The following is a 42255-nucleotide window of genomic DNA, read 5'->3' as shown; positions in this document are numbered from 1 at the left end:
GATTATATAATCGAAAAGATGACTGCTCTTGGTTTTGAGATTATCAAACCAGACGGTGCCTTCTATATCTTTGCCAAGATTCCAGCAGGCTATAATCAAGATTCCTTTGCTTTTCTAAAGGATTTTGCTCAGAAAAAGGCTGTTGCTTTTATCCCGGGTGCTGCCTTTGGGCGTTACGGAGAAGGCTATGTTCGCCTCTCTTATGCGGCCAGCATGGAAACAATCAGAGAGGCTATGAAACGACTTGAGGAGTACATGAGAGAAGCATGATCCAGTCTATCACGAGTCAAGGTCTCGTACTCTACAATCGTAACTTTCGGGAGGATGATAAGTTAGTCAAGATCTTCACCGAGCAGGCTGGGAAGCGCATGTTTTTCGTCAAACACGCAGGTCAGTCTAAATTAGCTCCTGTTATCCAGCCCTTGGTGTTGGCACGGTTTCTCTTGCGAATCAATGATGATGGACTCAGTTACATTGAGGACTATCATGAGGTGATGACCTTTCCCAAAATCAATAGCGACCTCTTTGTCATGGCTTATGCGACTTATGTTGCGGCTCTTGCAGATGCTAGTTTGCAGGATAATCAGCAGGATGCTCCCTTGTTTGCCTTCTTGAGAAAGACTCTAGAGTTGATGGAAGAGGGTTTGGATTATCAGGTTTTGACCAATATTTTTGAAATTCAAATCTTGACCCGATTTGGAATTGGGCTCAATTTTAATGAGTGTGTCTTTTGCCATCGGGTTGGTCAGGCCTTTGACTTTTCTTTCAAATATGGAGCTTGCCTCTGTCCAGACCATTACCATGAGGACGAGAAACGTTGCCATCTGAATCCCAACATCCCTTATCTGCTCAATCAATTTCAGGCTATTGATTTTGAGACCTTGGAGACCATTTCGCTCAAGTCTGAAATCAAGCAAGACTTGCGCAAGTTTATGGATCAACTCTATGAAGAGTACGTCGGGATTCATCTAAAATCAAAAAAATTCATTGATTCCCTAGCCGACTGGGGACAATTACTAAAAGAGGAAGACAAATGAAAAAAATCGCAGTAGATGCTATGGGTGGCGATTATGCACCCCAAGCCATCGTTGAGGGTGTCAATCAAGCCCTAGCTGACTTTTCAGATATTGAGATTCAACTCTACGGAGATGAAAGCAAAATCAAGCAATATCTAACAGCCGCAGAGCGTGTCAGCATCATCCATACAGATGAGAAAATTGATTCAGACGATGAGCCGACAAAAGCTATCCGTAAGAAGAAAAATGCCAGCATGATATTGGCGGCTAAGGCAGTCAAAGAGGGAGAGGCAGATGCTGTTCTTTCCGCAGGAAATACAGGTGCCTTGTTGGCAGCAGGATTCTTCATCGTGGGTCGTATCAAGAATATCGACCGACCTGGACTTATGTCAACATTGCCAACTATAGATGGAAAAGGCTTTGATATGCTTGACCTCGGCGCTAATGCGGAAAACACTGCTCAGCACCTCCATCAATACTCTATTCTCGGCTCCTTCTATGCCAAGAATGTTCGTGGGATTGCAAAACCACGTGTTGGTTTGCTCAACAACGGAACAGAAAGCAGCAAGGGAGACCCGCTTCGTAAGGAAACTTACGAATTGCTAGTAGCTGATGAAAGTTTGAACTTTATCGGAAACGTGGAAGCGCGTGATCTGATGAATGGCGTTGTGGATGTTGTCGTGACAGATGGTTTCACGGGAAACGCTGTGCTCAAATCTATCGAAGGGACAGCTATGGGAATCATGGGCTTGCTCAAGACAGCTATTACAGGTGGCGGTCTTCGAGCTAAACTAGGTGCTCTTCTCCTTAAAGATAGTCTCAGAGGTTTGAAAAAACAGCTCAACTATTCAGATGTTGGAGGAGCAGTCTTGTTTGGTGTCAAAGCACCTGTTGTTAAGACCCATGGCTCAAGTGATGCCAAGGCTGTGTACAGTACGATTCGCCAGATTCGTACCATGCTAGAAACAGACGTAGTTGCCCAAACTGCACGTGAATTTTCAGGAGAATAAAAAAAGATGACAGAAAAAGAAATTTTTGACCGTATTGTAACCATTATCCAAGAGCGACAGGGAGCAGACTTTGTCGTAACAGAGGCCTTGAGTTTGAAGGACGATCTTGATGCAGACTCAGTGGATTTGATGGAGTTCGTCTTGACGCTAGAAGATGAATTTGGAATCGAAATCAGCGATGAGGAAATTGACCATCTTCAAAGTGTAACAGATGTAATCGAAACCATTAAAGGTAAAATATAGCCAAAAGCAACATGCAAGTCATGTTGTTTTTTTATTTGCAGAAAAAAGAAAAACGTTAAAATTTTTAGTAGAAATTGCGAATAAAGAGACGAGAAAGAAAAAGGAGGAACGTTTATGTATGTTACCGGTTTTTATCCCTGGTTCATTAAGTGGTTTTTAAAATAAAAATGAATAAGTTGCTCATTTTCGAATTGTTTTTCGAATAGATAGGTAAGAAGAAAAGAAAGGAGACTACGCGATGTATTTACCAATCTTATTGCCATGGTTTATCAAATGGTATTTAAAATAAATGAAATTTACCTGTTCATTTTAAATCACTTCTCGAATAGATAAGTGAGAAGAACAGGAAGGAAAAAGATTTCAGTAATTTACCCAATCTGGTTTTTAAAATGGTTTAAAGCTTAGAGACCATAAACTAAAAAATAAAGGAGAAAAAAAGATGACAAATTTTGACAAAATGGAACAGAACTTTGTAGCTCTTACAGAAGAAGAGTTGATGGATGTGGATGGGGGATTGATTATTACAGCAGCTGGAATTATTTTAGCAGGAAAAGTAGCAGGTGCTGTGGTTACAATTGGAGGAGCTCTTTATGGAGCAGGATATGCTATTGGAAAAGCATTGCGACCTTAATATGACTAGAAAGGAGGCTTAGCAATGAAACAATTTCAAGAATTATCTTTTCAAGAACTTGAAGAGGTTCAAGGCGGTGTTATTACATTAACGATAGGTACGGTAGTGCTTGTAGGCTGGAAAGCAGTAGCAGCTTATGGAGCAGCGGCTACTGTAGCAGGAGGTACACTTGGATTGGGAGTCTATAATGGCTATAGAGGGCGTTAGATTATGAACAATCGGAACCTTAATCTCAATACACTCTTACCTAAGCTAGCCACTATAATTCCTTTGTTGGCAATCGGCCTGCATCTCGCGCTTCATCTGATTCGTACAGGTTCATTAGTATCCTTTGATTGGCAATGGACTGTAGTTGGTTTGCTTGCTTCGGGTTATTTTGGTATTTTTTGCAAAGATTTGGCAAAAGATAATCAAAACTATAAAAGATCAATCTGAATGAAAAGGATTTTGTGCATGTAAATGGCGGAGTTTCTCCGCATTTCTTATCAGGTAAATAGGAGTCTGCTATGAAAAAAATCTTATTAGGATTTGCTGAGGGGTATTTTGTCGTATCGATCATTCTTTATATCGCAACGTATATGATTATGAAAAATCCGATCAATACCCTGTTTTATCCAGAAACCTATCCAATTCTGCTTGGTCTGTTTTATGTAGGATACAAGTACAAAACAAAAGAAAGTACGAATGGGAATTGATGGACCATCAGATTGGAGTTTGAGATGAAAGTTGTTCAATTACTAGGAAAAACTTGGCCAGAGACCACTGTATTATTTAGCTCGATGGCTTATCTAATTATTAGAATCGTGGCTGATGTAAATAAAATAAATCTACCTACGATTTCCTTGTTTTTAGTGGTTTTTATTTTACTGTGTCGGGGCCAAGGAGAAAGAAAAGGAGAATAGAATGAATAGGATTGTAAAATATTTTCTACTATATTATTTTCCTATTTTTAATGAATATTTTCAACTTTACGATTCTAGCAACTCTTGGGTTTCAGCTAACAATGAGTGAAAGTAGTTATATGGTACCCCCTGTGTTTGCGTTTATCGTTTTATACGCCATTCACAAAAGAAGTGGGAAAGGCAAGAAATCTGTGTAATTGAATATTCTAGGCAGGACTCTTGTTCTGCCTATTTTCTTTGGTAAAAGTGCTGTTCAGGTGAGGATATTGTTTTTTCAGAAATAATTCCCTTATTTCTTCCTTGTTTGGTTAAAATAATCTTACAAAGTTTTTAAGAGATTATTAGAAAAAAGGAGATGGATATGAAATTTGGGAAAAGGCACTATCGTCCCCAGGTGGACCAGATGGATTGTGGCGTGGCTTCCTTGGCCATGGTCTTTGGCTACTATGGTAGTTATTACTCCTTGGCTCATCTACGAGAATTAGCCAAGACGACCATGGATGGGACGACTGCTTTGGGTCTTGTAAAGGTGGCAGAGGAAATTGGTTTTGAAACGCGGGCTATCAAGGCGGATATGACGCTCTTTGATCTGCCGGATTTGACCTTTCCGTTTGTAGCCCATGTGCTCAAGGAAGGGAAATTGCTCCACTATTATGTGGTGACAGGTCAGGATAAGAAGACAATCCATATCGCTGATCCAGATCCCAGTGTTAAGCTGACCAAGATTTCCCGTGAGCGCTTTGCGCAAGAATGGACAGGAGTCAGTCTCTTTATGGCTCCGTCTCCAGACTATAAACCCCATAAGGAGAAAAAACAGGGGCTCTTATCCTTCTTGCCAATCTTGCTCAAACAGCGTGGCTTGATTGCTAATATCGTTTTGGCAACACTCCTGGTAACCCTGATCAATATCGTGGGCTCCTATTATCTCCAGTCTATCATTGACAGTTACGTACCAGACCAGATGCGTTCGACCTTGGGCATTATCTCAATAGGACTAGTCATCGTCTATATTCTCCAGCAGATTTTGTCTTATGCCCAGGAGTATCTCCTACTGATCCTTGGGCAACGCTTGTCGATTGATGTGATTTTGTCCTACATCAAGCATGTTTTTCACCTGCCAATGTCCTTTTTTGCGACACGCAGAACAGGGGAAATCGTGTCTCGTTTTACAGATGCCAATAGTATCATCGATGCGCTAGCTTCGACCATCTTGTCTATCTTTTTAGATGTGTCGACGATCTTGATTATCTCGCTTGTCTTGTTTTCACAAAATATGACACTCTTTTTCATTAGTCTGCTTGCACTTCCCATCTATACAGTGATTATCTTTGCCTTTATGAAGCCTTTTGAAAGGATGAATCGGGACACTATGGAAGCCAATGCGGTTCTATCTTCTTCCATCATCGAGGACATCAACGGTATTGAGACCATTAAGTCTTTGACCAGTGAAAGTTCACGCTATCAAAAGATTGACAAGGAATTTGTGACTTATCTGAAAAAATCCTTTACCTACAGTCGGGCAGAAAGTCAGCAAAAGGCTCTAAAAAAAGTTGCCCAGCTTTTGCTTAATGTTGGTGTTCTCTGGATGGGAGCTGTTCTGGTCATGGATGGCAAGATGAGTTTGGGCCAGTTGATTACCTATAATACTTTGCTTATTTACTTTACCAATCCTTTGGAAAATATCATCAACCTGCAAACCAAACTTCAGACAGCGCAGGTTGCCAATAATCGCTTAAATGAGGTTTATCTGGTAGCTTCGGAGTTTGAGGAGAAGAAAACGGTAGAAGATCTGAGTATGATGAAGGGAGATATGACTTTTAAGCAGGTTCACTATAAGTATGGCTATGGTCGTGACGTCTTGTCAGATATCAATTTGACCATTCCGCAAGGGTCTAAGATGGCTTTCGTGGGGATTTCAGGTTCGGGTAAGACCACTTTGGCAAAGATGATGGTTAATTTCTATGCCCCTAGTCAGGGAGAGATTAGTCTGGGTGGTGTCAATCTCAATCAGATTGATAAAAAAGCCTTGCGCCAGTATATCAACTATCTACCTCAACAGCCCTATGTCTTTAACGGAACGATTTTGGAGAATCTGCTCCTTGGAGCCAAGGAAGGGACGACGCAGGAAGATATCTTACGAGCAGTTGAATTGGCTGAGATTCGGGAGGATATCGAGCGCATGCCACTGAATTATCAGACAGAATTGACTTCGGATGGGGCAGGTATTTCTGGGGGGCAACGGCAGAGAATTGCTTTGGCGCGTGCTCTTTTAACGGATGCGCCTGTTCTGATATTGGACGAGGCGACTAGTAGTCTGGATATCTTGACAGAAAAGCGGATTGTCGATAATCTCATGGCTTTAGACAAGACCTTGATTTTCATTGCCCACCGCTTGACCATTGCTGAGCGAACAGAGAAGGTTGTTGTCTTGGATCAAGGCAAGATTGTCGAAGAAGGCAACCATGCAGACTTGCTTGCACAGAATGGCTTTTACGCTCATTTGGTCAATAGCTAGAAAGAGGAGAGGATGAAACCAGAATTTTTAGAAAGTGCGGAGTTTTATAATCGTCGTTACCATAATTTTTCCAGTCGGGTGATTGTACCCATGTCGCTTCTGCTCGTGTTTCTGTTTGGATTTGCAGTTTTTGCAGAGAAGGAGATTAGTTTGTCTACTAGGGCCACTGTCGAACCTAGTCGGATCATTGCCAACATCCAGTCAACTAGCAATCAACGGATTGTGGCAAATTATCTGGAAGAGAACAAGTTGGTCAAGCAGGGGGAACTACTCGTTGAGTACCAGCAAGGGGCGGAAGCTGTTCAAGCTGAAGCATACGCCAATCAGTTGGAGATGTTAAAGGATCAAAAAAGCAGTTGGGTTATTTGCAATCCAGTTTGAAAGAGGGGAGTGATCAATTTCCAGAGGCGGATAAGTTTGGATATCAGGAGATGTTTAGAGACTATCTCAGCCAAGCTAGTAGTCTTAGGAGCAATGTTTCGCAGCAAAATGCCAGCATCTCTTCGCAGAATGCGGCAGCAAGTCAGAGCCAGGCCGAGATTGGCAATCTTATCAGCCAAACAGAGGATAAAATTCGAGATTACAAAACAGCTAAGTCGGCGATTGAAACAGGAGCTCAACTAGATAGTCAAAATGCAGCCTACTCATTTTATCAGACCTATAAAAACCAAGCTGAAGAAGATCCGCAAGCTAAATCGCAAGTTATTGCACAGATGGATGCACAAATTACCCAGCTAGAGTCTAGTTTAGCTACTTATCGTGTGCAGTATGCGGGTTCTGGAGCTCAACAAGCCTACGCAACGGGACTGGATAGTCAACTGGAATCCCTCAAGTCTCAGCACCTAGTCAAAGTCGGTCAGGAATTAACACTTTTGGATCAGAAAATTTTGGAGGCAGAGTCGGGTAAGAAAGTCCAAGGAGGTCTGCTGGACAAGGGGAAAATTACAGCAAGTGAGGATGGGGTGCTTCACCTTAATCCTGAGACCAGTGAATCTACAATGGTTGCAGAGGGGACATTGCTAGCCCAGCTCTATCCATCCTTGGAAAAAGAAGGGAAAACCAAACTCACGGCTTATCTTACTTCAAAAGATGTTGCAAGGCTCAAGGTCGGTGATTCTGTCCGTTTCACTACAAGCAAGGATGGTAATAAAGAGCTCGTACTTGTTTCTGCCATTACGAATATTGACGCGACAGCTACCAAGACTGAAAAGGGCAGTTTCTTTAAAATAGAGGCGGAGACCAGTCTGACTCCTGAGCAGGCAGAAAGTCTTCGCTACGGTTCAGAAGGACGTTTGACGCTAATCACAGGGAAGAAAAGCTATTTGCGCTATTATTGGGATCAATTTTTGAACAGAGAATAATGTTCGTCTTTTTTCGAGATAACTGATTGAAAAACTGTAAGACAAAGGTGTTTTGCAGTTTTTTCTTTACGCAACAAGTACTATTTTGTTAATAGTTCGTAAAAATCTTGAATTTTTGTTTGTTTTGTGGTAGAATGTGCTCAAGTAATACGAAAGGCGAACTTTAAAATGTCAAAAAAACTGATCTATTCGGGAAAAGCCAAGGATATCTATACAACTGAGGATGAAAATCTCATTATTTCAACTTACAAGGACCAGGCGACTGCTTTCAATGGTGTCAAGAAGGAGCAGATTGCGGGTAAAGGAGTCTTGAATAATCAGATTTCATCTTTTATTTTTGAGAAGTTAAATGCTGCTGGTGTAGCGACTCACTTTGTGGAGAAGCTTTCAGATACAGAGCAACTCAATAAAAAAGTGGAGATTATTCCTTTGGAAGTTGTGCTCCGCAACTACACGGCTGGTTCTTTTTCAAAACGTTTTGGGGTGGAAGAAGGTATCGCATTTGAGACTCCAATTGTCGAATTTTACTATAAAAATGATGATTTGGATGATCCCTTTATCAATGACGAGCATGTGAAATTCCTTAAAATTGCGGATGACCAGCAGATTGCCTACTTGAAGGAAGAAACGCGTCGTATCAATGAGCTCTTGAAAGCTTGGTTTGCTGAGATTGGTCTTAAATTGATTGACTTTAAGCTAGAGTTCGGTTTTGACAAGGATGGTAAGATTATCTTAGCAGACGAGTTTTCACCAGATAACTGTCGTTTGTGGGATGTAGATGGCAACCACATGGACAAGGATGTTTTCCGCAGGGGATTGGGAGAACTAACTGATGTTTACGAGATTGTCTGGGAGAAATTGCAGGATTTGAAATAATCTGTTTGCAAGAGCTGAAATAAAGGAATAAGAATTGATGGATAAACGTATTTTTGTTGAAAAAAAGGCTGCTTTTCAGGTCAAGTCAGAGAGTTTGGTGAGAGAGCTCCAGCACAACTTGGGATTGTCAACTTTGAAAAGTATTCGCATTGTGCAGGTTTATGATGTCTTTGATTTGGCAGAGGACTTGTTTGCACCTGCAGAGAAGCACATCTTCTCTGAGCAGGTGACGGATCATGTCTTGGACGAAGCGGCCGTGCAAGCGGATCTTGCCAACTATGCTTTCTTTGCCATTGAAAGCCTGCCTGGTCAATTTGACCAGCGTGCAGCTTCTTCACAGGAAGCCTTGCTTTTACTGGGAAGTTCAAGTGATGTAACAGTCAACACAGCCCAGCTTTACTTGGTCAATAAGGATATTGATGCGACTGAGTTGGAAGCGGTCAAGAACTACTTGCTCAACCCAGTTGATTCTCGTTTCAAGGACATCACGACAGGGATTGCCAAGCAGGAATTTTCAGAGTCGGACAAGACCATTCCTAAATTGACTTTCTTTGAAAGTTATACGGCAGAAGACTTTGCTCGCTACAAGGCAGAGCAAGGGATGGCCATGGAAGTGGATGATCTGCTCTTTATCCAAGACTACTTCAAGTCAATCGGACGAGTGCCGACGGAAACAGAGCTCAAGGTTTTGGACACTTACTGGTCTGACCACTGCCGTCACACGACTTTTGAGACAGAGTTGAAACAGATTGATTTCTCAGCTTCTAAATTCCAAAAGCAATTGCAGGCGACTTATGACAAGTATATTGCCATGCGTGATGAACTAGGTCGGTCTGAAAAGCCACAAACCTTGATGGATATGGCGACTATTTTTGGTCGTTATGAGCGTGCTAATGGGCGTTTGGACGACATGGAAGTGTCAGACGAAATCAATGCCTGCTCGGTTGAAATCGAAGTGGACGTTGATGGTGTCAAGGAACCTTGGCTCCTTATGTTCAAAAACGAAACCCACAACCACCCAACGGAAATTGAACCATTTGGTGGCGCGGCTACTTGTATCGGTGGGGCTATTCGTGACCCATTGTCAGGCCGTTCCTACGTTTACCAAGCTATGCGTATCTCAGGTGCTGGTGATATTACAGCTCCGATTTCAGAAACGCGCGCTGGTAAATTGCCACAACAAGTCATTTCGAAGACAGCGGCTCATGGTTATTCTTCGTATGGTAACCAAATTGGTCTGGCGACGACTTACGTTCGTGAGTACTTCCACCCAGGCTTTGTAGCTAAACGCATGGAGCTAGGTGCCGTTGTTGGTGCTGCTCCTAAGGAAAATGTAGTCCGTGAAAAACCGGAAGCCGGCGATGTGATTATCTTGCTCGGTGGTAAGACTGGACGTGATGGTGTCGGTGGTGCAACGGGATCTTCTAAGGTTCAAACAGTTGAGTCTGTAGAGACTGCCGGTGCTGAGGTTCAAAAAGGGAATGCCATCGAAGAACGCAAGATTCAGCGCCTTTTCCGTAATGGCGATGTCACTCGTCTCATTAAGAAATCCAACGACTTTGGAGCAGGTGGTGTCTGTGTGGCCATCGGTGAATTGGCAGATGGTCTTGAAATCGACCTTAACAAGGTTCCTCTGAAATACCAAGGCTTGAATGGTACAGAAATTGCTATCTCTGAATCTCAAGAACGGATGGCGGTTGTGGTGCGTCCTGAAGACGTAGATGCCTTCGTTGCCGAATGTAATAAAGAAAATATTGACGCTGTTGTTGTGGCAACAGTGACTGAAAAACCAAATCTTGTCATGCATTGGAATGGTGAAACCATTGTTGACTTGGAACGTCGTTTCCTTGATACAAACGGTGTGCGCGTGGTCGTTGATGCCAAGGTTGTGGACAAGGATGCCAAACTCCCAGAAGAACGTCAAACATCTGCTGAAACACTTGAAGCAGATACCCTTGCGGTTCTATCTGACCTCAACCATGCGAGTCAAAAAGGCTTGCAAACCATCTTTGACTGTTCGGTTGGTCGTTCAACTGTCAATCACCCACTTGGTGGTCGCTACCAACTCACACCAACTGAGGCGTCTGTGCAGAAATTGCCAGTTCAGCACGGAGTGACGAACACTGCGTCAGTCATGGCGCAAGGATTTAACCCTTATGTGGCAGAATGGTCTTCATATCATGGCGCTGCTTATGCGGTTATCGAAGCAACCGCTCGTTTGGTGGCTGCTGGTGCCAACTGGTCTAAGGCCCGCTTCTCTTATCAAGAGTATTTTGAGCGGATGGACAAACAGGCTGAGCGTTTTGGTCAGCCAGTAGCAGCTCTCCTAGGCTCTATCGAAGCACAAATCCAGCTTGGCTTGCCATCGATTGGTGGTAAGGACTCTATGTCTGGTACTTTTGAAGAATTGACAGTACCACCAACCTTGGTTGCCTTTGGGGTGACAACGGCAGATAGCCGTAAGGTGCTCTCTCCAGAGTTCAAGAATGTTGGTGAAAACATCTACCACATCCCAGGTCAAGCCCTCTCTGCAGAGATTGATTTTGACTTGATTAAGTCTAACTTTGCTCAATTTGAAGCTATCCAAGCTGAACACAAAGTAACATCTGCATCAGCTGTTAAATATGGTGGTGTCGTTGAAAGCTTGGCTCTTGCTACCTTTGGGAACCATATCGGTGCAGAGGTGACCTTGCCTGAACTTGAAACAGCTTTGACAGCTCAATTAGGCGGATTTGTCTTCACATCTCCTCAAGAAATCGCTGGAGTAGAGAAGATTGGACAAACGAAAGCAGACTTTACACTCCTTGTCAACGGTGTGAAGCTAGATGGACAGAAACTTGACAGTGCCTTTCAAGGAAAATTGGAAGAAGTTTACCCTACTGAATTTGCTCAAGCTAAAGAACTGGCAGAAGTGCCAGCTGTCGCTTCTGGCGCAGTCATCAAAGCCAAAGAAACTATTGAAAAACCTGTCGTTTACATCCCAGTATTCCCAGGAACTAACTCAGAATATGACTCAGCTAAAGCCTTCGAAAAAGAAGGTGCAGAGGTTAACTTGGTGCCATTTGTGACCTTGAATGAAGAAGCTATTGTCAAGTCAGTCGAAACCATGGTTGACAATATTGGCAAGGCTAACATCCTTTTCTTCGCGGGTGGATTCTCAGCTGCGGACGAGCCAGATGGTTCAGCCAAGTTTATCGTCAACATCTTGCTTAATGAAAAAGTGCGTGTAGCTATTGATAACTTTATCGCTCGAGGTGGTTTGATTATTGGTATCTGTAATGGATTCCAAGCTCTTGTCAAATCAGGTCTTCTTCCATACGGTAACTTCGAGGATGCCAGCAGTACTAGCCCAACCCTTTTCTACAATGATGCCAACCAGCACGTGGCTAAGATGGTGGAGACCCGTATTGCCAATACCAACTCGCCATGGTTGGCTGGTGTGCAAGTGGGCGATATCCACGCTATTCCTGTTTCGCACGGTGAAGGGAAGTTTGTCGTGACGGCTGAGGAATTTGCGGAGCTCCGTGACAATGGACAAATTTTCAGCCAATACGTTGACTTTGACGGAAAACCAAGTATGGATTCTAAGTACAATCCAAATGGTTCAGTCAACGCCATCGAAGGAATTACTAGCAAGAACGGCCAAATCATCGGTAAAATGGGACACTCAGAACGTTATGAAGATGGTCTCTTCCAAAACATCCCAGGAAATAAAGACCAGCACCTGTTCGCGTCGGCTGTGCGTTATTTCACAGGGAAATAAAAGGTATAAAAAATGACATACGAAGTAAAATCTCTTAATGAAGAATGTGGTGTTTTCGGTATCTGGGGGCATCCAGATGCTGCTAAATTGACCTATTTTGGTCTCCACAGTCTTCAGCACCGTGGTCAGGAGGGGGCAGGAATCCTCTCCAATGACCAGGGGAACTTGAAGCGTCATCGTGATATGGGGCTTTTATCAGAAGTGTTCAGAAATCCAGCTAATTTGGATAAACTGACCGGAGCGAGCGCGATTGGGCATGTTCGTTATGCGACTGCTGGCGAAGCTTCTGTAGATAATATCCAGCCCTTTCTCTTCCGCTTTCATGATATGCAGTTTGGTTTGGCTCATAATGGGAATCTGACCAATGCAGAATCGCTCAAGCAAGAATTGGAACAAAGAGGAGCTATTTTCAGTTCAACTTCGGACTCGGAAATCTTGGCCCACCTCATTCGTCGGAGTCACAATCCGAACTTGATGGGCAAAATCAAGGAGGCGCTCAGCCTTGTCAAAGGTGGATTTGCTTATATCCTGCTGTTTGAGGATAAGTTGATTGCTGCGCTTGATCCTAATGGCTTCCGTCCGCTTTCTATCGGAAAAATGGCAAACGGAGCGGTGGTGGTTTCGTCTGAAACCTGTGCCTTTGAAGTCATCGGTGCTGAGTGGATTCGTGATGTAAAACCAGGGGAAATTGTGATTGTGGATGACAATGGTATCCAGTACGATAGTTATACGAATGATACCCAATTGGCGATTTGCTCTATGGAGTATATCTACTTTGCCCGCCCTGACTCTAATATCCATGGGATCAATGTCCATACAGCTCGCAAACGTATGGGGGCCCAATTAGCGCGTGAATTTAAGCACGAAGCGGATATCGTAGTCGGTGTGCCCAATTCTTCACTCAGCGCAGCCATGGGCTTTGCGGAAGAATCCGGTCTGCCAAATGAAATGGGCCTCATCAAGAACCAATATACCCAACGGACCTTTATCCAACCGACTCAAGAATTGCGAGAGCAAGGTGTGCGGATGAAACTGTCTGCTGTTTCAGGCGTTGTCAAAGGCAAACGTGTGGTGATGATTGATGATTCCATTGTTCGTGGGACAACTTCTCGCCGTATCGTTCAGCTTTTGAAAGAAGCAGGTGCGTCTGAGGTTCACGTTGCCATTGGTAGTCCAGCGCTGGCTTATCCATGTTTTTACGGGATTGATATCCAGACGCGTCAGGAGTTGATTGCGGCCAATCATACGGTTGAAGAAACCTGCCAAATCATTGGTGCGGATAGCCTGACCTATCTTTCGATTGATGGCTTGATTGATTCGATTGGGATTGAAACAGATGCGCCAAATGGCGGTCTCTGTGTCGCTTATTTTGATGGAGACTACCCAACTCCTCTCTACGACTATGAAGAAGAATATCGTAGGAGCTTGGGGGATAAGACCAGTTTTTACAAATAGACGGATAAAGACTCTCCATGAAAGGAAAGGAAGAGAAGATGACAAATAAAAATGCTTATGCCCAGTCAGGTGTAGATGTTGAAGCAGGTTATGAAGTTGTTGAGCGGATCAAAAAGCACGTGGCTCGTACGGAGCGTGCAGGTGTCATGGGAGCTCTTGGTGGCTTTGGTGGCATGTTTGACCTTTCAAAGACAGGGGTAAAAGAGCCTGTCTTGATCTCAGGGACTGACGGTGTCGGAACCAAGCTCATGCTGGCTATCAAGTACGACAAGCATGACACGATTGGGCAGGACTGTGTAGCCATGTGTGTCAATGATATCATCGCTGCAGGTGCGGAGCCCCTCTATTTCCTCGACTATGTGGCGACAGGGAAGAATGAACCAGCTAAACTAGAACAAGTCGTCGCTGGTGTGGCAGAAGGTTGTGTGCAGGCTGGTGCTGCCCTCATCGGTGGTGAAACGGCTGAAATGCCTGGTATGTATGGCGCAGATGACTATGACTTGGCTGGTTTTGCGGTTGGCGTGGCAGAAAAATCTCAAATCATTGACGGTTCAAAGGTGGCAGAAGGTGATGTTCTTCTCGGACTTGCTTCAAGTGGGATTCACTCAAATGGTTACTCACTCGTCCGTCGTGTCTTTGCTGACTACACAGGCGAAGAAGTCTTGCCTGAGTTGGAAGGCAAAAAGCTGAAAGATGTCCTTTTGGAACCAACTCGTATCTACGTTAAAGCTGTTCTACCACTCATCAAGGAAGGCTTGGTCAACGGCATTGCCCACATCACAGGTGGTGGATTTATCGAGAATGTCCCTCGTATGTTTGCAGATGATCTAGCGGCAGAAATCGAAGAAGACAAAGTTCCAGTCCTTCCGATTTTCAAAGCTCTTGAGAAATACGGTCATATCAAGCACGAAGAAATGTTTGAAATCTTCAATATGGGTGTGGGACTCATGCTGGCAGTCAAGCCTGAAAATATCGAGCGAACCAAGGAATTGTTGGATGAACCAGTCTATGAAATTGGTCGCATCGTCACGAAAGAAAACGAAAGTGTCATCATCAAATGAAAAAAATAGCGGTTTTTGCCTCTGGTAATGGCTCAAACTTTCAGGTGATTGCTGAAGAGTTTCCAGTGGAGTTTGTCTTTTCAGACCATCGTGATACCTATGTGCTCGAGCGTGCAGGAAAGCTCGGCGTCCTGTCCTATGTTTTTGAACTCAAGGAATTTGAGAACAAGGCGGACTACGAAGCAGCTCTTGTCGAAATTTTGGAAGAACACCAAATTGACTTGGTTTGTCTCGCAGGCTACATGAAAATTGTTGGGCCAACCTTATTGGCGGCTTATGAAGGTAGAATCATCAATATCCATCCAGCCTACCTGCCGGAATTTCCAGGAGCTCATGGGATTGAGGACGCTTGGAATGCTGGCGTAGACCTGTCTGGCGTGACCATTCACTGGGTGGACTCGGGTGTGGATACAGGCAAGGTCATCAAACAAGTACGCGTACCACGACTAGCTGATGATACCATCGAAAGCTTTGAAGCTCGGATTCATGAGGCAGAGTACAAATTGTATCCAGAGGTACTGGATAGCTTGGGAGTGGAGAGAAGATAAAAGATAGATAGAAGAGGAATAAAAATGACAAATAAAGATAGTTTTAATGGTGGTACTAATATTGGTGTAGGAAATACTGCTGGCGGAGATATATATGCTGCAGGTAGAGATGTTTATATTCAAAAAAAAGATGATAAACCAGTTGCTGAGTATGAAGCAAAGGTAATTTGGAAGACTCCTTTAACTAAGTCTGTTCTAAGTTTCAGTGGAATACTCAGTTCAGTAGCTAGTGCTTTCACAATTTTCAAGGGCATTGAACCATTAATAAATTGGTTTAGAAATTCAAATACGGGACAATTTAAGGGAATTAATGAAAATTTTTTGTTTATCTTTTTAGGAATTTTCTTGTTAACGATTATTATTTTTTATTTACGATCTATTACAAGTAAAGAGACTAGACAACCTTTGATGTTTAATTATGCACTTAGTGGAATTGGAAATAGGTTGAGTATAGAGAAAGTTGAAGTTGCTGCCTGTCCGATCTGTAATGGAAAGATGAAATATTACAATAAACCTACAGCATGGGATAGAGTAATAGACCCAAATGGGAAAGAGAAGCGTATTGTGACCGAGAGGGTTCCAGCGTTGGAGTGTAAAAGAAATAGTAAACACTGGTTTGAAGTTGATCCAGCAGAAGATAAAATATAACATAAGGAGAATATATGACTAAACGCGCCTTAATCAGCGTCTCAGACAAAGCGGGCATTGTTGAATTTGCCCAAGAACTCAAAAAACTTGGTTGGGAGATTATCTCGACAGGTGGAACCAAGGTTGCCCTTGACAATGCCGGGGTGGAGACCATTGCCATCGATGATGTGACTGGTTTCCCAGAGATGATGGACGGTCGTGTCAAGACCCTTCATCCAAATATCCATGGTGGGCTCTTGGCTCGTCGTGACTTGGATAGCCACTTGGAAGCGGCTAAGGACAATCAAATCGAGCTCATCGACCTTGTAGTGGTAAACCTTTACCCATTCAAGGAAACCATTCTCAAACCAGATGTGACCTACGCTGATGCAGTCGAAAACATCGATATCGGTGGTCCGTCTATGCTTCGCTCAGCAGCGAAGAACCACGCCAGCGTGACAGTTGTGGTAGATCCTGCGGACTATGCAGTGGTTTTGGACGAATTGGCAGCAAATGGTGAAACGACTTACGAAACTCGTCAAGGTTTGGCAGCCAAGGTTTTCCGTCACACTGCAGCTTATGATGCCTTGATTGCAGAGTATTTTACAGCTCAGGTCGGCGAAAGCAAGCCTGAAAAACTGACCTTGACTTATGACCTCAAACAAGCCATGCGTTACGGTGAAAATCCTCAACAGGATGCAGATTTTTACCAAAAAGCTTTGCCGACAGATTATTCTATTGCATCAGCGAAACAGCTCAACGGGAAGGAATTGTCCTTTAACAATATCCGTGATGCGGATGCAGCTATCCGTATTATCCGTGATTTTAAAGACCGTCCAACCGTTGTGGCGTTGAAACACATGAACCCATGTGGGATTGGTCAAGCTGATGACATCGAGACTGCTTGGGACTACGCTTATGAGTCTGACCCAGTGTCTATTTTTGGTGGAATTGTCGTTCTCAACCGTGAGGTAGATGCTGCGACAGCTGAGAAGATGCACGACGTTTTCCTTGAAATCATCATTGCACCAAGCTATACGGATGAAGCGCTAGCCATTTTGACCAACAAAAAGAAAAACTTGCGCATTCTTGCCTTGCCATTTGATGCCCAAGACGCTAGTGAAGTGGAAGCAGAATACACAGGTGTTGTCGGTGGACTCCTGGTGCAAAACCAAGACGTGGTCAAAGAAAGCCCAGCTGACTGGCAAGTGATGACCAAACGCCAGCCAACTGAGACAGAAGCGACTGCCCTTGAGTTTGCTTGGAAAGCTATCAAGTATGTCAAATCAAATGGAATCATCGTGACTAATGATCACATGACACTTGGTGTTGGCCCAGGTCAAACCAACCGTGTGGCTTCAGTTCGTATTGCTATTGACCAAGCTAAAGACCGTCTTGACGGCGCTGTGCTTGCTTCCGATGCCTTCTTCCCATTTGCGGATAACGTGGAAGAAATCGCCAAAGCTGGTATCAAGGCCATCATTCAACCAGGTGGGTCAGTACGAGACCAAGAGTCTATCGAAGCTGCGGATAAATACGGCTTGACTATGGTCTTCACAGGCGTGAGACATTTTAGACATTAAGAAAATAAAAGGGAAGAAAACAGTTTCTTTCCTTTTTTTGAAATTAAGTAATAGATTAATAAAAAATTATGAGAAACGAAACTTGTTGGTAAGTTAGAAAAACATCATAATTTTAGAATAAAGGTGATAAATAAAGTTATGATAAATCGTGTTAGAAGTAGATATTTTTGATATAATGAATGTTAGAAGGACGAAATTAAGGAGGGGATTAATTTGGAAATTAAAAAAAATTATTTAATAAATAGATTTTTTTCCAGAAATACTATAAAAAACCTCGTACAAAATAAAAAAGATCCAATTTTTGAGTGTGTATCGCAACATCATAAATTAGGTAATAATTTGTCTATAATTCAAAATACTTATATGAAACTCTCTCAATCGTATAGAAATGAATATTTTTATAAAAATACGTTGTTAAATAAATTACTATTAGGGGTACATAGTATAAATACTACTACTGCTTTGACTGAAATACCTGTTGGAAATGCAAAACCAGATTTTATTTTAATAAATGGAAAAGCTGTGGTATATGAAATCAAAACTGAATTTGATAATTTTGATAGGTTAGAAAATCAAATCACAGAATACTATAGAGCATTTAATCATGTTGCAATTGTTACTCATGAAAAAAATGTAAATTTAGCTTTGGAGAAGATTAAGTTGTTAAAAAAACCTGTTGGTCTTTATGTGCTCCAAAGAAACAGCAAAATTAAAACAATAATTAAACCAGAGAAGTACAGTACTGATTTAGATAGGGAAATAATTTTTAAAATACTTCGTAAGGGGGAATATGAAAACATTATTGAGAAACATTTTAATTCGTTACCAGATGTGTCTCAATTTGAGTATTATGACGTTTGTAAATTATTAACCAAAAAGATTCCATTGGAACAGTTTTATTCGGATTTTCTTATGGAATTGAAGAAGAGGAATTCAATAGATAAAGATTTATTTGCAGATGTTCCTTATGAGCTTAAATTTTTGGTGTATTTCATGAATTTTAAACCTAAGGATTTTAAGGCATTAAAGCAGTTTTTAAATGAATAAAGGAGTATTTATATGTATTTTCCGTATTTGAGAGGAAGACAGTATGAGTTGATTGCTCTTAGAGAATTGTTAGAAAATAATAAATTAGGAAGCGCTGTAATTCCAATTATTGAACCGGTAAGATTATCTCCTACACTGGTAAGTACTTTGGAGGGTTTTAAAGATAAGAGGCAGAAATGTTCTATTGTAATGAATCCAGGTGTAGGATCTTTTTTGGAGGAATATAGCGATTTTTCTAAAAGTAATCTTGCTACTCGATTGGATCGTTTGATTGATGAAAGTGAGAATTTTTATTATGTTTCGTTGATAAGTAAGGATTATAGTTTAGAAGAAAATTTTAAGTCTATTGCAGATATTGGCAAACAAATAACAGTGTGTAAGAAGCCCGATGATTTACAAGGATATAATAAAAATTATAGGGAACAAGAGACGGCGTATAATTTTATTTCAGAAATAGGAAGACTAAAAAGAGAAGTTCAGGGAAATAAAGTCAAGATTAGTGACAATTTTGTTAAATTAGCAAGAAATACAGATTATTCAGACAAAGATGATGAATTCTTCTCAGATGATCATAAATATTTTATAGAAGATGAATATAAGGGATTTTCTGACTATTCCATTGTAGGAGAGGAGTATAGTGAATCAGGTTTTGCTCCTTATGCTGTTGCTATCCACATCGTTTATTTTGATTCTGATGAAAATCTAAGAATTCACCATTTTGTATCAGAAACAAACCAAGATCCAACAAACCCAGCTGGTAAGTTTAAGGAAGCACTTGAAAAATTAATTACATTTGTCAACGAGGGCCTAGTGGAAAGAACACTGGCGATAAATGAATTTGAAAAATTGTATAAAACGGGTTCTTATCCAGGTCTTGGCACAGTAAAGAAATTGTCCATTATGCATCATATTGAATTGGTTAGTAAGTATCTTGACCGAATCAGTGGAGACAGTGAATGAAAATTTGTAAAGATTGTTTTGCAGATGAGATTCTAAAAAACGAAGTTAATATAGCTGAAAGGCAGGCTAGCTGTGACATTTGTTCAAATAATAATGTTTGTGTTTATGATACACAGTGTGACGACTATTTAATTCCATTTTTGAGCTCTCTCGTTTCTATTTTTTCTCCAGTAGATAAAATAGAAAATTTCCCAGTTGGGCAAGAAACGCTTCTAAAAACAGAAATAGCTACAAATTGGAATATATTTACTACTAAAGAGGAGTTCAAGATTCACCAAATGCTTTCTGAGATTTGTAAAAATCTATTCGAAGAAAGTCCTGAATTGTTAACGCACCCTGTTGGAGTAAAGCAGATGTATGACCCAATTTATTTAAAAGATCATTCATTGTTCAGTAAGAGTTGGGAAGATTTTGTTGACGACATTAAATATAACAATCGTTTTCATTCAAATCAAATTAATAAATGCATTCTAAGAAAGTATTGTGAAGCTATTCAAAAGACTTATTCAGAAGGAGAACAGTTCTATAGGTGCAGGATTTCAAAAGACGGGAAACTATTTGAATCAGAAGGGATAGGGGCACCTCCTAAAGGTAAATCGGCCGATGGAAGAGCTAATCCAAAAGGGGTTGTAATGCTTTATTTAGGTGATTCAGAGACGACAACAATACATGAAACAAGAACAGGTTTATATGATCATGTATGTATTGGCACTTTTAAGTTGAAGTCTGCAATAACAGTCATTGATTTTAAAAAATAATTGAAATTAGCCCTTTTCAAGATGGTATTATTGATGATCTTGCTGAATTAGCGATTAATAAAAAAAATCTAAAAAAGATTGATTCTGAGATGGGGCGAGTAATGAGAAATTCTGATGATATTCTAGATTATATCCCTACTCAATATATAGCTGATTTTGTGAAATCTCTAACCAAACCAATTTCTGGAGAATTAATTTATCAAGGAATTGAATTCCGCAGTGTTATGAATCCCGAAGGATTCAATTTGGCTATATTTACGCCGGATTGTTTTGAGGTAACCGATATAAGGATGAAACAAATAAATCATATTTCTTATAGCTGGTAAGCTTAATGCCTAATGAAGCTTTTCTACATACTTTTAGAGATATTCCGCACTCAATACCGCCTTGTTTTATAATGAGGCGGTATTGAATGTTTAAAGGCTAAAAATGAAATAGGTTCAGTAAGTTTACTCGATGTTGTATTTTTTACTCGCAAATATAATTAGATTAAAACGAACGTTTGTGATATAATGTTAGTAAATAATTCGCAAAAGAGGTTGAGAGATGAAGCTGTTAGTTGTCGGCTCGGGTGGTCGTGAACATGCCATTGCTAAGAAATTGCTTGAGTCAAAAGACGTTGAAAAAGTCTTTGTAGCTCCTGGGAATAACGGGATGACTCTGGATGGTCTGGAATTGGTAAATATCTCTATTTCCGAACATTCTAAGTTAATAGAGTTCGCAAAGGCTAATGATATTGCTTGGACCTTTATCGGGCCAGATGATGCGCTTGCAGCTGGGATTGTGGATGATTTCAATGCAGCTGGTCTCAAGGCCTTTGGTCCGACAAGATTGGCAGCGGAGCTGGAGTGGTCCAAGGATTTTGCTAAGGAAATCATGGTTAAATACGGTGTTCCGACAGCAGCCTATGGCACATTTTCAGATTTCGAGGAGGCCAAGGCCTATATCGAGGAGAAAGGCGCTCCTATCGTTGTCAAGGCAGATGGTTTGGCACTCGGTAAAGGTGTTGTCGTAGCTGAAACGGTTGAGCAAGCGGTCGAAGCCGCTCACGAGATGCTTTTGGACAATAAATTCGGTGACTCAGGTGCGCGTGTGGTTATCGAGGAATTCCTCGACGGTGAGGAGTTCTCTCTCTTTGCCTTTGTCAATGAGGACAAATTCTACATCATGCCAACGGCTCAGGATCACAAACGTGCTTACGATGGTGATAAGGGCCCTAATACTGGTGGGATGGGTGCATATGCGCCAGTTCCACACTTGCCACAGAGCGTGGTTGATACGGCGGTTGACACCATTGTCAAGCCAGTCCTTGAAGGGATGATCAAAGAAGGTCGTCAGTATCTTGGTGTCCTTTACGCAGGGCTTATTTTGACTGCTGACGGTCCGAAGGTTATAGAGTTTAACGCTCGCTTCGGAGATCCCGAAACTCAGATTATCTTGCCTCGTCTGACATCTGACTTTGCACAAAATATTACGGATATCCTTGATGGTAAGGAGCCAAACATCACATGGACGGACAATGGTGTGACACTTGGTGTAGTTGTCGCATCCAAGGGCTACCCACTAGATTATGAAAAGGGTGTTGAATTGCCAGCAAAAACCGACGGCGATATCACCACCTACTATGCAGGGGCTAAGTTTGCGGAAAATAGCAGAGCACTTCTATCAAACGGTGGACGTGTCTATATGCTCGTTACCACAGCAGACACCGTCAAAGAAGCCCAAGAAACCATCTACCAAGAACTCTCCCAACAAAAAACAGAAGGCCTCTTTTACCGAACAGATATCGGAAGCAAGGCTATAAAGTAAAAGTATAAAAATAACGCGACGAAGTCGCCAAATACGATAATGATCGCCGTGGTGAAAAGACCAGAACTATTACTGTTCTGGTCGGGGGGAGATTTGAGACTTAGGCTCAAAGTTTAGGAATGAAACCGAAGGTTTGCTTCCGTCCCCACCACCTAAGACCATTATCAAAAAGAAAAATAAAAATTCACAGAATACGTTAATGATCGTATGGTTTGCGAGCGTTAGCGAGCCAATATAGAACAATCACCGCCTTTGTGAAAGAACGATTGGATTATCATCCAATCGTTCAGGGAAATTGGAAGACCTTGGGCTTACGATTTAGGTATGAGACACCTTTGGTGGCTGCTACCGTCCCTCACAACCTAAGGTGATTGTCAAAAAAGGAAGAAAAAGGATTAAAAATGAAACCAGTAATTTCCATCATCATGGGCTCCAAATCCGATTGGGCAACCATGCAAAAAACAGCCGAAGTCCTAGACCGCTTCGGTGTAGCCTACGAAAAGAAAGTTGTTTCTGCTCACCGCACACCAGACCTCATGTTCAAACATGCCGAAGAAGCTCGTAGCCGTGGCATCAAGGTTATCATCGCAGGTGCTGGAGGCGCAGCTCATTTGCCAGGTATGGTAGCTGCCAAAACAACCCTTCCTGTCATTGGTGTACCAGTCAAATCACGTGCTCTTAGTGGCGTGGACTCGCTTTACTCGATTGTACAGATGCCAGGTGGTGTACCAGTCGCAACCATGGCTATCGGTGAAGCGGGTGCGATCAACGCTGCTCTCTTTGCCCTCCGTCTCCTGTCAGTAGAGAATTCGGCTATCGCGACAGCTTTGGCAGATTTTGCAGAAGAACAAGGAAAAATCGCAGAGGAGTCGACAAATGAGCTTATCTAAAACAATCGGAATTATCGGTGGCGGTCAGCTGGGTCAGATGATGGCCATTTCTGCTATCTACATGGGGCACAAGGTTATAGCGCTGGATCCTGCGGCGGATTGCCCAGCTTCTCGTGTGGCGGAAATCATCGTGGCGCCTTATAACGATGTGGATGCCCTTCGTCAGCTGGCTGAGCGTTGCGATGTCCTCACCTATGAGTTTGAAAATGTCGATGCTGACGGTTTGGATGCTGTTATCAAGAATGGTCAGCTCCCTCAAGGGACGGACCTACTCCGCATTTCTCAAAATCGTATCTTTGAAAAGGACTTCCTTTCCAACAAAGCTCAAGTCACCGTGGCGCCCTACAAGGTCGTGACTTCTAGACAAGACTTGGCAGATATTGACCTGTCGAAAAACTATGTCCTCAAGACTGCGACTGGTGGCTATGATGGGCATGGACAAAAGGTCATTCGCTCAGAAGCAGATTTGGAAGAAGCCTATGCACTAGCGGATTCAGCAGACTGCGTTTTGGAAGAATTTGTCAATTTTGACCTTGAAATTTCTGTCATCGTATCAGGAAATGGCAAGGACGTGACAGTTTTCCCAGTTCAGGAAAATATCCACCGCAACAATATCCTATCTAAGACTATCGTCCCAGCTCGCATTTCAGCAATTCTGGCTGACAAGGCTAAAGCTATGGCGGTACGAATCGCAGACCAGCTCAATTTGTCTGGAACACTTTGTGTGGAAATGTTTGCGACAGCTGACGACATTATCGTCAATGAGATTGCTCCGCGACCACACAACTCTGGGCATTATTCTATCGAAGCCTGCGACTTCTCGCAGTTTGATACCCATATTCTCGGTGTTCTGGGAGCACCATTGCCAGCTATCCACCTGCATGCCCCAGCCGTCATGCTCAATGTCCTCGGCCAGCATGTCGAGGCCGCTGAAAAATATGTCGCAGAAAATCCAAGCGCCCACATCCATATGTATGGTAAAATAGAAGCGAAGCACAACCGTAAGATGGGACATGTGACTTTGTTTAGTGATATGCCGAATAGTGTGGTTGAATTAGGGGAAGGGATTGATTTTTAGGAGGTGGTTTTGGAAACTTTTGTTCAATATGTTGTGCCAATTCTAGAATTAATCATGTCATTTATTGGTGTTGTTTTTCTTTTCAAACCATCTACTCCATCGGTAAATATTGATATTGGTGACAAGTATTATTTTACTCAGAATATCAACAAAGAAAGTAATAATTCTAATTCAACAAATCATAGCGATTATGGTCCTATGGTTTTATGTTTTTTGATATTTTTTGGGATCTACCTTTTTTATTCATTGGCAGGAAAGTTAATGATTTTTATAATTATGGTAATTTCATTGATAAAAATTTTAAGATATTGGAGGTTAGGAATTGACTATAAATTTGAACTGATTCCTCCAGTAGTAAGTATTGTAGTCTTTTATCTTTTAAATTTTTTACCAACTAATGTAAAAGAATTTTGGGAAACAAATACAAAAATTGATTTTAGTAAGTTTTCTGGTTTACAATCAACCATTGAATCAATTTCGGCTCCTATGCCAGAGTTTTTAAAGTTGTTTACAAATTTTAAAATTGATAGAATCAGAAATATTTCAATTTTTTCAATTTTGATAATGACTTTATTTGTTCTACTTTATGAAGGAACATCTGTATTGCAGAAAAAGGAAAATCTAAAAATATCATCTAAAAGTTTTGTAGCTTTTTACTGTATATCATTATTCATCTTACTGGGATACGCATTTTATAATATTGAGCAAAATCCTGTGAGGATTGTAACAGAAATGATTATTAAATATTTAAATAATTAAGCTGTATAACACTTATATCAATAATTTTTAAGTTATTTAGATTTAATTCGCCATTGGATACGGATCTAAGTAGCTTGCCGCACTATCCGTCGGTTGTGATAAGCAAGGAGGAGTTTAATTAGCCTATGAAAACTATTGGTCTGATTGGTGGTATGAGTTGGGAAAGCACCACATCTTACTACCAAATCATCAACGAAACCATCAAAAAAGAGCTGGGTGGCCTGCATTCTGCTAAGATTCTACTTTATAGTGTTGATTTTGCAGAGATTGAGCATTATCAAGCAGTCGGAGACTGGGAGAAAAGCGGTCAACTGTTGGCAGATATTGCTCAGCGCCTGGAGCAAGCTGGTGCGGATTTCATCGTTATTTGTACCAACACCATGCACAAGGTTGCTCCGCAGATACAAGAAAAGATTACGATTCCAATCTTGCATATTGCGCAGGCAACTGCGCAGGCCTTGTTGGCTGACGGTATTCAAAAAGTCGGCCTCCTAGGGACCAAGTACACCATGACCCAAGATTTTTACAAGGAGAAATTAATAGAGTCTGGGTTAGAAGTGCTGATTCCAGACCAAGCTGGAATTACAGAGGTCAATCGAATTATTTATGACGAACTTTGCCTAGGGAACATCAAAGAAAACTCAAAGCAGACTTATCTTGCCGTTATAGATGATTTGAAAAAAGCAGGCGCTGAAGCTGTTATCTTGGGGTGTACCGAGATTGGTCTCCTCGTCAAGCAATCCGACACTGACCTGCCACTCTATGACACAACAGTGATTCATGCAGAGAAAGCGGCGGAGTGGGCGGTAAATAAGTGACCATAGAAGACAAGCATAACCGTAGGGTAGGGCATATAACTTTGTTTAGTGATGTGCTAAATAGTGTGGTTAAATTAGGGGAAGGGATTGATTTTTAGGATGATAGAAGAATTTGATGATGTATTTGAAGATGATATTACTACTCTAACATTTACTTATGCGGATGATGTAGTCATTCCAGAAATTCCAGATGCAGAAGGGATTCATATTGTAGAGAGAACAAATAATCAACTAATAATAGAGCATACGCGCGATGATGATGAGGTCTATGATTATATAAAGAGTTTTGGATTAACGAGCCGTCCTATAAAACTTTCGATTGAATTTTTTGCTTACGAAGATCCTGAGGAAGAAGAAAATTTTTAGAATTTAATTGAAAAAATCTATGATTCAAATCATCGTCAATGCATTTGTTGAAAAGGATAAGACCGGAGCAGTCGTCGAAGTTTTGTATGCTAGTAGTGATCACGAAAAGGTGAAAGCTAAGTATGAAGAGCTAGTTGGGCAATACCCTGAAAACTATCTAGCCATCTATGATGTTCCGTTAGATACGGATTTGAATACACTAAATCATTACCCATCTGTGTGGATTGGGAAAGAGGAGTTTGAATAGGGGTTGATATGGAAAATTTTAATATCTTTGAATATGAACAAATGATTGGTGATTTAATTCATGATACTTTTTATGTAGGACTAACAAAAAGAGGTAAAATAAAAGGGATTAGGCAGTTCTCAGAAGTTATAGTTAGAAAAATATTAAATATTGGGAGTGATACTCATTTTACATTAGGAAAAGCTGAGCATATGGAACAATTTAAGAAACTTTCCGAAGATAGGAAAGTGTATTTGAAAGCTTCAATTGAGAAGATACGTCCATTGGGAAATGATGGAACACATACTCAACATACAGAGGAGTTTTCTGACGCTGAGCTGAATCAAGTAAAAGATGGCTTATTTGATTTATATGCTTATCTCTTTATTGATTACTTTTTGAAGTATCCTATTGAATTGTTATCACCTCAAGGAGTTTTATATGATTTTTCATTATTGCCACCAATTATACGTTTTAAAACGCTTAAATATTTTTATGATAAAGATGCGAATTTACAAATTGCTAATCGGTATTGTCTTTCCATTATAAAGACATATGGGAAAAAACAAGCTCTTGAGTGGTTGAAGTTAGAGAAGTCTAAATTATTATCCATTCCGTACCCTACAAATGAAGAAATTAGGGAATATTATATAGAGACAGGATTAAAGGTTTCGACAAACAAAATTTTAGTTAATCTACAGTTAGGAAATTATAATAATGTTTATGATTTATTAATTGATAAAATTGAGGATGATAGAACTTCAATGAATGAATCAGGGAAAATGTATTCACAATTTGAAGAGGCCAAGAAGCATTATATTAAAAATAGAAGTAAGAATTCAAATAAGGAATTAAATGATTTACACGAAATCATGGATTTTGTATATTTAGGCCGAAAAGAAAACAACTCTTACTAGATACGAAACGGAGTGTAAGTTATGGTTGAGCGAGCGTATAGTTTAGAAGTGAAAAAAACTATTAGTGCCTTTGAGGCGCAAAAGTATTCCCTTGAAGGAAGATTAAATTCTGAAAAAAATTTTAGGTGCATTGATCAAGATTGCCAAATTCCTTTAACATGTACAAACTGGAAAAAGAAAGATGGGAAAAGGTTTTATTTTAAACCATCTCACAACGACGAACTACATGTTGAAGGTTGTACTTGCATATCGCCACAAGAAGTTAAGGACCAGGTGAGCAAGGAGTTTATAGGAGCTAAAGGAACGGTTTCAGATGGTGGAATAATATCTGTTAAGAAGTCATTGAGTAAAGCGAGAGTAACTGGAGATACAGTTGTTGGTTCACTTGATATTGCTGAGCAGTCAAGAAATTCATCTAGAACAAATATTTCTAGTAATCAACTACAGGATAGACAATTTTATTCAGTAGCTACGTTTGTGGAACTTTATGAAAATCCACAAATTGATAATAATGTAAGAAATATTAGAATAGAAGGCGAGTTGATTTCCCTTAATGAGTATTTTGTGGATACTACAGGACACATTGTAGAAGATAGACAGAGAATATTTTATGGTCTAGCATGGGTTTCTATTGCAGATTTCAATCCTGATATGCTTCAAATAGAATTTATAGGCTCCGATTATCCGAAGGTATTCTCAAATATAGAGAGAATTAAAGAACGCTCTAACACGAAAAATATTGCTGATTTAATAGATAAAGAACCTGAGTATATTTATTTTAGAGGAAAGCTAAACAGCAAAACTAAAAAATTTGAATCATTTAACGATAAGTTCTATAAAGACTTATATACACCAAAAGACTAAGGAGAAGAAAATGATCAACCGTTACTCTCGCCCTGAGATGGCGAACATTTGGAGTGAAGAAAATAAATACCGTGCTTGGCTTGAGGTGGAAATCTTGGCTGACGAGGCATGGGCTGAGTTGGGGGAAATCCCTAAGGAAGATGTGGCTTTGATTCGCGAAAAAGCGGACTTTGACATCGACCGTATTTTGGAGATTGAGCAGGAGACTCGCCACGATGTGGTGGCCTTCACACGTGCGGTTTCTGAGACTCTTGGAGAAGAGCGCAAGTGGGTTCACTATGGTTTGACTTCTACTGATGTGGTGGATACGGCCTACGGTTTCCTTTACAAGCAGGCCAATGACATCATCCGCAAGGATCTTGAAAACTTCCTCAATATCATCGCTGACAAGGCTAAGGAGCACAAGTTCACTATCATGATGGGTCGTACTCATGGTGTGCACGCTGAGCCGACAACATTTGGTCTTAAATTGGCCACTTGGTACAGCGAAATGAAGCGCAACATCGAGCGTTTCGAGCATGCGGCTGCTGGTGTGGAAGCTGGTAAGATTTCTGGTGCGGTTGGTAACTTTGCCAATATCCCACCATTCGTTGAAAAATACGTCTGCGATAAATTGGGTATCCGTGCTCAAGAAATCTCTACACAGGTGCTTCCTCGTGACCTTCACGCTGAGTACTTTGCGGTTCTTGCCAGCATCGCAACTTCTATCGAGCGTATGGCGACTGAAATTCGTGGTCTTCAAAAATCAGAACAACGTGAAGTGGAAGAGTTCTTTGCCAAAGGTCAAAAAGGGTCTTCAGCAATGCCTCACAAACGCAACCCTATCGGTTCTGAGAACATGACAGGTCTTGCGCGTGTTATCCGTGGTCACATGGTGACAGCTTATGAAAACGTGGCTCTCTGGCACGAACGTGATATCTCTCACTCATCAGCTGAGCGTATCATCACACCAGATACAACTATTTTGATCGACTACATGCTCAACCGTTTTGGAAACATCGTCAAGAACTTGACGGTTTTCCCAGAGAACATGATCCGCAACATGAACTCAACTTTTGGTCTTATCTTTAGCCAGCGGGCTATGTTGACCTTGATTGAAAAAGGTATGACCCGTGAGCAAGCCTATGACTTGGTGCAACCAAAAACAGCCTACTCTTGGGACAACCAAGTGGACTTTAAACCCCTTCTCGAAGCAGATCAAGAAGTGACATCACGCCTCACTCAAGATGAAATTGATGAAATCTTCAACCCTGCATACTACACCAAACGAGTGGATGATATCTTTGAACGTATCGGACTGGGTGATTAATCCTAACAATAAAAAGCGAGATTCAATCTCGCTTTTTTGTATTCTTGTCGAAGGGGGTTAATCTTCTTTTCTCTTAGTGAGTCCGTAGGCTGCTAGCGTGGCCATGAGTCCTGCTGCGATCAAGCCTGCAGAGTCTTGACTTCCTGTTGCAGGGAGTTGTTTTTCTTCTGCTTTGGCTGTAGTTGGTTTAGCTTGCTCAGCTTTCTCAACGGCAGTTCCGACTTCGACAACCTGATCGATCGCTTCCTGCGATACCGCACTATTGACAAGGGTTCTTTCTTCCTTGCCATCAGCAGTAGTGCTGACAGAGTAGAAAATCGTACGGCGGCCATTTACTCCGGAAACGACGACTTGACTTTGTCCTTTTGGCAATTGCGGATTTTCACGTGTCACGGTAGTGAACGGAATCTCTTCTTCTTGGATGTCTAGTCTAGGTTTTGCTTCTGCAGCTGGGGCAAGACCGTGTTCATCCCCTACATGGGTAACAAGGGTTCCGACTTCAATGACTTGTGTCACTGCTTCTTGCGTTACAAGGCTATCAACAAGAGTCTTCACTTCTTTGCCATCAGCAGTAGTGCTTACAGAGTAGTAATGACTGCGACGACCGTTAACACCTTTGGTAAGGACTTGAGTCTTCCCTTTGAGCAAGAGTGGATTTTCACGTGTCACGGTAGTGAACGGAATCTCTTCCTCTTGGATGTCCAGTCTAGGTTTTGCTTCTGCGGCTGGGGCAAGACCGTGTTCATCCCCTTTGTGAGTAATAGGGGCGCCGATTTCAACCACTTGGGTCACAGGTTCCTTGGTTACTTGGCTATCTAGAACCGTTTCTGTTTGTTTCCCATTTTCAGTAAGGACAGATATGTAATAAGTGCGTTCGCCCTCTACACCTGGTGTGATGATCTTTTCCTGACCAGCTGGGAGATTCGGATTTTCCTTCTTGATGACCTCAAATGGAATCTTTTCTGCTCTTGTGATGAGTTCTGGTTTGGTTTCAACATTGGCAGCTAGTTCGTTTTCATCGAGGCTTCCTGAGTGGGTTGCAGCTGGTTTGAGGCTTAGGCGGGCTGCTTTGAGCTTGGCTACGAGAGCGTCTAACTCGGCTTGTTTGTTCCGATTGAGGTTGTAGTTGAGAGCTTCTTTAGCTGCATTTAGGGCCTCCAAGCTTTCCTTGCTGTATCCATCCAAGTTTGCAGGGATTTGAGCAAGTTCCTCACGGAGCACGTTGTAGTTAGCGCGGAAGTAATCTTTGTTATTGTCTGCAAAGGCAGTCATGAGTTCAAAGATTTCTTCTTCCTTGTACTCAGCACTTGGCTTGTCTGCCCAGATAGCGAGCATGCTTCCGACGGTTGGAAGGTCTACCTCAGGATATTTGGTAGATGCAAGCTGGTTAAATGGTGTTTTTTAGTGTTTTCAATTGCTTTTTTGAGGAAACCACCACCATCTTCAGGTTTTTGGCCGAGAATGTAGTACCAGTCTCCATTGGTGTTAAGGAATTTGTAGCCTTTGCTTGCCAGGTACTGAGGAGATGCAAGGTTGTAACCCCACCATCCCTTAGACCAGTAAGAGATGATGACATCTTTGTCAAACTCAACATCATCCTTGTCTTCATAGTAGAAACCATCGTTGAAGGCCATTGGTTGAAGGCCTCTTTCTTTGGCCATAGCAGCAAGAGTGTTAGAGTACTCAGCAAACTTGCCATAGAGTCCATACCATTTGAGGTAGTACCAGCCTTGCGCGTTGGTAGCATCATTGGCATATTCGTCAGTACCATAGTTGAAGATCTTTGTCTTGCCTGCAAAGAAGTCCATGTACTTGCCGATGAGGGCCTTGACAAAGTTCATCGCTTCTTCGTTTTCAAGGTCCATGGTTGTTTTGGAGACCTTGTCAAAGTTGGCTTGAGGATTCTTGATTCCAAGTTTTTCCATAGCGACGAGCATGGCGTCCATGTGACCTGGGCTGTTGATTGCTGGGATGAGTCCGAGGCCTTTTGATTTTGCGTACTCGATCAATTCAGTGATTTCAGCTTGACTAAGAGTAGTTCCGTTTGGATCATCGTAGTAAGCTTTTGTTCCTTCAATGATGGCATTTTTGACATCGTCACTTGCATAAGTTTTTCCGTTAGCAGTGATAGTCATGTCATCAAGTAGGAAGCGAAGTCCATCATTTCCTAGGAGAAGATGCACATCAGAGTAGCCGAGTTCGCTCGCCTTGTCTACGATACGTTTGAGTTGGTCGAGCGTGAAGTACTTACGTCCAGCATCTATAGAGATTACCTTGTTCTTGGCAAGTTTTTCAACTTCGCGTTTCGCGTCTTCTTCTTTTTGAGCTTCTGGTGTGAAGGTCAAATTGCTAACAGCTTCTTGGAGTTTTGCGATTGCTTGATCAATGGTGTCTTGTTGGGCACGGCTGAGGTTACTATCAAGTGAACGAATGGCTTTTTCAGCTTCTTTGACAGCTGCGACACTTTCCGCAGTATAGCGGTTAAGGTCTGTTGGTACTTCTTTCAGAGCTTGCTCAGCAGACTCATAGTCAGCTGCGAAGTATTCAGCATTGGCATTTGCGAAGCTACGCATGAGTTTGAAGAGGCGTGATGGTGAATAACGTGCAGAAGGTTCATCCGCCCAAGCAGCTACCATACCACCGATGAATGGAACGTCTGCTCCTTCAGATTTTGGTACAGAAGTGATTGGAGTATTCTTGATACCATTGAGTCCTTGATCGAGGTTGTACCAGCCTTGACCATCGGCATTTCGCCCGAGAACGTAGTACCAAGCATCGTTGGTATTAAGGATTTGGTGGCCTTTTTCAACTAGAAGTTTAGAAGAAGCGACGTCGTATCCGCCCCATCCACCAGTCCACATAGAAACGATGATGTCTTTGTCAAAGGTTCCAAAGCTAGTGTCGCTATTGTAGTAGATACCGTCGTTAAAGGCCATTGGTTTGAGGCCGTGAGATTTGACGATGCGAGCAAGGTCATTAGCATAGGCGATGAATTTATCATAACCCTTGTCTGGGAATCCATCTTCTGGATACCATTTATAGGCCTGAAGAACGCTCCAGCCTTTGGCATCTGTAGCATCATTGGCATACTCATCCAGTCCGATATTAAAGATATCAGATTTGCCAGCGAAGTAAGCAGCATACTTGTCGATCAGAGCTTTGGTAAATGCAATAGCTTCTTTGTTATCAAGGTCAACGGTACGAGCAGATTCCTTACCAAAGTAGTTGAAGTTCGGTTTTTGGATGCCTAGTTCTTTCATGGCATGTAAAATCGCATCCATGTGGCCAGGGCTATTTACAGTTGGGATGAGACCAATGCCTTTGTTTTTAGCATAGTTAATCAAGTCTGTCATCTGACTCTCTGTTAAATGGTTGCCGTTTGGATCCTTGTAATAGGCATCAGTTCCATTTTCGAGCGCACGTTTGACATCATCACTTGCATAGGTTTTGCCATTGGCTTTGATGGTCATGTCGTCCAACATGAAACGCATGCCATCGTTTCCAACTAGTAAATGAAGATCCGTGTAGCCGTAGTGTTTGGCTTTGTCGATGATTTCTTTGAGTTGATCTGGAGAAAAGTACTTGCGTCCAGCATCGATTGAGATCATTTTTCTTTTAGCCAGTTTCTCATTTACTTGAGCTGCTCGTTCCGTACTAGGAGTGGTTACCGCAGGTGTGGTTGCTTCATTTTTCTTTTCTGAAGGAGAGTTTTCTGCAGGAACTTCAGTTGGAGCAGGACTTTCTTTCTCAGTAGTCGGAGTAGGACTAGCATTTTCTGTCACAGCTGGTGCAGTTGTTTCTTCCGTTTTTGGAGTAACTGTATGAGGAGCCTCCGTGTCTTCTTTGACCTCCTCTTTTACAGGTTCTTGAGCCTTTTCTTCCAGTTTTTCTGGGGCCTTGGACTCTCCAACCTCATCGGGAGTTTGAGGACTCTCCTGGACAGTTTGAACGGTTTCTTCAGCTGTTGGAGCCGGAGTAATCCCGTCGGCAGCTACGACTTGTGCACTAAAAGCAAATCCTATAAGTACAGAAGCTGCTCCAACCGCGTATTTACGAATGGAGAAGCGCTGTTTCTTTTCTAGTTTCATGACAAAACCTCCTTGTTGTTATCGCATATGATAGCGTTTACATAAAACCAATTTTATTTTATTATCTAAGGGGTAAAATGTCAAGAGGGTTTATATAAGAACTATAATAAATGGAGGAAAACATAAGATTTAGGAGAAAATTGCCAATAAAAGATAAAGATAGAAGGAAAAACGAAGCAAGTATTTAACTTGTTTTTAGTAAAAACGCTACTAATTAAATAAGAACCTTTCATAGCATTTTCACAGCTTCTTTCTCGTGCTATAATTAAATACAGAAAAAGCCTGAGCTGGGCTCAGGCTTTTTCTTAATGACCTCGGTTACATGAGATGAATTTGATTTTGTAGTAGTCTGCTCGCTTATAAGTTTCACTATAGGCAAGGACTTGGCCAGTGGCCTCAAGTTTTGTAGTCTTGGTTTGGAAGACAGTTGGGAATTGTGTATCGATTCCAAGTACAGAAGCAGCATGCTCTGGTGTTGGAAAGGCAATCTCATTGATTTCCTCAAAATGCTCATCACTCATGTGAATGCGGTAATCCAATTTGAAACGTTTATAGATAGAACTATAATAATCAAGATTTGGATAGTTGGCATTGATATATTGTTCAGGAACATAAGATGTGTGGTAGATGTATGTAACGTCATTTGTTTGACGAATACGTTCAATCTTATAGTAGAATTGATCTCCACGTAGGCCGAGTTTCTCTAAATATTCAAGCTTGTTTCCGCGCTCGATAGAAAGGACAGTAACTTTATCGTCTTTTGTTTCAAAGATTTCAACATCTGAAAACTCAACGAGTTTGTGCTTACGTGCACGTGAAACGAAAGTTCCTTTACCTTGTTGACGGACAATATAGCCGTCTTTTGCAAGATCATTCAAAGCACGAACAACGGTGATCGAACTAACATCGTACATCGCAATCAATTCTGCTTCTGTATAAAATTTATCTCCACTCGCAAATTGACCTGAGATGATTTTGTTTTTTAATTCATCTTTAATATATTGGTATTTTGGAATAGCCATAATTTCACCTCGATTCTCTTTCTCCAACCTTGATTTTACCATAAATACTGAGAAAATAGTAGTATTTAGGTAAAAAAATTAAAATAATCGACTAAAGATGTTATGTTACATGTAAAAAATTTCATTTTCTAGCCTTGTGAATTATCATACATAAAAAAACGACTTTCATGCGATTTTTTGATAATTTCGGTAAACGGTAAGTAAAAAAATAGAAAAATTTTAAAGAATTTTCTAAAACCTATTGACAAATGCAAAAGATTTGATTATATTTAATATTATAATAAATGAAAGCGCAAACTTAATTAGTCAGAGGTAGTAACATGACAAGATTTAAAATTGAGGACGATTTCTATTTAGATGGAAAACCGTTCAAGATTTTGTCCGGCGCCATTCATTATTTTAGAATTCCAGCGGAGGATTGGTATCATTCGCTCTACAACTTAAAAGCGCTTGGCTTTAATACAGTCGAGACTTATGTAGCATGGAATTTACATGAACCTATTGAAGGTGAGTTTAATTTTGAAGGTGCTATGGATTTGGAGAGATTCCTCCAAATCGCACAGGATTTGGGTCTATACGCCATTGTGCGTCCGTCTCCATTTATCTGTGCTGAGTGGGAGTTCGGCGGTTTACCAGCTTGGCTCTTAACTAAGAACATGCGAATCCGTTCATCCGATCCGGCTTATGTTGAGGCAGTTGCTCGCTATTATGACCAATTATTACCAAGGCTTGTGCCTCGCTTGTTGGAAAATGGCGGCAACATTCTCATGATGCAAGTCGAAAATGAATATGGATCTTATGGAGAAGATAAGTCTTATCTGAGAGCGATTCGAAAATTGATGGAAGAACGAGGGATTGATTGCCCACTCTTTACTTCAGACGGTCCTTGGAGGGCTACTCTGAAAGCTGGAACCTTGATTGAAGATGATCTCTTTGTGACAGGAAACTTCGGCTCTAAAGCTCCGTACAACTTTTCACAAATGCAGGAATTCTTTGATGAGCATGGCAAAAAATGGCCTCTCATGTGTATGGAATTCTGGGATGGCTGGTTCAACCGTTGGAAAGAACCCATCATCACACGGGATCCTAAAGAATTGGCAGAAGCTGTTCGAGAGGTGTTAGAGCAAGGCTCCATCAACCTCTACATGTTCCATGGAGGCACAAACTTTGGTTTCATGAATGGTTGCTCGGCTCGAGGAACTCTAGATTTGCCACAAGTTACATCTTACGATTATGATGCCCTTCTCGATGAAGAAGGAAATCCAACTGCTAAATACCTAGCAGTCAAGAAGATGATGGCAACACACTTCCCAGAGTATCCACAGTTGGAACCACTTTACAAGGAAAGCATGGAAATGGAATCCATTCCACTAGTCGAAAAAGTTTCCTTGTTTGAAACCCTGGATAGCTTGGCAAGTCCAACTGAAAGCCTCTATCCAAAAGCGATGGAAGAACTTGGTCAAAGTTATGGCTACCTTCTTTATCGTACCGAAGCAAGTTGGGATGCAGAAGAGGAACGTCTCCGTATCATCGATGGACGTGACCGAGCTCAACTCTATGTAGATGGTCAATGGATTGCCACTCAATACCAGACAGAAATTGGTGAAGATATCTACTGTCAGGGAAATCGAGAAGGTTTTTCAGAGATTGACATCTTGGTCGAAAATATGGGGCGTGTCAACTATGGGCATAAGTTCTTGGCGGATACGCAACGTAAAGGAATTCGTACAGGTGTCTGCAAGGATCTACACTTCATGTTAAATTGGAAACAATATCCACTTCCATTGGATAATCCTGAGAAAATTGATTTTTCAAAAGGATGGACAGAAGGACAACCGGCCTTTTACGCTTTCGACTTCACCGTTGAAGAGCCTAAGGATACCTACTTAGATTTATCTGAGTTTGGTAAGGGAGTTGCCTTTGTCAACGGGCGTCACCTAGGACGTTTCTGGAATGTCGGCCCGACCCTCTCACTTTATATCCCTCATAGCTATCTCAAGCAAGGTGATAACCGCATCATCATCTTTGAAACTGAAGGTGAATATAAAGAAGAGATTCATTTAACTCGTAAACCTACACTAAAACACATAAAGGGGGAAAACTTATGACAATTGTAGGATGCCGTATCGATGGACGTTTGATCCACGGTCAAGTAGCCAATCTTTGGGCAGGGAAACTAAACGTTTCGCGCATTATGGTTGTAGACGATGAAGTCGTTAACAACGATATTGAAAAGAGTGGCTTGAAACTTGCTACACCACCAGGTGTGAAACTTAGTATCTTGCCAATTGAGAAAGCGGCAGCGAATATCCTTGCTGGTAAATACGATAGCCAACGTCTCTTTATCGTTGCACGTAAACCAGACCGTTTCCTTGGTTTGGTTGAAGCAGGCGTTCCGCTTGAAACACTCAATGTCGGCAATATGTCTCAAACACCAGAAACTCGTGCTATCACACGTTCTATCAACGTGGTAGATAAGGATGTGGAAGACTTCCACAAACTGGCAGAAAAAGGTGTTAAACTCACAGCTCAAATGGTTCCAAACGATCCAATATCAGACTTTTTGAGTTTATTAAAATAGGAAAAATTTTTTAGGAGGTCATTGTTATGATACAATGGTGGCAAATTTTACTTCTCACTTTGTACTCAGCTTATCAAATCTGTGATGAGTTGACAATTGTTTCATCTGCAGGTTCCCCTGTATTTGCTGGTTTTATTACTGGTTTGGTCATGGGAGATTTGACAACTGGTTTGTATGTCGGTGGTAGCTTGCAACTCTTGGTTCTCGGAGTTGGTACCTTTGGTGGTGCTTCTCGTATTGATGCTACATCTGGTGCAGTTCTTGCAACTGCCTTCTCAGTAGCTCAAGGGATTGACGCTGAACTTGCTGTTACAACAATCGCTGTACCAGTAGCAGCACTCTTGACTTACTTCGACGTTCTTGGACGTATGACAACTACTTTCTTTGCACATCGTGTGGATGCTGCGATTGAGCGCTTTGACTACAAAGCAATTGAACGTAACTATCTACTTGGTGCAGTTCCTTGGGCTCTTTCTCGTGCTCTTCCAGTCCTCTTCGCTCTTGCTTTTGGTGGTGCTTTTGTACAATCGGTAGTAGACCTCGTTAAAGAATACCAATGGATTGCAGATGGTTTGACACTTGCAGGACGTATGCTTCCAGGTCTTGGATTTGCAATCTTACTTCGTTACCTTCCAGTTAAACGTAACCTTCACTACCTTGCAATGGGATTCGGTTTGACAGCGATGTTGACTGTTCTTTACTCAAATATAACAGGTCTTGGTGGCGCTGTTGCGGGTATCCTTGGTACTCTTCCTGATGATGTTGCTCAAAAGATTGGCTTTGTTAACAACTTCAAAGGATTGTCTATGATTGGTATCTCTATTATTGGTATCTTCCTAGCAGTGCTTCACTTTAAGAACAGTCAAAAAGTGGCTGTAGTAGCACCTTCTACAGAGTCAGAAAGTGGGGAAATTGAAGATGACGAATTCTAATTACAAACTTACAAAAGAAGATTTTAATCAAATCAACAAACGGAGCTTGTTTACTTTCCAATTGGGTTGGAACTACGAACGGATGCAAGCCTCTGGTTACCTTTATATGCTCTTGCCTCAATTGCGTAAGATGTATGGAGACGGTACTCCTGAGTTGAAAGAAATGATGAAAGTTCATACTCAATTCTTCAACACTTCTAACTTCTTCCATACTATTATTGTTGGTTTTGACCTTGCTCTAGAAGAAAAAGATGGGGTTGAGTCAAAAGATGCCGTTAACGGTATCAAGACTGGTTTGATGGGGCCATTTGCTCCTCTTGGAGATACTATCTTTGGTTCACTTGTACCAGCTATCATGGGTTCTATCGCGGCAACAATGGCTATTGGAGGCCAACCTTGGGGTATCTTCCTTTGGATTGCGGTAGCAGTGGCTTATGACATTTTCCGTTGGAAACAGTTGGAATTCGCCTACAAAGAAGGGGTTAACCTTATCAACAACATGCAAAGTACTTTGACGGCTTTGATTGATGCCGCATCTGTACTTGGTGTCTTCATGATGGGTGCTCTTGTAGCAACAATGATCAACTTTGACATTTCTTACAAATTGCCAATCGGTGAAAAGATGATTGACTTCCAAGACATCTTGAACACAATCTTCCCACGTTTGCTTCCAGCAATCTTCACTGGCTTTATCTTCTGGTTGCTTGGTAAGAAAGGTATGACTTCTACAAAAGCTATCGGTATCATTATTGCCCTTGCAGTAGGACTTTCTGCCATTGGTAAATTCTTACTTGGAATGGGAGCATAATTTCTTATGGCAAAACACTTAATTTTAGTGAGTCATGGTCGTTTCTGTGAAGAACTCAAGGGTAGCACAGAAATGATTATGGGACCACAAGAAAACATTCACGCGGTAGCTCTTCTTCCAGAAGATGGTCCAGAAGACTTTACTGCAAAATTTGAAGCTGCTATTGATGGTTTGGATGATTTCCTTGTCTTTGCGGATCTCCTTGGTGGAACACCGTGTAATGTGGTGAGCCGTCTGATCATGGAAGGTCGTGACATCGAACTTTACGCAGGAATGAATCTTCCAATGGTGATTGAATTTATCAATGCGAGCCTTACAGGTGCAGATGCAGACTATAAAAACCGTGCTGCAGAAAGCATTGTAAAAGTCAACGACCTGTTAGCGGGCTTCGATGATGATGAAGATGAATAATACTCTTTAAAAATCAAATTCAAACCGCGTCAGCGTCGCCTTGCCGTACTCAAGTACAGCCTGCGGCTAGCTTCCTAGTTTGCTCTTTGATTTTCATTGAGTATACGATGTGACAACGTAAAAATCACAGGGAAAATAGGCGACAGGAGGATGGAATCGTGCTCCGACGATGATCGTACTTTTCCCCAAGATTTTAGTTGGAACTCCATTCAATAAAATGATGTGACAGCGCAACAATCGCTAGAACACCTTATATAGATATACATGGGAATGGGGTCGACTCCCATTCCCATATTTCAATAGAAACAGAGGAACTCAATGTTAGATTACACAAAAGAAGAATTACTTGAACTGGGTGCAGAAATCACGACTCGTGAGATCTACCAACAGCCTGACGTATGGAAAGAGGCTTTTGAAGCCTATCAAGCAAAACGAGAAGAAATTGCAACCTTTTTGCAAGGTATCGCTGATAAACATGACTATATCAAGGTCATCTTGACGGGTGCTGGTACTTCTGCTTATGTGGGAGACACCTTGGTACCTTACTTTAAGGAAGTCTATGACGAACGCAAATGGAATTTCAATGCCATTGCGACAACTGATATTGTTGCCAATCCAGAAACCTATCTGAAAAAAGATGTGGCGACTGTCCTTGTTTCCTTTGCTCGTAGTGGGAATTCACCTGAAAGTGTGGCGACGGTTGATTTGGCCAAAGCCTTGGTTGATGAACTCTATCAAGTGACCATTACATGTGCTGCAGAAGGTAAATTGGCTCTTCAAGCTCATGGTGATGACCGCAGTCTCTTGCTTTTGCAACCAGTAGCTTCCAATGACGCTGGATTTGCCATGACTTCTAGCTTTACTTCGATGATGCTAACAGCTCTCTTGGTCTTTGATCCTACAGAATTTGCTGTGAAAGCTGAACGTTTTGAAGTTGTGACTAGCCTTGCCCGCAAAGTTCTAGACAATGCAGCAGATGTTAAAGAGCTTGTAGACTTTGACTTTAACCGCGTCATCTATCTTGGTGCTGGTCCTTTCTTTGGCCTTGCTCATGAAGCTCAGCTCAAGATTTTGGAATTAACAGCTGGCCAAGTTGCGACCATGTATGAAAGCCCAGTCGGCTTCCGTCACGGTCCAAAATCATTGATCAACGAAGATACCGTTGTTTTGGTCTTTGGCACAACGACAGATTACACTCGCAAGTACGACTTGGACTTGGTTCGTGAAGTTGCTGGTGACCAGATTGCTCGTCGTGTTGTGCTCTTGAGTGATCAAGCCTTTGGTCTTGAAAATGTCAAAGAAGTGGCTCTTGGCTGTGGTGGAGTCTTGAATGATATTTACCGTGTCTTCCCTTACATCATTTATGCCCAACTCTTTGCCCTATTGACTTCACTTAAGGTCGAAAATAAACCAGATACACCGTCTCCTACAGGTACAGTAAACCGTGTGGTACAAGGTGTTATCATTCATGACTATCAAAAATAAGGAAGTATCTATGAGTAAATTACAATTAAGTCCTAATAAAGTAGCTTGCTTGCAAAAACTCTCTGACGAGAACGGCGTTATCTCAGCTCTTGCCTTTGACCAACGTGGTGCTTTGAAACGCCTCATGGCTCAATACCAAACAGAAGAGCCAACAGTGGCTCAAATGGAAGAACTCAAAGTCTTGGTAGCAGATGAATTGACTAAATATGCTTCATCAATGCTTCTAGACCCAGAATATGGTCTTCCAGCTACAAAAGCGCTTGATGCCAATGCTGGTCTTCTCCTTGCTTATGAGAAAACTGGCTACGACACAACAAGCACCAAACGCTTGCCTGACTGCTTGGATGTTTGGTCTGCCAAACGTATTAAAGAACAAGGCGCTGACGCTGTTAAGTTCTTGCTTTACTATGACGTAGACAGCGCTGACGAACTCAACCAAGAAAAACAAGCCTACATCGAACGTATTGGTTCAGAGTGTGTGGCGGAAGACATTCCATTCTTCCTTGAAATCTTGGCTTACGATGAAAAAATTGCGGACGCAGGTTCTGCAGAATATGCCAAAGTGAAACCACACAAGGTTATCGGTGCTATGAAGGTCTTCTCAGACCCACGCTTTAACATCGATATCTTGAAAGTGGAAGTTCCAGTTAACGTCAAATACGTTGAAGGCTTTGGTGATGGTGAAATCGTCCATACTCGTGAAGCAGCAGCAGCCTTCTTCAAAGCACAAGACGAAGCAACGAACTTGCCATACATTTACTTGAGTGCTGGTGTTTCAGCTAAACTCTTCCAAGAAACACTTGTCTTTGCTCATGAATCAGGCGCAAACTTCAACGGAGTTCTTTGCGGACGTGCAACCTGGGCTGGATCAGTTGAAGCCTACATCAAAGACGGTGAAGCAGCAGCTCGTGAATGGCTTCGCACAACAGGTTTTGAGAACATTGACGAACTCAATAAAGTTCTTCAAACAACAGCAACTTCATGGAAAGAACGTGTAAAAGCATAAAACAAGAATAGAAGAATCCCTTTTTGTTAAGAAGAGACTCAAGGTTTTCTGACAAAGGATTCTGAAAATAGAAACTACAACCATAGATGGTGCATACACTCTCTATGGTTTGTTTACTTAATAGAAATAGAAAAAAGGAGATGAAAATGAAAGCATACACAGAGCGTGTATTTGGAAATCATGAGGGCAAGGATGTCTTGGCCTATCGCTTTGAGACTGATGGTGGTTACCAGCTAGAGATCATGACCTATGGTGCGACCATCTTGCGCTATGTCACACCTGACAAGGCTGGAAATTTTGCCAATGTTATCTTAGGCTTTGATGATTTTGCTAGCTATGTAGGCAATAGTCCCAAGCATGGAGCAAGTGTAGGTCCTGTAGCGGGCCGTATTGCAGGTGCGACATTTGAGCTCAATGGCCAGACCTATAATCTTGAGGTCAACAATGCTAGCAACTGTAACCACAGTGGTTCAACAGGTTGGGATTCGAGCTTGTTTGAATTGGTAGAAGTGAGCGACAATGGCTTGACC

At 41.7% G+C, this 42255-nt stretch carries 41 protein-coding genes and 5 pseudogenes (1 of these 46 running past the window's edge); 44 read left to right on the top strand and 2 right to left on the bottom strand.

Annotation, left to right across the window (positions count from 1 at the left end):
- From SORDD24_RS11875 to purB, 36 genes and pseudogenes are all read left to right on the top strand, one after another.
- On the top strand, nucleotides 1-270 hold a 270-nt coding region (locus SORDD24_RS11875; RefSeq protein WP_231082752.1), incomplete at its 5' end, for an aminotransferase class I/II-fold pyridoxal phosphate-dependent enzyme.
- The gene (gene recO / locus SORDD24_RS09935) at nucleotides 267-1037 is read left to right on the top strand and encodes a DNA repair protein RecO (RefSeq protein WP_061409993.1); all 771 of its coding nucleotides are present in this window, start codon (nucleotides 267-269) and stop codon (nucleotides 1035-1037) included. The genes SORDD24_RS11875 and recO, both read left to right, overlap by 4 nt.
- Nucleotides 1034-2026, top strand: a complete 993-nt coding sequence (plsX, locus tag SORDD24_RS09930) for a phosphate acyltransferase PlsX (protein ID WP_061409991.1) — start codon at nucleotides 1034-1036, stop codon at nucleotides 2024-2026. Before recO ends, plsX begins: the two co-directional genes overlap by 4 nt.
- A 6-nt stretch (nucleotides 2027-2032) precedes the next feature.
- Complete coding sequence (locus SORDD24_RS09925; protein WP_061409989.1) at nucleotides 2033-2269, top strand: acyl carrier protein; 237 nt, start codon at nucleotides 2033-2035, stop codon at nucleotides 2267-2269.
- Nucleotides 2270-2708: 439 nt separating this feature from the next.
- Nucleotides 2709-2900 (top strand): class IIb bacteriocin, lactobin A/cerein 7B family, encoded by a 192-nt coding sequence (locus SORDD24_RS09920; RefSeq protein WP_000180821.1) that lies wholly within the window; start codon nucleotides 2709-2711, stop codon nucleotides 2898-2900.
- Nucleotides 2901-2924: 24 nt separating this feature from the next.
- A complete protein-coding gene (locus SORDD24_RS09915; protein WP_009729537.1) occupies nucleotides 2925-3107 on the top strand; it encodes a Blp family class II bacteriocin in 183 nt (60 codons plus the stop codon).
- A 3-nt stretch (nucleotides 3108-3110) separates the two neighbouring features.
- Nucleotides 3111-3335, top strand: a complete 225-nt coding sequence (locus SORDD24_RS11870) for a hypothetical protein (RefSeq protein ID WP_061409987.1) — start codon at nucleotides 3111-3113, stop codon at nucleotides 3333-3335.
- A gap of 71 nt (nucleotides 3336-3406) precedes the next feature.
- Complete coding sequence (locus SORDD24_RS09905) at nucleotides 3407-3595, top strand: hypothetical protein (RefSeq protein ID WP_061409985.1); 189 nt, start codon at nucleotides 3407-3409, stop codon at nucleotides 3593-3595.
- Between the two features lie 24 nt (nucleotides 3596-3619).
- Complete coding sequence (locus SORDD24_RS09900) at nucleotides 3620-3802, top strand: hypothetical protein (protein ID WP_061409984.1); 183 nt, start codon at nucleotides 3620-3622, stop codon at nucleotides 3800-3802.
- Between the two features lies 1 nt (nucleotide 3803).
- Nucleotides 3804-3999: pseudogene (locus tag SORDD24_RS11865) on the top strand (hypothetical protein).
- 164 nt (nucleotides 4000-4163) lie between these two features.
- Entirely contained in the window at nucleotides 4164-6317 is a 2154-nt protein-coding gene (gene comA, locus SORDD24_RS09895; RefSeq protein ID WP_061409982.1) for a peptide cleavage/export ABC transporter ComA, read from the top strand.
- 12 nt (nucleotides 6318-6329) lie between these two features.
- Nucleotides 6330-7678 (top strand): annotated as a pseudogene (comB, locus tag SORDD24_RS09890) (competence pheromone export protein ComB).
- Nucleotides 7679-7846: 168 nt separating this feature from the next.
- Nucleotides 7847-8554: a phosphoribosylaminoimidazolesuccinocarboxamide synthase gene (gene purC, locus SORDD24_RS09885; RefSeq protein ID WP_061409980.1), complete on the top strand. Its 708-nt coding sequence runs from the start codon at nucleotides 7847-7849 to the stop codon at nucleotides 8552-8554.
- 37 nt (nucleotides 8555-8591) lie between these two features.
- Nucleotides 8592-12317 carry a phosphoribosylformylglycinamidine synthase gene (locus SORDD24_RS09880; RefSeq protein WP_061409978.1) on the top strand — a complete coding sequence of 1242 codons (3726 nt, stop codon included), beginning with the start codon at nucleotides 8592-8594 and terminating at the stop codon, nucleotides 12315-12317.
- Between the two features lie 12 nt (nucleotides 12318-12329).
- Nucleotides 12330-13772, top strand: coding sequence for an amidophosphoribosyltransferase (gene purF, locus SORDD24_RS09875; RefSeq protein ID WP_061409976.1), 1443 nt, complete (start codon nucleotides 12330-12332; stop codon nucleotides 13770-13772).
- Nucleotides 13773-13810: 38 nt separating this feature from the next.
- Nucleotides 13811-14833, top strand: coding sequence for a phosphoribosylformylglycinamidine cyclo-ligase (gene purM, locus SORDD24_RS09870; protein WP_061410113.1), 1023 nt, complete (start codon nucleotides 13811-13813; stop codon nucleotides 14831-14833).
- Nucleotides 14830-15381 carry a phosphoribosylglycinamide formyltransferase gene (gene purN, locus SORDD24_RS09865; protein ID WP_061409974.1) on the top strand — a complete coding sequence of 184 codons (552 nt, stop codon included), beginning with the start codon at nucleotides 14830-14832 and terminating at the stop codon, nucleotides 15379-15381. The genes purM and purN overlap by 4 nt, the downstream gene beginning before the upstream one ends.
- A gap of 24 nt (nucleotides 15382-15405) precedes the next feature.
- Nucleotides 15406-16029 carry a hypothetical protein gene (locus SORDD24_RS09860; RefSeq protein WP_081103583.1) on the top strand — a complete coding sequence of 208 codons (624 nt, stop codon included), beginning with the start codon at nucleotides 15406-15408 and terminating at the stop codon, nucleotides 16027-16029.
- Between the two features lie 14 nt (nucleotides 16030-16043).
- The gene (purH, locus tag SORDD24_RS09855) at nucleotides 16044-17591 is read left to right on the top strand and encodes a bifunctional phosphoribosylaminoimidazolecarboxamide formyltransferase/IMP cyclohydrolase (RefSeq protein ID WP_061409972.1); all 1548 of its coding nucleotides are present in this window, start codon (nucleotides 16044-16046) and stop codon (nucleotides 17589-17591) included.
- A 213-nt stretch (nucleotides 17592-17804) separates the two neighbouring features.
- Nucleotides 17805-18638 carry a sce7726 family protein gene (locus tag SORDD24_RS09850; protein ID WP_061409970.1) on the top strand — a complete coding sequence of 278 codons (834 nt, stop codon included), beginning with the start codon at nucleotides 17805-17807 and terminating at the stop codon, nucleotides 18636-18638.
- A 12-nt stretch (nucleotides 18639-18650) separates the two neighbouring features.
- Entirely contained in the window at nucleotides 18651-19598 is a 948-nt protein-coding gene (locus SORDD24_RS09845) for a sce7725 family protein (protein WP_061409968.1), read from the top strand.
- Nucleotides 19595-20356 (top strand): RES domain-containing protein, encoded by a 762-nt coding sequence (locus tag SORDD24_RS11945; RefSeq protein ID WP_269139596.1) that lies wholly within the window; start codon nucleotides 19595-19597, stop codon nucleotides 20354-20356. Before SORDD24_RS09845 ends, SORDD24_RS11945 begins: the two co-directional genes overlap by 4 nt.
- 89 nt (nucleotides 20357-20445) lie before the next feature.
- Nucleotides 20446-20682 (top strand): RES family NAD+ phosphorylase, encoded by a 237-nt coding sequence (locus SORDD24_RS11940; RefSeq protein WP_269139595.1) that lies wholly within the window; start codon nucleotides 20446-20448, stop codon nucleotides 20680-20682.
- A gap of 220 nt (nucleotides 20683-20902) precedes the next feature.
- A complete protein-coding gene (purD, locus tag SORDD24_RS09835) occupies nucleotides 20903-22165 on the top strand; it encodes a phosphoribosylamine--glycine ligase (RefSeq protein WP_061409966.1) in 1263 nt (420 codons plus the stop codon).
- A gap of 254 nt (nucleotides 22166-22419) precedes the next feature.
- Nucleotides 22420-22536 (top strand): phosphoribosylaminoimidazole carboxylase, encoded by a 117-nt coding sequence (locus SORDD24_RS12000; RefSeq protein WP_081103582.1) that lies wholly within the window; start codon nucleotides 22420-22422, stop codon nucleotides 22534-22536.
- A 30-nt stretch (nucleotides 22537-22566) separates the two neighbouring features.
- Nucleotides 22567-23055 (top strand): 5-(carboxyamino)imidazole ribonucleotide mutase, encoded by a 489-nt coding sequence (gene purE / locus SORDD24_RS09830; protein WP_061409964.1) that lies wholly within the window; start codon nucleotides 22567-22569, stop codon nucleotides 23053-23055.
- The gene (gene purK / locus SORDD24_RS09825) at nucleotides 23042-24133 is read left to right on the top strand and encodes a 5-(carboxyamino)imidazole ribonucleotide synthase (RefSeq protein ID WP_061409962.1); all 1092 of its coding nucleotides are present in this window, start codon (nucleotides 23042-23044) and stop codon (nucleotides 24131-24133) included. Before purE ends, purK begins: the two co-directional genes overlap by 14 nt.
- 9 nt (nucleotides 24134-24142) lie before the next feature.
- Nucleotides 24143-24892 carry a hypothetical protein gene (locus SORDD24_RS09820; RefSeq protein WP_061409960.1) on the top strand — a complete coding sequence of 250 codons (750 nt, stop codon included), beginning with the start codon at nucleotides 24143-24145 and terminating at the stop codon, nucleotides 24890-24892.
- A 41-nt stretch (nucleotides 24893-24933) separates the two neighbouring features.
- Nucleotides 24934-25014: pseudogene (locus SORDD24_RS12055) on the top strand (phosphoribosylaminoimidazole carboxylase); the annotation flags it as partial.
- Between the two features lie 3 nt (nucleotides 25015-25017).
- Nucleotides 25018-25710 carry an aspartate/glutamate racemase family protein gene (locus tag SORDD24_RS09815; protein ID WP_061409958.1) on the top strand — a complete coding sequence of 231 codons (693 nt, stop codon included), beginning with the start codon at nucleotides 25018-25020 and terminating at the stop codon, nucleotides 25708-25710.
- Nucleotides 25711-25712: 2 nt separating this feature from the next.
- Nucleotides 25713-25808 (top strand): annotated as a pseudogene (locus SORDD24_RS12050) (phosphoribosylaminoimidazole carboxylase); the annotation flags it as partial.
- A 1-nt stretch (nucleotide 25809) separates the two neighbouring features.
- Nucleotides 25810-26076 (top strand): hypothetical protein, encoded by a 267-nt coding sequence (locus tag SORDD24_RS09810; RefSeq protein ID WP_155720156.1) that lies wholly within the window; start codon nucleotides 25810-25812, stop codon nucleotides 26074-26076.
- A 19-nt stretch (nucleotides 26077-26095) separates the two neighbouring features.
- Complete coding sequence (locus SORDD24_RS09805) at nucleotides 26096-26323, top strand: hypothetical protein (protein WP_061409954.1); 228 nt, start codon at nucleotides 26096-26098, stop codon at nucleotides 26321-26323.
- A gap of 8 nt (nucleotides 26324-26331) precedes the next feature.
- Nucleotides 26332-27219, top strand: a complete 888-nt coding sequence (locus SORDD24_RS09800) for a hypothetical protein (RefSeq protein WP_061409952.1) — start codon at nucleotides 26332-26334, stop codon at nucleotides 27217-27219.
- Between the two features lie 21 nt (nucleotides 27220-27240).
- Complete coding sequence (locus tag SORDD24_RS09795) at nucleotides 27241-28083, top strand: hypothetical protein (protein WP_061409950.1); 843 nt, start codon at nucleotides 27241-27243, stop codon at nucleotides 28081-28083.
- Between the two features lie 10 nt (nucleotides 28084-28093).
- Nucleotides 28094-29392 (top strand): adenylosuccinate lyase, encoded by a 1299-nt coding sequence (purB, locus tag SORDD24_RS09790; protein WP_061409948.1) that lies wholly within the window; start codon nucleotides 28094-28096, stop codon nucleotides 29390-29392.
- Nucleotides 29393-29449: 57 nt separating this feature from the next.
- On the opposite strand, the pseudogene strH reads toward purB, so the two are convergent.
- Nucleotides 29450-33480, bottom strand: a pseudogene (gene strH, locus SORDD24_RS09785) (LPXTG-anchored beta-N-acetylhexosaminidase StrH).
- A 305-nt stretch (nucleotides 33481-33785) separates the two neighbouring features.
- On the bottom strand, nucleotides 33786-34544 hold the full coding sequence (locus tag SORDD24_RS09780) for a GntR family transcriptional regulator (RefSeq protein WP_193750115.1): 759 nt from the start codon (nucleotides 34542-34544) through the stop codon (nucleotides 33786-33788).
- 278 nt (nucleotides 34545-34822) lie between these two features.
- On the opposite strand from SORDD24_RS09780, the gene SORDD24_RS09775 reads away from it, so the two are divergent.
- The 8 genes from SORDD24_RS09775 to SORDD24_RS09740 all read left to right on the top strand — a co-directional run.
- The gene (locus SORDD24_RS09775; protein WP_061409945.1) at nucleotides 34823-36610 is read left to right on the top strand and encodes a glycoside hydrolase family 35 protein; all 1788 of its coding nucleotides are present in this window, start codon (nucleotides 34823-34825) and stop codon (nucleotides 36608-36610) included.
- A complete protein-coding gene (locus SORDD24_RS09770) occupies nucleotides 36607-37083 on the top strand; it encodes a PTS sugar transporter subunit IIB (protein ID WP_061409943.1) in 477 nt (158 codons plus the stop codon). The genes SORDD24_RS09775 and SORDD24_RS09770 overlap by 4 nt, the downstream gene beginning before the upstream one ends.
- 26 nt (nucleotides 37084-37109) lie before the next feature.
- Entirely contained in the window at nucleotides 37110-38015 is a 906-nt protein-coding gene (locus SORDD24_RS09765; RefSeq protein WP_061409942.1) for a PTS mannose/fructose/sorbose/N-acetylgalactosamine transporter subunit IIC, read from the top strand.
- Entirely contained in the window at nucleotides 38002-38823 is an 822-nt protein-coding gene (locus SORDD24_RS09760; RefSeq protein ID WP_061409940.1) for a PTS system mannose/fructose/sorbose family transporter subunit IID, read from the top strand. The genes SORDD24_RS09765 and SORDD24_RS09760 overlap by 14 nt, the downstream gene beginning before the upstream one ends.
- Before the next feature lie 6 nt (nucleotides 38824-38829).
- Nucleotides 38830-39234, top strand: coding sequence for a PTS sugar transporter subunit IIA (locus SORDD24_RS09755; RefSeq protein ID WP_081103580.1), 405 nt, complete (start codon nucleotides 38830-38832; stop codon nucleotides 39232-39234).
- 318 nt (nucleotides 39235-39552) lie between these two features.
- Nucleotides 39553-40719, top strand: coding sequence for an SIS domain-containing protein (locus SORDD24_RS09750; protein WP_061409938.1), 1167 nt, complete (start codon nucleotides 39553-39555; stop codon nucleotides 40717-40719).
- Nucleotides 40720-40729: 10 nt separating this feature from the next.
- Entirely contained in the window at nucleotides 40730-41725 is a 996-nt protein-coding gene (gene lacD / locus SORDD24_RS09745) for a tagatose-bisphosphate aldolase (protein ID WP_061410109.1), read from the top strand.
- Between the two features lie 146 nt (nucleotides 41726-41871).
- A protein-coding gene (locus SORDD24_RS09740; protein WP_061409936.1) for an aldose epimerase family protein crosses the window boundary here: on the top strand, nucleotides 41872-42255 show its start. 654 nt of this gene lie beyond the right edge of the window; only the first 384 of its 1038 coding nucleotides appear in the window; it begins with the start codon at nucleotides 41872-41874; its stop codon lies beyond the right edge, outside the window.

It is taken from the genome of Streptococcus oralis (assembly GCF_001579175.1).
Taxonomy (GTDB): domain Bacteria; phylum Bacillota; class Bacilli; order Lactobacillales; family Streptococcaceae; genus Streptococcus; species Streptococcus oralis_O.
This window is presented reverse-complemented; position numbering and strand designations above follow the sequence as displayed.

Coding starts and splice junctions, on each gene's coding strand:
- SORDD24_RS09810 (WP_155720156.1), top strand. CDS start 25,810: ATGATAGAAGAATTTGATGATGTATTTGAAGATGATATTACTACTCTA.
- SORDD24_RS09900 (WP_061409984.1), top strand. CDS start 3,620: ATGAAAGTTGTTCAATTACTAGGAAAAACTTGGCCAGAGACCACTGTA.
- recO (WP_061409993.1), top strand. CDS start 267: ATGATCCAGTCTATCACGAGTCAAGGTCTCGTACTCTACAATCGTAAC.
- comA (WP_061409982.1), top strand. CDS start 4,164: ATGAAATTTGGGAAAAGGCACTATCGTCCCCAGGTGGACCAGATGGAT.
- SORDD24_RS09760 (WP_061409940.1), top strand. CDS start 38,002: ATGACGAATTCTAATTACAAACTTACAAAAGAAGATTTTAATCAAATC.
- SORDD24_RS09805 (WP_061409954.1), top strand. CDS start 26,096: ATGATTCAAATCATCGTCAATGCATTTGTTGAAAAGGATAAGACCGGA.
- SORDD24_RS11945 (WP_269139596.1), top strand. CDS start 19,595: ATGAAAATTTGTAAAGATTGTTTTGCAGATGAGATTCTAAAAAACGAA.
- SORDD24_RS09860 (WP_081103583.1), top strand. CDS start 15,406: ATGACAAATAAAGATAGTTTTAATGGTGGTACTAATATTGGTGTAGGA.
- SORDD24_RS09780 (WP_193750115.1), bottom strand. CDS start 34,544: ATGGTAAAATCAAGGTTGGAGAAAGAGAATCGAGGTGAAATTATGGCT.
- SORDD24_RS09765 (WP_061409942.1), top strand. CDS start 37,110: ATGATACAATGGTGGCAAATTTTACTTCTCACTTTGTACTCAGCTTAT.
- purE (WP_061409964.1), top strand. CDS start 22,567: ATGAAACCAGTAATTTCCATCATCATGGGCTCCAAATCCGATTGGGCA.
- purN (WP_061409974.1), top strand. CDS start 14,830: ATGAAAAAAATAGCGGTTTTTGCCTCTGGTAATGGCTCAAACTTTCAG.
- SORDD24_RS09925 (WP_061409989.1), top strand. CDS start 2,033: ATGACAGAAAAAGAAATTTTTGACCGTATTGTAACCATTATCCAAGAG.
- purH (WP_061409972.1), top strand. CDS start 16,044: ATGACTAAACGCGCCTTAATCAGCGTCTCAGACAAAGCGGGCATTGTT.
- SORDD24_RS09800 (WP_061409952.1), top strand. CDS start 26,332: ATGGAAAATTTTAATATCTTTGAATATGAACAAATGATTGGTGATTTA.
- purC (WP_061409980.1), top strand. CDS start 7,847: ATGTCAAAAAAACTGATCTATTCGGGAAAAGCCAAGGATATCTATACA.
- SORDD24_RS09880 (WP_061409978.1), top strand. CDS start 8,592: ATGGATAAACGTATTTTTGTTGAAAAAAAGGCTGCTTTTCAGGTCAAG.
- plsX (WP_061409991.1), top strand. CDS start 1,034: ATGAAAAAAATCGCAGTAGATGCTATGGGTGGCGATTATGCACCCCAA.
- SORDD24_RS09755 (WP_081103580.1), top strand. CDS start 38,830: ATGGCAAAACACTTAATTTTAGTGAGTCATGGTCGTTTCTGTGAAGAA.
- SORDD24_RS09770 (WP_061409943.1), top strand. CDS start 36,607: ATGACAATTGTAGGATGCCGTATCGATGGACGTTTGATCCACGGTCAA.
- purF (WP_061409976.1), top strand. CDS start 12,330: ATGACATACGAAGTAAAATCTCTTAATGAAGAATGTGGTGTTTTCGGT.
- SORDD24_RS09795 (WP_061409950.1), top strand. CDS start 27,241: ATGGTTGAGCGAGCGTATAGTTTAGAAGTGAAAAAAACTATTAGTGCC.
- SORDD24_RS09750 (WP_061409938.1), top strand. CDS start 39,553: ATGTTAGATTACACAAAAGAAGAATTACTTGAACTGGGTGCAGAAATC.
- SORDD24_RS11870 (WP_061409987.1), top strand. CDS start 3,111: ATGAACAATCGGAACCTTAATCTCAATACACTCTTACCTAAGCTAGCC.
- SORDD24_RS09775 (WP_061409945.1), top strand. CDS start 34,823: ATGACAAGATTTAAAATTGAGGACGATTTCTATTTAGATGGAAAACCG.
- SORDD24_RS11940 (WP_269139595.1), top strand. CDS start 20,446: ATGGGGCGAGTAATGAGAAATTCTGATGATATTCTAGATTATATCCCT.
- lacD (WP_061410109.1), top strand. CDS start 40,730: ATGAGTAAATTACAATTAAGTCCTAATAAAGTAGCTTGCTTGCAAAAA.
- purD (WP_061409966.1), top strand. CDS start 20,903: ATGAAGCTGTTAGTTGTCGGCTCGGGTGGTCGTGAACATGCCATTGCT.
- purM (WP_061410113.1), top strand. CDS start 13,811: ATGACAAATAAAAATGCTTATGCCCAGTCAGGTGTAGATGTTGAAGCA.
- purK (WP_061409962.1), top strand. CDS start 23,042: ATGAGCTTATCTAAAACAATCGGAATTATCGGTGGCGGTCAGCTGGGT.
- SORDD24_RS09920 (WP_000180821.1), top strand. CDS start 2,709: ATGACAAATTTTGACAAAATGGAACAGAACTTTGTAGCTCTTACAGAA.
- purB (WP_061409948.1), top strand. CDS start 28,094: ATGATCAACCGTTACTCTCGCCCTGAGATGGCGAACATTTGGAGTGAA.
- SORDD24_RS09905 (WP_061409985.1), top strand. CDS start 3,407: ATGAAAAAAATCTTATTAGGATTTGCTGAGGGGTATTTTGTCGTATCG.
- SORDD24_RS09815 (WP_061409958.1), top strand. CDS start 25,018: ATGAAAACTATTGGTCTGATTGGTGGTATGAGTTGGGAAAGCACCACA.
- SORDD24_RS09845 (WP_061409968.1), top strand. CDS start 18,651: ATGTATTTTCCGTATTTGAGAGGAAGACAGTATGAGTTGATTGCTCTT.
- SORDD24_RS09915 (WP_009729537.1), top strand. CDS start 2,925: ATGAAACAATTTCAAGAATTATCTTTTCAAGAACTTGAAGAGGTTCAA.